Origin of the sequence: Enterococcus larvae (genome assembly GCF_017830045.1) — a bacterium.
GTDB lineage: Bacteria > Bacillota > Bacilli > Lactobacillales > Enterococcaceae > Enterococcus_L > Enterococcus_L larvae.
In genome coordinates, this window is the sequence record NZ_JAEDXU010000008.1 from 173,015 (window position 1) to 230,685 (window position 57,671).

The 57,671-nt window shown below is 40.6% G+C and carries 49 protein-coding genes (2 of these 49 running past the window's edge); 11 read left to right on the plus strand and 38 right to left on the minus strand.

Annotation, left to right across the window (positions count from 1 at the left end; translation table 11 throughout):
• From lepB to I6N96_RS15000, 11 genes are all read right to left on the minus strand, one after another.
• On the minus strand, positions 1–126 hold the 5' end (the start) of the coding sequence (gene lepB / locus I6N96_RS14950) for a signal peptidase I (RefSeq protein ID WP_245186997.1). 681 nt of this gene lie to the left of the window's left edge; the window shows 126 of its 807 coding nt (coding positions 1–126); its start codon is at positions 124–126; its stop codon lies beyond the left edge, outside the window.
• Between the two features lie 42 nt (positions 127–168).
• A complete protein-coding gene (locus I6N96_RS14955) occupies positions 169–834 on the minus strand; it encodes a hypothetical protein (RefSeq protein WP_209558361.1) in 666 nt (221 codons plus the stop codon).
• 37 nt (positions 835–871) lie between these two features.
• Positions 872–1,960, minus strand: coding sequence for a WxLIP family cell surface protein (locus I6N96_RS14960; RefSeq protein WP_209558362.1), 1,089 nt, complete (start codon positions 1,958–1,960; stop codon positions 872–874).
• Between the two features lie 101 nt (positions 1,961–2,061).
• Entirely contained in the window at positions 2,062–2,871 is an 810-nt protein-coding gene (locus tag I6N96_RS14965) for a WxL domain-containing protein (RefSeq protein WP_209558363.1), read from the minus strand.
• A 35-nt stretch (positions 2,872–2,906) separates the two neighbouring features.
• Positions 2,907–3,704, minus strand: coding sequence for a WxL domain-containing protein (locus I6N96_RS14970; protein WP_209558364.1), 798 nt, complete (start codon positions 3,702–3,704; stop codon positions 2,907–2,909).
• Positions 3,701–4,069: an LPXTG cell wall anchor domain-containing protein gene (locus I6N96_RS14975; RefSeq protein ID WP_209558365.1), complete on the minus strand. Its 369-nt coding sequence runs from the start codon at positions 4,067–4,069 to the stop codon at positions 3,701–3,703. The genes I6N96_RS14970 and I6N96_RS14975 overlap by 4 nt, the downstream gene beginning before the upstream one ends.
• Positions 4,070–4,088: 19 nt before the next feature.
• The gene (locus I6N96_RS14980; protein WP_209558366.1) at positions 4,089–8,015 is read right to left on the minus strand and encodes a pectate lyase-like adhesive domain-containing protein; all 3,927 of its coding nucleotides are present in this window, start codon (positions 8,013–8,015) and stop codon (positions 4,089–4,091) included.
• A 150-nt stretch (positions 8,016–8,165) separates the two neighbouring features.
• Complete coding sequence (locus I6N96_RS14985; RefSeq protein ID WP_209558367.1) at positions 8,166–8,891, minus strand: winged helix-turn-helix domain-containing protein; 726 nt, start codon at positions 8,889–8,891, stop codon at positions 8,166–8,168.
• 617 nt (positions 8,892–9,508) lie between these two features.
• A complete protein-coding gene (locus I6N96_RS14990) occupies positions 9,509–10,258 on the minus strand; it encodes a tRNA 2-thiocytidine biosynthesis TtcA family protein (RefSeq protein ID WP_209558368.1) in 750 nt (249 codons plus the stop codon).
• A gap of 106 nt (positions 10,259–10,364) precedes the next feature.
• Complete coding sequence (locus tag I6N96_RS14995; protein ID WP_209558369.1) at positions 10,365–12,233, minus strand: LTA synthase family protein; 1,869 nt, start codon at positions 12,231–12,233, stop codon at positions 10,365–10,367.
• A 298-nt stretch (positions 12,234–12,531) separates the two neighbouring features.
• Positions 12,532–13,425 carry an ABC transporter ATP-binding protein gene (locus I6N96_RS15000; RefSeq protein WP_209558370.1) on the minus strand — a complete coding sequence of 298 codons (894 nt, stop codon included), beginning with the start codon at positions 13,423–13,425 and terminating at the stop codon, positions 12,532–12,534.
• A gap of 182 nt (positions 13,426–13,607) precedes the next feature.
• On the opposite strand from I6N96_RS15000, the gene I6N96_RS15005 reads away from it, so the two are divergent.
• Positions 13,608–14,306, plus strand: a complete 699-nt coding sequence (locus I6N96_RS15005; protein ID WP_209558371.1) for a TIGR00266 family protein — start codon at positions 13,608–13,610, stop codon at positions 14,304–14,306.
• Between the two features lie 196 nt (positions 14,307–14,502).
• On the opposite strand, the gene I6N96_RS15010 is transcribed toward I6N96_RS15005, so the two are convergent.
• Entirely contained in the window at positions 14,503–15,417 is a 915-nt protein-coding gene (locus I6N96_RS15010) for an LCP family protein (RefSeq protein ID WP_209558372.1), read from the minus strand.
• Between the two features lie 411 nt (positions 15,418–15,828).
• Positions 15,829–16,245 carry a hypothetical protein gene (locus I6N96_RS15015; RefSeq protein WP_209558373.1) on the minus strand — a complete coding sequence of 139 codons (417 nt, stop codon included), beginning with the start codon at positions 16,243–16,245 and terminating at the stop codon, positions 15,829–15,831.
• A gap of 296 nt (positions 16,246–16,541) precedes the next feature.
• Here I6N96_RS15015 and I6N96_RS15020 point away from each other — a divergent pair, with 296 nt between their 5' ends.
• A complete protein-coding gene (locus I6N96_RS15020; RefSeq protein ID WP_209558374.1) occupies positions 16,542–17,012 on the plus strand; it encodes a GNAT family N-acetyltransferase in 471 nt (156 codons plus the stop codon).
• Positions 17,013–17,209: 197 nt separating this feature from the next.
• Here I6N96_RS15020 and I6N96_RS15025 read toward each other — a convergent pair whose 3' ends face one another.
• The 11 genes from I6N96_RS15025 to I6N96_RS15075 all read right to left on the minus strand — a co-directional run bounded on the left by I6N96_RS15025 (position 17,210) and on the right by I6N96_RS15075 (position 27,492).
• Entirely contained in the window at positions 17,210–18,202 is a 993-nt protein-coding gene (locus I6N96_RS15025) for a DUF975 family protein (protein ID WP_209558375.1), read from the minus strand.
• A gap of 347 nt (positions 18,203–18,549) precedes the next feature.
• Positions 18,550–19,236, minus strand: a complete 687-nt coding sequence (locus I6N96_RS15030; protein ID WP_209558376.1) for a hypothetical protein — start codon at positions 19,234–19,236, stop codon at positions 18,550–18,552.
• 1,055 nt (positions 19,237–20,291) lie between these two features.
• On the minus strand, positions 20,292–20,621 hold the full coding sequence (locus tag I6N96_RS15035; RefSeq protein WP_209558377.1) for a nucleotide pyrophosphohydrolase: 330 nt from the start codon (positions 20,619–20,621) through the stop codon (positions 20,292–20,294).
• A 191-nt stretch (positions 20,622–20,812) separates the two neighbouring features.
• Positions 20,813–21,127 (minus strand): hypothetical protein, encoded by a 315-nt coding sequence (locus I6N96_RS15040; RefSeq protein ID WP_209558378.1) that lies wholly within the window; start codon positions 21,125–21,127, stop codon positions 20,813–20,815.
• Positions 21,128–21,171: 44 nt separating this feature from the next.
• A complete protein-coding gene (locus I6N96_RS15045; protein ID WP_209558379.1) occupies positions 21,172–22,524 on the minus strand; it encodes a deoxyguanosinetriphosphate triphosphohydrolase in 1,353 nt (450 codons plus the stop codon).
• The gene (locus tag I6N96_RS15050) at positions 22,521–23,354 is read right to left on the minus strand and encodes a toll/interleukin-1 receptor domain-containing protein (protein ID WP_209558380.1); all 834 of its coding nucleotides are present in this window, start codon (positions 23,352–23,354) and stop codon (positions 22,521–22,523) included. Before I6N96_RS15050 ends, I6N96_RS15045 begins: the two co-directional genes overlap by 4 nt.
• Positions 23,355–23,510: 156 nt before the next feature.
• Entirely contained in the window at positions 23,511–25,025 is a 1,515-nt protein-coding gene (locus I6N96_RS15055) for a HEAT repeat domain-containing protein (protein ID WP_209558381.1), read from the minus strand.
• Between the two features lie 15 nt (positions 25,026–25,040).
• Positions 25,041–25,496, minus strand: a complete 456-nt coding sequence (locus tag I6N96_RS15060; protein WP_209558382.1) for a GNAT family N-acetyltransferase — start codon at positions 25,494–25,496, stop codon at positions 25,041–25,043.
• Positions 25,497–25,564: 68 nt separating this feature from the next.
• Positions 25,565–25,807 (minus strand): hypothetical protein, encoded by a 243-nt coding sequence (locus I6N96_RS15065; RefSeq protein ID WP_209558383.1) that lies wholly within the window; start codon positions 25,805–25,807, stop codon positions 25,565–25,567.
• A gap of 40 nt (positions 25,808–25,847) precedes the next feature.
• Entirely contained in the window at positions 25,848–26,438 is a 591-nt protein-coding gene (locus I6N96_RS15070) for a DUF6630 family protein (RefSeq protein ID WP_209558384.1), read from the minus strand.
• A 124-nt stretch (positions 26,439–26,562) separates the two neighbouring features.
• Positions 26,563–27,492, minus strand: coding sequence for a helix-turn-helix transcriptional regulator (locus I6N96_RS15075; protein WP_209558385.1), 930 nt, complete (start codon positions 27,490–27,492; stop codon positions 26,563–26,565).
• Positions 27,493–27,571: 79 nt separating this feature from the next.
• On the opposite strand from I6N96_RS15075, the gene I6N96_RS15080 reads away from it, so the two are divergent.
• Positions 27,572–29,794: an ATP-binding cassette domain-containing protein gene (locus I6N96_RS15080; protein ID WP_209558386.1), complete on the plus strand. Its 2,223-nt coding sequence runs from the start codon at positions 27,572–27,574 to the stop codon at positions 29,792–29,794.
• A gap of 260 nt (positions 29,795–30,054) precedes the next feature.
• On the opposite strand, the gene I6N96_RS15085 is transcribed toward I6N96_RS15080, so the two are convergent.
• The 14 genes from I6N96_RS15085 to I6N96_RS15150 all read right to left on the minus strand — a co-directional run bounded on the left by I6N96_RS15085 (position 30,055) and on the right by I6N96_RS15150 (position 48,096).
• Positions 30,055–30,354, minus strand: coding sequence for a hypothetical protein (locus tag I6N96_RS15085; protein ID WP_209558387.1), 300 nt, complete (start codon positions 30,352–30,354; stop codon positions 30,055–30,057).
• 193 nt (positions 30,355–30,547) lie between these two features.
• Entirely contained in the window at positions 30,548–31,528 is a 981-nt protein-coding gene (locus I6N96_RS15090; RefSeq protein WP_209558388.1) for a serine hydrolase domain-containing protein, read from the minus strand.
• Positions 31,529–31,563: 35 nt separating this feature from the next.
• Positions 31,564–32,475 carry an AraC family transcriptional regulator gene (locus tag I6N96_RS15095; protein WP_209558389.1) on the minus strand — a complete coding sequence of 304 codons (912 nt, stop codon included), beginning with the start codon at positions 32,473–32,475 and terminating at the stop codon, positions 31,564–31,566.
• A 191-nt stretch (positions 32,476–32,666) separates the two neighbouring features.
• Positions 32,667–33,620 (minus strand): LacI family DNA-binding transcriptional regulator, encoded by a 954-nt coding sequence (locus tag I6N96_RS15100; protein ID WP_209558390.1) that lies wholly within the window; start codon positions 33,618–33,620, stop codon positions 32,667–32,669.
• 81 nt (positions 33,621–33,701) lie between these two features.
• Positions 33,702–35,351: a glycoside hydrolase family 13 protein gene (locus tag I6N96_RS15105; RefSeq protein ID WP_209558391.1), complete on the minus strand. Its 1,650-nt coding sequence runs from the start codon at positions 35,349–35,351 to the stop codon at positions 33,702–33,704.
• Positions 35,352–35,393: 42 nt separating this feature from the next.
• A complete protein-coding gene (locus tag I6N96_RS15110) occupies positions 35,394–37,049 on the minus strand; it encodes a glycoside hydrolase family 13 protein (RefSeq protein WP_209558392.1) in 1,656 nt (551 codons plus the stop codon).
• Between the two features lie 39 nt (positions 37,050–37,088).
• The gene (locus I6N96_RS15115; protein ID WP_209558393.1) at positions 37,089–39,371 is read right to left on the minus strand and encodes a glycoside hydrolase family 65 protein; all 2,283 of its coding nucleotides are present in this window, start codon (positions 39,369–39,371) and stop codon (positions 37,089–37,091) included.
• Positions 39,372–39,398: 27 nt separating this feature from the next.
• Entirely contained in the window at positions 39,399–40,223 is an 825-nt protein-coding gene (locus I6N96_RS15120) for a carbohydrate ABC transporter permease (protein ID WP_209558394.1), read from the minus strand.
• A complete protein-coding gene (locus I6N96_RS15125; protein WP_209558395.1) occupies positions 40,223–41,086 on the minus strand; it encodes a carbohydrate ABC transporter permease in 864 nt (287 codons plus the stop codon). Before I6N96_RS15125 ends, I6N96_RS15120 begins: the two co-directional genes overlap by 1 nt.
• A gap of 277 nt (positions 41,087–41,363) precedes the next feature.
• Positions 41,364–42,677, minus strand: a complete 1,314-nt coding sequence (locus I6N96_RS15130; protein WP_209558396.1) for an ABC transporter substrate-binding protein — start codon at positions 42,675–42,677, stop codon at positions 41,364–41,366.
• A gap of 284 nt (positions 42,678–42,961) precedes the next feature.
• Positions 42,962–45,439, minus strand: a complete 2,478-nt coding sequence (locus tag I6N96_RS15135) for an ABC transporter permease (RefSeq protein ID WP_209558397.1) — start codon at positions 45,437–45,439, stop codon at positions 42,962–42,964.
• A complete protein-coding gene (locus I6N96_RS15140) occupies positions 45,440–46,099 on the minus strand; it encodes an ABC transporter ATP-binding protein (RefSeq protein WP_209558398.1) in 660 nt (219 codons plus the stop codon).
• Between the two features lie 180 nt (positions 46,100–46,279).
• On the minus strand, positions 46,280–47,350 hold the full coding sequence (locus I6N96_RS15145; RefSeq protein ID WP_209558399.1) for a sensor histidine kinase: 1,071 nt from the start codon (positions 47,348–47,350) through the stop codon (positions 46,280–46,282).
• A 71-nt stretch (positions 47,351–47,421) separates the two neighbouring features.
• A complete protein-coding gene (locus I6N96_RS15150; RefSeq protein ID WP_209558400.1) occupies positions 47,422–48,096 on the minus strand; it encodes a response regulator transcription factor in 675 nt (224 codons plus the stop codon).
• A 435-nt stretch (positions 48,097–48,531) separates the two neighbouring features.
• Between I6N96_RS15150 and I6N96_RS15155 the strand changes: the two genes are divergently transcribed.
• The 8 genes from I6N96_RS15155 to I6N96_RS15190 all read left to right on the plus strand — a co-directional run.
• Positions 48,532–49,449: a permease gene (locus I6N96_RS15155; RefSeq protein WP_209558401.1), complete on the plus strand. Its 918-nt coding sequence runs from the start codon at positions 48,532–48,534 to the stop codon at positions 49,447–49,449.
• Between the two features lie 12 nt (positions 49,450–49,461).
• Positions 49,462–50,295: a TIGR03943 family putative permease subunit gene (locus I6N96_RS15160; protein WP_209558402.1), complete on the plus strand. Its 834-nt coding sequence runs from the start codon at positions 49,462–49,464 to the stop codon at positions 50,293–50,295.
• Positions 50,296–50,524: 229 nt separating this feature from the next.
• Positions 50,525–51,223, plus strand: a complete 699-nt coding sequence (locus I6N96_RS15165; RefSeq protein ID WP_209558403.1) for a FadR/GntR family transcriptional regulator — start codon at positions 50,525–50,527, stop codon at positions 51,221–51,223.
• A gap of 351 nt (positions 51,224–51,574) precedes the next feature.
• Positions 51,575–52,612, plus strand: coding sequence for a mannonate dehydratase (uxuA, locus tag I6N96_RS15170; protein ID WP_209558404.1), 1,038 nt, complete (start codon positions 51,575–51,577; stop codon positions 52,610–52,612).
• Positions 52,613–52,625: 13 nt separating this feature from the next.
• Complete coding sequence (locus I6N96_RS15175; protein WP_209558405.1) at positions 52,626–53,939, plus strand: PTS sugar transporter subunit IIC; 1,314 nt, start codon at positions 52,626–52,628, stop codon at positions 53,937–53,939.
• A 22-nt stretch (positions 53,940–53,961) separates the two neighbouring features.
• Entirely contained in the window at positions 53,962–55,368 is a 1,407-nt protein-coding gene (locus tag I6N96_RS15180; protein WP_209558406.1) for a glycoside hydrolase family 1 protein, read from the plus strand.
• A 125-nt stretch (positions 55,369–55,493) separates the two neighbouring features.
• Positions 55,494–56,405, plus strand: a complete 912-nt coding sequence (gnd, locus tag I6N96_RS15185; RefSeq protein WP_209558407.1) for a phosphogluconate dehydrogenase (NAD(+)-dependent, decarboxylating) — start codon at positions 55,494–55,496, stop codon at positions 56,403–56,405.
• Positions 56,402–57,671, plus strand: partial view of a gluconokinase gene (locus tag I6N96_RS15190; protein ID WP_209558408.1) — the 5' portion only. 155 nt of this gene lie beyond the right edge of the window; 1,270 of the gene's 1,425 nt are visible here — the first part of the coding sequence; it begins with the start codon at positions 56,402–56,404; its stop codon lies off the right edge, out of view. Before gnd ends, I6N96_RS15190 begins: the two co-directional genes overlap by 4 nt.

Sequence of the window (57,671 nt, forward strand, 5' to 3'; positions counted from 1 at the left end):
TTTTTTCGTCTTACTTAACGATTTTGAATTATTTTTGTCTTTGCTCTTCCTTGGAGTTCGATCCTTCTGCTTCCCAGACGTATTCGATTTCTTTCGTCGTATCTTCTCAGCTTGCGCTTGGGTCATGCAGTCCTCGCTCCCTCCCTCTTTCAACTTTCATGATGCTTCTTACTTTTGCTCCTTTAATGAGGCTTCATTGACTGAGAAGGTTTTAAATACCTCTTTCTGGTTACTTCGTACCTTCGCCAAATCTTCCTTAAAATCAGCCAGCTCTTCCGCATTCGTATAAAATCCTGAATTTCTCGAAGCCAGATTGATCCCCAAATCCTTCAACGATGAATAATAACGGTTCAACAGCTGCTGATAATCACTGCCTAAACGGTAATCGGCACGTACAACCGCAAAGGTGCCTAATCGAGAGGCAAGCGTCGTTAAATCACTGCCCAATTCTTCACCGCCTTCACCGCTTTCTGCCAAGGCCAACTGATCCTCAATATCCCCCAGATAATAATAGCCTTTCACCATCAGCTCCTGATCCTTCTGGTTCAGATTCGTCGACTGATAGTAGATGGTATAGGCTGAAGCCCCTGCTCCTGCACCCGCTAAAACGAATAGCAAGAGGGCCCATATCAGGTATTTTCGACGCTTTTTTTCTACTGCTCGTCTCTGGCGCATGAGCCTCTTTCGCTTTTTCTTGTTCTTTGTCCGGATTCGCTTCAGCTTTGTCAGCTGGCCTCCAAGCCGCACACGCAGCACGACCAAAAGAATCGTGAACAGAAGAAAAAGGATAGCTGATGCTAACGCAATTACTGCAATCCAATCCAACGTTGTCATTCTGCTCCTCCTCTCTCATCAAATCTGTCTGTTTCGGTTACTTTTTCTTTTTTCTATTTTTCTTACCTTTTTTCTTCTTACTCTTGCCGGTAAAATGAATGATCAAGAAAATCACAACGACTACTGCCACAACGCCGCCTACGATCATGGCAATCAGCTGCCAATCCAAGCCTTGTTCCTGTACTAGTCCTACCGCTTCTCGGTTAAACTTATCCGCCTGTTCTTTGGTGATCTCAAAGGGTTCGGTCCATTCCCATTTTTTGTCTCCCATGGTCGCCACCACATGTGCTCGATACTTTCCTGCCTTCATGGCATCACTGCCCATACTGACAGGGAAATTCAATACTGTATTCGGCGCCATGTTCATGTTCAGTTTTTTCGCGTCATACAACACCGTATCGCTGGTTTCACCCATGATTTGCGCTTCGACTGTCACACCCTTAAGAGGTGTTGCCGTCACATTCCCCAAATCGATCACGATCGAGTTCCGGTAGTTCGGTTGACTGGCATACGCTTTGATAAAAGACATCTCCGGTGCGATTTCTGTGTCATTTTCACTTAAGACCATCCCTACCACATAGGCATACTCATTGACGATCATCATGCCTTGATTTTCTTCTGCCTCTGTTTCGTCGGATTGGCGTTGAAGCTGGATACCGCCTAAAATGATGCCGTCAAAAGAAGCTTCCGGCATCGTGATATCCAATCGTACGGCTTCTTCCGCTCCCGGAGCCAATGTCACCGATTCCGGTCCTTTCACGATATCGGTAAATTCATATTTCATTGATTCGTCTGCTTCCAGCTTCGTCGGTCCGTATTCTACAACTCCGTTGGGGTTAGTCCGCGCACCGCTCAAAGTCACATCGACTGTCAGCTCTTCCTTGCCATGATTCTTCAATAAAATCTCTACAGTCTGTTGTTGTCCTGGAGTCATTCGTAAGTCATAATAGCCGTTTTCACTGATTTGGTTCTCAGGAAAGATCACTTGATATGTAAAGCCGCTGGCTTCTTCTGCTGCTTGAGAAGTTGCTGTCTCTCCTTCTTCTGCATATGTAGGGGTACTGAAAATAAAACCAATGCTTAATACTGCTAATAGAAACACCCACTGTTTGATACGGTTCTTCATAAACTGTCCTTCCTCTCAAAAAAGACAGGGCACTAATTCGATTGACAAAACTAGTGCCCAGTCCATTACTTATTTATTTCTGTATTGCTCCACAAATCAAATTAGTCGATTGGTGTAGTTGCTACAGTCCACAATACTTTACCTGTGAATGCAGTAGCTGTTTTCACTGTGTTACCTGGTACGAATAATGAAACTGATCCAGCTTCGATTTTGTTAGCGTCTGTTGCGTTTGGAGTACCTGTTGTATCATCAGCTCCGTTTACGCCTGCGCTTGAACCAAATTCAATTGTCCAAGTACCAAAACCTGTTGTTCCGTCAGCTGTACCCATAACGTTTACTGAGTTTCCGCTTTCGCTCAATACAAAGTTACTTGCAGTTGAACCTAATACTGGTTTTTGAGCGTCATCACCCGCACCATCAATGTAAGGGTTTGTGTAAGTCAATGTTGCACCATCTAATACAACGCTTCCTGATGTGAACTGTTGTGTCATTTTAGCTGACAATGTCCATGCAGTACGAGGGTTAGATGAAGAAGCCAAACGTTTGTCAGTTACTTGTACGTAGTTACCACGAGTACCATCAGAAACGCCGCCTTTTAATACTTCAACTTGTTCTGCAAAGTATGTTTGGTCAGTTGTTACTGCTTTTTGTGTTTTGAAGTTCAATGCTGTTACCGCATCAACTGCCAATGGTCCGCCATCAGGGTTCACAATAATTGGCTCTTCCGGATCAACTTCTTCGCCTGGGTTTTCTGGATCGACTGGAGGATTTGTTGTATTATCCTCTTCGTAAGTGATTGTTCCGTTACTTGTTAATTTTGTTGCGTCGCCGTCTTCAGCGAATGCTGCTGATGCCGATCCGAATAATACTGTTGCTACTAATGCTGCTGAACATAATGTTTTCAATTTCATGTGTGTTTCCTCCTAGTATTGTGTGTGTGTTTTATTTATGGTAACTCGGCAATGATCCAAGTTAGCACCGTTTGATAGTGTACAGGTTTCTTTTCCACCGAACCGGGTACGAAAAAGGTGATGGCACTGTTCTTGTATACCTGCTTGTTGAAGGTCGCATCCATCACGGCATTGCCGCTCTCATCCACCAACGGTGTCAGAGTTGACGCTAAACCAGCGGTATTTTCTTCTGAAGCACCGAACTCGATCAGCCAAGTGCCGTAACCTGTGCCCTGCTTTGCAGTGGCCACATCATACGTCATCCCGATCTTATCTAATTCGATCACATCCTGTTGAAAGCTGGGTGCGTACTTTTGATCCATGGTTGAATTTGCCCATGCTTTATCAAAAGATAAGAATGCACCCTTCAAGATGTCTTCAGAATTCTCTACAGAAGTAAAATTCGTTTCCTGACGAACCTGTAAGGTCCAACCTGCGCCTGTGGCGCGACTGTCCGTTACCTGCACATAATTCCCACGTGCATTGGTGTCGCTGTGAAACAGCTGCGCATTGACTTCATACGCCTGATCCTTATCAGATACCCTGTTTCTGCCGAAATCGAGCCTTGGCACAAAGTCCAAGCGGAGATAGCCATCGGTTGATGGCGTTTCTCCCGGATCAACTGGTGTTCCAGGTTCTTCCGGGTCAACAGTGACCGGAGGAAGTAATCCTGCTTCAAAGATAATATTTCCATTAGAATCCAGTTTTTCTGCCTCTGCAAATGCCTGTGTCCCAGATAGAAAAGCAGTCAGAAGTCCGGCTGTACATAACAGCCTAAAGGCTTTTTTCATCATGACTCCCTCTTTTCTTTTCGTTTTTTCATCACGAAGAACAACAAGACAAGAGCAATCACTGCCGCTCCGCTGACCATCAACGAGCGCTGAACGACTTCACCAGTACTCGGAAACTTCCCAGCTGGTTTTTGAACTGCAGCCGATGAGGAAGTCGTCGTACTTGTTGGCGGTTCTTCTGTCGAAGAAGCGACTGGAGGTTCGGTTGTTGAGCTCTCAGAAGGTTCTGTACTGTCTACATAGAACTCGATTACTCCTTGCTGCCCCACCTGACCGCCTTCCATTGCCTTTGCAGACAATGGAACACCAGTCAGAAATACCCCAACAGAGAGCAGTACAAGATAGTGTAAGAAGTGTTTCTTTTTCATTCGTTATACGTCCTCTCTGTTAAAGTGGTGCATCCACTAGTTCCCATGTAATAACGCCCACATAGTCACCAATCGATTGTACAGCACCAATTTTGGTTTCCAGCTTCAAGCCGTCACCGCTCTCTGACCAGCTGTCATTGATTTTGTATACTTCAGTATCAGAATTGGTATTTTTAGCCACTTCTTGCGAACTGGAATCTAATACTACATCTGCGCCGTTATACACATAGATCAATGCATCTGTGACAGTGTCTGTTCCGTTACTCAGGTCACTGGTTATCTTCGCCATCAGCTTCCACTGACTGCGAGTTTTCCGTGTATCCTGAACAGCCAGATCACCAGTCATAGTGGTTGGTTGATTGATTCGTTGAACAGACGTTTTGACTGTCTGAACCCCAAAATCAATCGTTGTTGGTGCTGAAACAAAGGTCAATCCACCATATAATTCTCCACCTGGGAGACCAATTTCATTGGATTCTGCTTCCAGAGAAATGAATGGACCAACAACAGTTCCGCCCTCAACAAAGGTTGCTTCCTGAGGGGAATCCCCTTTGGCATATGCCTTATTCAAAATATCTGTTTCAGAAGCACTGGCAGCTTTTACATTGAATGTTGCAACGACTGTGTGTGATGCTGGAACATTTCCAACATTGATCGTCAACAAACGTGTGTTTTCATCGTATTCAAAGCTGTCAGTATCAACAGTGATCGGTGTACCAGGATCAGTTCCCGGTGTTTCCGATGCATTGTACAAGGTGATTGTGATGCCATGATTGGCTTCATTAAATGACAACCCATCCGGCAACGTATCTTCCAATACAACATTTCCCCAGTCTTTTGAACCGGCTTTTGTATTCACAGCTGTTAGGCTGTATGTCAATGTGTCGCCGACAGATACACTATCACCTGCACTTGATGTCACACCCTTTTGTAACGTAGGTACGGGTATCACATCTGTAACAGTATATTTCTCAACACCTTTGAAGACAGCATCATGGTACGCATAATCGTTGTAAGGATTGATGTTTCCGGTACTGATATTCGTAACCGGTGGTTTGACCAAGCCTGTTTGATCGTATAATACAGGGGTTTCTCCCGGTGCAGAGACTACTTGGGCAGCTGTATATTGCCCAGCAGTATCAGACAGATAAACACTAAGTTCCTTTGTCTTCTCTACATAGTAAGGAAGGTTAAATGACCAGCTTCCGTCGGATTGAACCGTTGTGGTCCCCAATAGAGTACCTGAAGCACTGTCGCCTGAATTATAGTACACATGAACCAAAGCACCACTTTCAGCATTTTCACCTGAAAGGACTTTCGTTGCATTATTCAGATTTTCATCCGTTAGTGCAGTCGGTTCCGGCGGTGTTACATCCAAAACAACTCGTTCTGGAGTTTGCAAATCAGAAGCCGTACTTGTATGCACAACGCTTGAACCTTCGTTCTCCTTTATCCCGCGCCAAGCACTAATAACTTCAATCTTGTATGCGGCAGTAAGAAATTCCCCATTAGGCACATCAATTTTGAAAATACCTGCTCTTTCATCATCACCATATACAGCGATTCCATCGTCATCTTCGCCATCTCCAATAGAAGAACCTACAGCTTCATAATAATCAGCAGGATCACTACTTCGGTATACACGAACACGCACATGTACTTCATCAGTGTAGGCATCACGCATTCCTTCATTTTTACCTTCCGGAACGCTGGCGTGTCCCCAAATGTACTTGTCTGCATTAGTTGGCACACGCAGCTCATCAATGACTGCTGTTTGGTTATTCGCGGTCATCCTTGAGTAAGCGCTGGCTCCTTCAAAAGTGCTGTTGAAATCAGTATTGTTATCTGAAGTCCCCTGTGCAAAATTCACACCTGTCCAAACACTATTGATCATTGTCCAAGATTTACTTGGGTTTCCATCTAGATTAGCGCCTCTTTTCCAGACAGATAAATCTGATCCCGTCATATTAAAGGTTGAACCATTGTTATTCTCGAAGATCACAGCTCCACCAGTCCGGTCATTTCTGAAATCGAAATATTTTGGTTTGTTCATTGTAAAGTTTGTAACATTCGATGAAGAACTAAATACTCCTGAAGTTGCTGAAGCAGTTCTTCCACGAACAACAAAGTACGCCCCTTCATCTACATCCACATCCAAGGTCTGATTGTTACAGTCAATTGTTGCTCCATAGCCTGCACTCATCGATACACTTGAATCTTCATCTAATACTTTGAAATAACTAGTAGCACCAGAAGAACCATTTCTAAACTGAATACCTTGATTGTGACCATTTGAACCGGGATCACGTTGCGTTCCATCTCCAGCTGTAGTCAGATTAAATTCTGAACCACCGGAAACAACAACACCATTATTATCCCTGTACATTCTCAACACAGACTGATTTCCTGTCTTTTTAACTAGATTTATCTTTGAATTATTAGATGCTTCAAAGGTGTTGTTCCCTCGTGTGTAGAATCTAACTACTGCAGCCAATGACCCACCATCGGAATTTTCTGAAATTGCGTTCAATTCACTGTTATCACTAACGATAAATTTCCCGCCCAGACTTTCCATCATGATACATGGAGCACCACTTGACGTAGCCAAGGAGTTGACATTTAAGACAGCTCCATTAGTAACAGAAATCGTAGTAGCTGATGTCCCAGCATCCAGATACATAACACCATCAGTAGAACTTCCACCAGTCGAATATCCATTTAATGTCACTTCAGTTCCTTCACCATCAAATGAAAAATCAGCTAATTGTGTTGCTTGAATCACATTATATGTGCTGCTATTTGTGACCGTGAGTTTTGAATCACCATCTACAGTTACTTGAGAACCTGCTCTAGCCGTAGAATAGAAAATTCGTACAATATTTGCTGTAACATTCGCATTGTCAGTTACCTTTAATGATTTTGCAATAATAAATGTGGTATTACCTGTGTTACTAAGAGTTGTCTCACCACTGATCGTCACATCTGCTTCTACAGCTGAAATCAATGCCGAAGCATTTTCTGTAGTCGCAACATTGTCTAACTCGAGTCCCCAATTGGCGCTGTTAGAGGTAGTACTCGTGAATATTGCTGCTGCGTTTGTTCCCTTTATATCCACATTCACTAACGATATTTTACTCCCTGCTGAAGCAGAGCCTAAGGTTACTGCTCTTGCTGCAAAATTAAGAGTAAATTTCGCAGCCCCGTTTTGACCATTGATCACTTTTGACGTTGTCACTGTTACAGCAGCGCCAAAATCAATATCAGCTTTCAGATTGATCCAATCTACAGTTGGGCTCGTCAATGCAGTTTGCAGCTCTGACCATGAGGTAACATCAACAGGATTTGTTGGCGTAGGCAAGTCAATAGACATAGGACTGATCATCATTCTTGCGGATTGTTGCAAATCAGCTGCAGCTTCTGTTATTTCATCCACTGCTTCTTGATCTACTTCCGGCTCTTCCTCAATCTCTTCCTCCTCTTTTGTTTCAAAAGAGATCGATGAGAGTTCATTCCCAGCAGAGTCAGTAAGCGATACACTCCCTGTTTCTTTAGAAGATTCGTTATCAGGAAGGACAACAAATGTTATTGAAAGTGCATGACCATTACCAGACAAGTCCAATTCTGCTCCTTTTAAATAATCAGAATCATCCACGCTGATTGCTACCTTCTCTTGGTCCGCGTCACTAAGTCCATCTACCAATTGCTCAACATCATAGCTAAATACCTCAGAAAAGTTTAATTTTAATTTTTCTTTTTTAGTGTTGGGGATAGAAAGTTTCACTTGTAAATACCCAGTATCTTTATAATTTGGATCAACAATCTCCAGATTATAATCAGCTTCTGAAGCTTTAATATTCCCAATAGTCAGGTACTTCGAAATCAAAACAATGGATAGAATAAGTGTGACAGCAACCCAAGCAATGCGATTCTTTTTAATTATTCTCATATTTCTCCTCCTTTCCTCAAAAATGGTGTGTTTCTAACTATATAGAAGCACTTTATTTCAATTTCCACCGAAAAAGGAGATCATTAGATTTCATATTGTGTTTTGACCTCGCCGTTTCATTTAGAAATGAAATACTGATTAAGGTAAAAACTATGAATCTTCAGCAGAAGAATCCCACAAATCCAACATGTATCCTTTAGATCGAACGGTACGAATGGATATTGGGCTGACAGAGTTAGCCTCTATCTTTTCTCTCAGATGGAAAACCAGATTTGCTACACGATAATTCTGGTTAGTAAACTTTTCTTTCCATATTACTTCGAACAACTCTTTGTAAGTAACTGTATTGTTCTTGTTTTCATAAAGAAGCTCCAGCGTCTTGTATTCAAGTTTGGTTAACGGAATTTCTTTTTTACCCTGAATTTTTACACTGTGGTTTCTTGGGATAAGCTTTAATTTTTCGACCTCATCTGTACTTGCATCTACATCACAAGGCACATCTGCTCGGTCTTCCTCAATTCCTTTTTTCTTGCTTAAGCTATTTGAAATGATTAGTTGCAGCTCAGCTTCTTCGCAATCATCAGAGATGATCCCCAAAGCCCCTAACTGCAAATACACAGTTCGCATAATTTTTTGAGAGCTGGAAGAAAACACCCATACATAAGCATCCGAATTTTCTTTAAGCTTCAACAGGATACTGCAGGTTTGTGCAGTGTCCACGGCAGCATTCTCATGAATGATCACTGCATCAAGCTCTGATATTTTCTGTTCAAAATCATCCATTGTCAAAGGAACTACATTGATATCGTTTTTTTGAAGTTCATCTGAATAAGATTTATCAAGCTCTATTGATAAGTTGATAATACCTGCCTTCATAAATAACTCCCCTTTCTTACCTCATTCATTATTTCATTCTTTTACCATTTAATTTTATTATTCTAATGTTTTTCATAACTTCTCAGGAGTTCCGAATCCGTCAAATTAAAACATTTTTATTTTTTATACTTTTTTCTTAACAAAATTATTCTAAAACAAATATACAAATAAGTCCATAGCTCATTTTTTCTTTTTTTTATTAAAAATTCGATTTTCGTGAGAAAAAAGAAAGATTTTATTTATTTTTTGACGTGGAAGGAAATAGCGAAAACAACCAAAACACCAATAAAATCAAGGTTTAAGTCTGATTTTTGAATTGTTAATTTTTCGAATAAAAAATATTTTTTTCATGAAATAACCTTCTAACATTAAAGGAACATAAGCCATAAACTAAGTCGTTTTTCGAAAAAAAGAGGGATCAAACCCCAATAATCAGCCAAGCATTCTACTAAAGATATACAAATTAAAGATATTTTTTTTATCATCGAAACACTTTTTTTATATAAAATAAGTTTAGTTTTCTAAACAATTGTCTTCATATAAAAAAAGTCATAGCATATACGAATCAGAATGATTCACATATGCTATGACTCTTTTAATTAATGATTTTGGTGGTTCTATTTACTAATACTTTTTTGCCAGAAGTCTTCATTTGTCCCCTGTTCCATCCCCATGACAAACTTCTCACGAATATCAGGATAGCTTTGGGACAGGCTGGAAACCAGTTGTTTGATTTCTTCTCGCTTTGTTTTCTTATCTACCGGGCAAGGATTGAAAATTACCGGAAGCTCTTCTCGCTTCACAAGTCGAATAATGTCTCTTTCCTGAAGATAGATCAATGGACGAATAAGAGATATCTCTGTCTTCGTCAGATAGCTGATTGGCTCAAAGCTTGACATTTTCCCATGAAAAAGAAAGTTCATAAAATAAGTTTCTATCGCATCATCTAAATGGTGTCCTAATGCTACTTTGCTGCAGCCCATATCCTTGGCGTGTTTATATAGGATACCCCTTCTCAGCTTTGCACAGAGGGAACACGGCGATCTTTCTTCTCGAATATCAAAGACGACCTCTGCAATGTTTGTCGGAACAACCTCCAGCTCATAGCCCAACGCTTCAACAAAATCCTTCATTGGTTGAATATCCATATCAAAGCCCATATCAAGCGAAATCGGCACAATATCAAAGGAAAAGCCCAAGCGCTCCTGCCTGCGAATCAAATCCAAAAAGTAAAGCAGACTAGTGCTGTCTTTGCCTCCGCTCATACCAATGGCTACCTTATCCCCCGGCTCAATCATCTGATGAGACAAAACTGCTCGACGGATTGGATTGTAATACAATTGATTATCTTTTTTCTTAAACCCCATGACTTAAGCTCCTCCAAAATAAACCCACTATTATAATAATAAACTGCACCCACAGCAGTATTTTTAGCCTTTTAAAACATAAAAACTATCTTCCAGTTTTAGCGTCCTATTCTGATTCATCAGCAGTATTATAGAAACTCGTCTTCAGACTATATTGTTCACCTGAAACGATGTCATATTGTATCAACTGGTATGCCTCATAATATTCTTCCTGCGCTTTTGTCAGCGTCAGTTCTTTTTTCCATTCCCCGTTTTCGAGATAAAAGCCTTTTTCAAATGCAGGAAGCTCTTGCTGAACATTCAACAGTAACTGATAAAAACCACTCGTCTGCAAACCGCTTTGATCGAGTAACGACGGTGCGAAGTAAAAAGGACTCGTTGTCACATCTTGTTCTTCTTTTCCAGTCAGCTTTCCAGCAGTATCATACATCAGGAATTCGGTTTTATGCATGGCAACTTCATCGTTTGCCTCCTTTATTTCATCAGAATAAATACTTGGCAGGTGGTCACCCCAGAAAACAACTAATGTTCGTCGATCCAACTGATTCAATTCAGAAATAAAATCTCTCAACGCTTCACTACTATAAGCAATATCCTGCATGTAGCTGTCGATAGCTTTCTTATTTCCTTCACTTTGAGAAGAATAGTTCAAGGTAGTGTATTTGTCGCTGTACGGCATATGTGTCTGCATTGTCACTAGATGAACAAATTGCGGCGTCTCGTCTGTATTCAGTAAATCCATGACCTCCTGATAGGCAGCAGCATCAGAAATATAGGGATTATTTTCTATCTTGTCTGTATGCGTCATGGTATCTTCATAGAGAAACTCGTCGAAGCCCAATAGCTCATAAACGTCCTTTCGTTTGTACATGGATGTATTATACGGATGGATCGCAGTTGCCTGATAATCTTCTGCCTTCAGCATTGAGACAATAGAAGGAACCTCTTCCAGTTTAGGTAGAAGCATGGTATAAGGTGTTGTCATCTGAGCATTGAAAAGCTCCATAGACATACTAGTCAGGGCTTCAAACTCAATATTTGCAGTACCACCCCCATAATTTTGTGACAGCATCTGGCCGCTGTATGTCTCTTCAGCAATTTTCTGGTAGTCCTCCAAAGGATTTTTGTCTGCAGTAACGCCTTTTAGTGCTAGAGGATTCGAAAAGCTCTCGCTCATCACAAAAATAATATTCGGCTGCTCCTGATCTGCTTCTTTATTTTTTTCATCAGCCAATTCAGTATACTCAGCTGTGATTTCTTCGATTCGTTCCTTTGAATAATCTGCCGGCTCTTCCATCGCAACGACCTTCAAATTATAGAGAAACCCGCCAATGAACCCCGTATTATAATAGTTCATTTTTTGACTGTATGGAATCCATAGCGCCGTTTTATTATACGCTTTTCTCAATAAATTATTTGGATTGTTGAAATCGCTGATGTAAAACAGCAAACCTATAGAACAGACAAGTAAAACACCACGAATGATTTGCTGTTTTTTCGGTTTAAAAATGCTTCTATATAATGCATATCCAAATGCCCCAATTCCAGCCAATGCAATCACGATCACCAGAATAAAAGGACCGGTTCCCACCATTTCCCTTAGCAAGCCAAACTCAGTGATCATCTTCAAATCATCCGGATAGATCGGCTCCGTCCGGTAAAACATCTTTTGGTAATCCGCAAAACCAAGTACGCCAATGATGATTGCATACATCAGACTCCCAATAGCGATTGAGCCGGACAACGTAACTAGAAACAAAAGAAAGACGGCCAATACCAAACAGCCTAAAAAGAATTTCTCTGTATGCCACGAAAAGGCAAAATTACGCGCTAGATCAACAGATAGATTATTTTGACACCATTGCAGATATAGATTGCTGAATATAACTAGGATAATCAAAAATAGTGCAATCAAAAGCCAATTTATCTTTTTTTCCTTCAAATATGTATTTAATCGTTTAAAATAATCCTTCACGTTTATGCTCCCTCTTCCAATAAATGAGTACCTTACTATTTTATGTGTTGGCTGATAAAAAGTAAACTCTTTATTCCGCCCAAGACTCACCTGACCTCCTATTGATTTCTTCAATGAAAAACCACTGTTTGCCTCAAGCTGCCAAAGCCCCTTGTATGCCTCCAGTGGTTGGATGTCTTCTATGGTCGTTCTTATTTTGTCAGTTGTTACTCCTAGCTGTCAGTATATGGAAGAATATAGTCAGCAGCTGATGTTCTCAGCGAATAGATCAACAGGCTGATCTCAACTCTGTCCTTGTTCAGCTCACACATTGCGTCCTCACAAACAAGTCAACATAGATGGTATCCAATGTTTCCTTCGCCATTCGCTGATCAAAAATCATCAGCTCCTGTTCCAGACAAAATTCTTTAAACGCTAAAAACTGCTCGGAGATAAACGTTCCTTTGATTTTATACGGAGAACAGATTTGATAAGGGACATCGATTTTTTCTAAGAAGTTTGCAGCGAGCTCCTGTTTCGAAAGTACAAACTCGTATTCCGCCTCGTCTACTTTTATATCCTCATTCAAAATCAGTCTTCCTTCATGTAGAAATAGAATTGTATTTGCGATTTTTTCAATCTCATCCAAATTAGAAGAGGACAAAATAACCGTCACACCTCTTCTGTATAGCCTGTCAATTATTCCACTTATCTGCTCCATATCGACCGGATCAAGATCATTAAACGGGTCGTCCATCAATAACAGCTTAGGATCATTCATTAAGGCAACACCCAACAAAAGATGCTGCTTCATCACCAAAGAATAATTTCTAACCTTTTCATCCATATAATCAGTCATTCCCAGTTCTTCTACAAGCCGGATCATCTCTTCCTTCGTCTTTCTATGTTCCTGACGAATAAATTCCATGTGATCCCACCCAGTCAGCTGTTGATACAAGATGGAGGGATCTTGAAGATAGGACAAATCAGCAAATATCTGATAATCCATAGCTGATCGACCACATACAATGATTTCTCCTCTGTCCGGCGCCTCGATACCTGCAATCAAATGCAGCAACGTGGTTTTTCCAGATCCATTTGGCGCAACCAACGCGATAACCTGCGGCCTTTCAACCAAAAGATCGATATCCTCTAAAACCTGCTCTTGATCATAGCTTTTAGCAACATCCGTTATTTTTAATAGTTCGTTCATTTTTTCCCACTCCCAGCCTTCGTACATTTCCCAACTTTCCATCTTTAGTCTATCTGTAATCTGTTGCAGAAATGTGAAATTTGAAACTTAAATTTCGAAATTTCTTTGAATTATCTGAGAATAAAGTTATAATTAAAACGTGTTATACATTCTAACTATTTACCTTAAAGAGGGGGAGAAAAATGAATTATAAAATGACAGAAAATACGCTATTTCCTTTAGTTGAGGTTTCACTAAGAAATGGTGAGATGATCCAACTTGAACGAGGAGCAATGGTTTACCATAATGGGCAAATCAATCTTGAAGGAAAAATGAACAGCAATGGTAAATCCGGCCTTGGCGGTGCTCTACGCGCAATGGGTCGTTCAATGACTAGTGGAGAGAGCTTCTTTATTACACAAGCGACAGGCTTAAGTGACGATTCTTTTATCGCACTAGCACCAGGTACTCCTGGAGCGATCAAGGAACTTGAAGTCGGTATAGAACACTGGCGCTTAAATGATGGCGCATTTCTTGCCTGCGACTCTACAGTCTCTTATGAAATGAAGCGTCAAAAAGTAAGTACTTCTCTATTTGGTGGTACAGGTGGATTCTTCGTGATGGAGACTACCGGAAAAGGAACATTGTTAGTCAATGCCTACGGAGATATCGTAGAACTTCAGCTTGACGGCAATCGACCATTTATCATCGACAACCAGCACGTAGTAGCTTGGACAGAATCTCTGGATTACAACATCAAGGTTGCTTCCGGCATCTTCGGCTTTACTACTGGCGAAGGCTTAGTCAATGAATTCCATGGTAGAGGAACTGTTCTGATTCAAACAAGAAACGTTGAAGCATTAGCAGGAATGGTTGCACCATTTATTGCTACAGGAAAATAAAGACACAAGCAAAAAAAGCAATCAGATTCGTCTGATTGCTTTTTTATTTGTCTGCTTATAAATAATGCACATGAGAGTGGGAAAATAATCAATCCCTGCTCTTTTCTTTGCCCTAAAACCGGATAAACGGTGCACCAACCTTTGTGTGTGTCACCTGGAGCTGAATCCCTTTGTCACACCTTTGATCAACGCTGCCTTATTCAGCAAGAAAATCGTTGATTGCTGCTGCATTTGCTGCTTCATCAATCTCGATCACACTGCCGGCAGATGTATTATCATTGAAATCCCAGCTGCCTTCCACAGGAACAGAAAGAGTTTCAAGCTCCTTAACGCTGCCTGTCAGAAAATCCTTTGCCAAATCAATAATTAAATCCGTTGGCATATTCGTATCTAGTTTACCGATTGCTTCACCGGCAACCTTAGGCAGCTTTAGAATAGGAATCAGATTTTTTGATTGATTTGCTAAAGCATTCATTACTTGCTGCTGTCTGCGTACTCGACCAAAGTCCCCTTCTTCATCCATTCTAAAACGAGCGTACTGCAGCAGACTTTCGCCATTCAGTGTCTGCTCACCTTCGTAGATGTCAATACCATCCAGATTTATATCCTTTTCAACATCAATGCTGACGCCATCAGGATAGAGCTCATCCACTAAATCGCTAAACTGACTGAAATCGATGATTGCATAGTAGTTGATTGGCAAATCAAAGCTCTCATTCAATACTTTTTTAGTCAGCTTCGCACCACCATAAGCATATGCTGAATTGATTTTCCCAAGTCCATATCCGGGAATATCAACAAAGCTATCCCTCATAATAGATATCAGCTTCGGCTGCTTCGTTTTGCTGTCATAGTGTGCGACCATCAATGTATCTGAGCGTCCGCCGTCTCCATCATCGTCTCTTGTATCTGTCCCAATCAGCAATACATTCACTTCCTGCTCATTGGTCTGGTCGTCTCCGCTGAAATCCTTGTTTTTAGTCACTACAGTTTTGGCTTCTACATTTTCTTTTGCACTGAAAAACGTAAGTGCTGCGTAACAGCCTAAAGCATCCAATACAAAAATAATAGACAATAGAACGATAATTCCTGTTTTAGCTGTTTTTTTCATTGGTTTGGTTAAGTCCTTTCATCAACCATAGTCAGCTGGTAAGCTCATTTTTTCCGTCCTTACAGATGGACATACTTATAAACTGAACTGTCTATGTCTTTTTTAACTTCCTTAGGCACACTCCGGCATATAGATATATACAAGCCGACTCTTCTTTAGAATAGACGGTGCCTCAACCTTTTTACCAACAACAATTAATCCATTCTTACTATACCTATATCAAAAAATGAAGTCAACAAAAGATATGTTAAGATTTTTCCTAGATTCGTATTCACTTTTCAAACAGCTTTTATATAGCTAACTAAAAGAATATCAGGAAATGTAAAAAACAAGAAATATAATCTCTCATAGTCGAAATAAGCGATGGAGAAAATCACACCCTATTCATTCATTGATTCTTCAACTGTTTTTTTATTCATTTGATTCGTTTTTTATAGCAGCTTCCCCATTATTTTTCAAATTAAAGAAAATCAATAGATACCCGCAAACAATCAATACTACCAATAGCCAGCCGAACCAACTTTGAAAATAATTTAAAATGACATAATAAACAATCAGCAGACTTCCGCCAAAAAACAGACTGGAGAAAAATGCTCTTAGGCCGCTTTTTTCTGAGAAAAGTGCAAGCACGCCAAAAACTGCCGTAATAATCGGCATATAGGCGACTAGATAAATAAGTTGAAACCCAGTGTCTGCTCCTTTAGCTAAGTCATAGGCAAAGGTCAACGGATAATAAAGCATAACGTTTATCAAAATTTCAGTAACCAGAAACAAGATCATACGCGGCTGCTTCAGTTTATTTTTCAATGCTTCAGTATTTTTTTTCATTCGATTATCTCCTAACTCAATCAGTTTTTCTATATATGAATCCAATCAAAGAAACGACAATTGCTTCATATTCCTTTGTTTTACATTTTGAACAAAGGTCACTTTTCCGTGTGATGAATCTTTAATAAGTTTCATAAGACCATCAATAGTGTCAGAAGGTACTCTTCTACTTTTTTACACATGAAATCATTATAGCACTTAACCATCATAAAGTTTGTGACCTTTTCTTGAAAACTATTTTTTCAGTCACCCTTACGTTATACTATTTGTAATGGAAATAAAAAGGGCGTGTATAGATGAAGACGAGGATACAATTAATGACACAAGACTCAGCTGTAGCCATTGCAGATACTTGGAATTATGAAGGGATTTATTCCTTTTACGATGCGGCTGCAGATGAAGAAGACTACCAAGAGCTGATTGATCCTGCTCAGCGAAAGAGCAACTATTATGAAGTTCTGAAAAACAATGAATTATTCGGCTATTTAGTCATTATTCCCAAAGATACCAACATCGTTGAACTCGGACTGGGACTTAGGCCAGATTTGACTGGCAGAGGCTTAGGTCAGGCTTTTATTGAAGAAGCGCTGCAGTTCTTGATGACTTCTTTTCCCATAGTGACTCATGTTGAATTGTCTGTCGCCGCATTCAACAAGCGAGCATTCAAGGTTTATCAAGCTGTTGGATTTAGCGAAGGAGAACACTTTTTACAAGCTACAAATGGAGGAAGCTACGATTTCATCAAAATGAGTAAGAAGATAAAGTAGCTTTTTTACAAAAAAGAGGCTGAGACAGAAGTGTTTAGCTACAAGCAATAAGCCGGAATTCACGAAAATTGTTTCACAAATTTTTGTTGAATTCCGGCTTATTGTCGTAGGAGCTACTTCTGACTCGCCGTTTATTCGGATTTAGGGTATGGAAAAGAGTGGCAACAGATTATTGTCCCACTCTCTTTTCTATAGTATTAGAAATCTGTAAATCCAGCCTCCAGCTCATCATTGAACAGGTGGCGTTTTTCCTCAATGATTTGATCGAAAAACAGTGCTTCAGATACAGTATAGTAAGGAATCACATGGAACAAAGCGATTCCACCGCTGAAAAACGATGCAAAATACCAAAGTACGAAGGAGCATGTAAACATAAAGTATTCCATTTTATAGCCCTTCATCAGATTCATACTTAATGCAATCGCCTGTTTCGGTGTCAAGCTTTCATCTTTTCTCATCAAGTAATTAGTCATGCTGTATGAAATCTGCTTGATGATCCCAGGAATTCCAAGTAACAATGACCATAAGAATGTGTACAATGCTACAAGTAAATTAGCCGTTATTGCCCGCTGACCATTTTCTTTAAAGAACTTTGTAAAGGTCAATCTTAGGTTGAAGGGTACACCCTCAATGTTATCAATCGCAGCCCATTTAATCATCCCTTGATAAAGAGTAGCTATAACTGTTATCAACAGCGAAATAAACAACCATAAAAAGCTGAATGTTCTTGTTCTCATCGTGTAACCATCATATTGATATGTGTTCATTCTTGCAGTATTGCTGACTAAAGAAACAGTCGCTGCTTTAGTTCCTAATGAGTGATTCAGATTATGCCCTTCGTCCTCAGGCTCTTGGTCTCTAAAATAACCGCCGTCATCATCATAGTCATAATAAGCATCATCATAACCATCCACATAACCATCATCGTAGCCGTCATTATACCCATCCATATAATCACCGTCATAATAGTTTCCATCAGAATCTGTATCATCCTGCCATGAACGATAAACGTTGTTATTATCCTCATAATCATAGTAATAGTTGTTACTCGAGCCTACACTGATTCCCACAAAAGCAATAAAAGAATAGATAGCCATAATAATAAATGGAATCATAACTAAGGTACTCCAGTGTCCGTAGTTCCTATGCAGCAGTCGCTGTGCCTTTTTCTTTATTTCACTTCTAATCATTTTATTTTCTCCTTTTTTTCCTATTCTTCACTCACCTCAACAAACAAGCAAACCATTAAAAGCGGCCATTTCTTTACATTCTTCCAACGAATAAATGACGCTTTCTTATTACATGCATCATTCCTGCTAAAATAGCTTTAATGATGTTTATTCTCCAAGTGTGTAGATTTACTATATCGAATATCGTGAAAATGCACAATAGAAAACTCTGAATTTTTACTTTTCTCAAAATAATCATAAAAAATGGAATGACTGCTTCATCAGATTTCTATAAAGTCGCTAGTACTTTACGATCTCTTCTAATTGAAGCAAACATTCCATTTCGTATAGACATGTTATTGTCTTAATTACTCTTCTTTTTCAAACGGATCAAGCAGATATTTTTTTGTTTGGTGTTTTTTCAACCACGATTCTTCTGCTTTATTGATTTGAGCGATCCACTCCAACTCTTCTGGAGCAGGCTCGGTAAATTCAGCAGCTTCTTTATCCCAACAGCTGTTTGCCAATGTGTATCCCTGATTGATCCATTGATTCAAGCAATTGATTTCCCCTATGAGAGCCGAAGAATGCTGTTCATCAACGTTCTCCATTTGAGTCAACTCATGTTTCAGCTCACGCTTTATTGAACCATACAGCCCTAAGAGTGTTGTACATTTACTAATTTGAAAGGCTTTGTTCAAAGGGTCCAGAGACGATACTGCTAGCTTTTTCAGCTTCTTTTGAACCTCATGAATCAGTTCATCCCATTCATCAATCTGCTCTCCAAGATCAGCAGCAGCTATTCTACTTTGTTCCACTGCCAATAGATATTCCTCTGACAGCTTCACATTCGCCTCCCCAATCATTTCCGCAAGCAGCGCCGCACCTCGCACTAATGGAAGCAGGATCATATCATGATACACTTTTGTTGCTTCATGGCATTTGGAATCTTGGTGAATATCAAAAAACAAAGAGGAGATGTTGCTGTGCAGCTGTTCACAGGCTTCCTGGTGATTTTTACGAAACAACTGAATCTTGTTTTCATTATTCTTCATTTTTATTCCAGTTCCCTTTCACTTATTTTTATTGCTATGAAAATATTAAGATGATGCTATGTACTCCTTATCAAGCCTTACCATTTCCCTCACTCAGCTTTTTTTGGCAGAATTGCAGAATGAAAAAGAGAAACGCTCCGACATAATATAATTCTAACATAAATGTAATAAAACTAATTATCAGTTTTTTGTTTTCTCGCGAAGATTACTGAGAAATCTACTTGTTCATCCACTGCTCCTTCAATAAACCATGTTTCCATACCTAATAAAAATTCTTATTCTTACTTGAGCTGTTAACGTCTCATTTTAAAAATAATCGATATTTTTTCAAAAAAATCATTATTCTAATGCCTCAAACGACTTACTTATTGAGCAAGAATAATCAGTTTAAAACCCTGAATACGTGTTATTTTCTAATAATTATCTTTAATTTTTCTCACTTTTTGTCTTGCCTTTTATTTTTGTTCGTATATACTTATACTAGTAGGATAGAAAAAAATAATTTCAAATATATTTGGCTCTTCTGTTTTGGCGCCAACCAAAGTAGAGAGACATGTTGAGACAACCACAATTGCCCAACGTTATTGCCAGTAGTATCAATAGCCAATCGCTCTTTTTGCGTACTCCTACACAGACATCGATTTCTTCCGCTAGGGATTTTTTCTGTGTGCCAATCCGGCAAAAGGAGCTGTTGGAGCCTCTTTGATGTAAACTATTGCGACGATATCGGGTAATTTCCCGATATCGTTTTTTTCTATCCTGCTTTTTTACAACAAAAAAAAGGCACTTCACAGATTAGCGCCAACCAATCTGTGAAGCCCTGTATGAAAGCCACAACTTCCTTACAGGTTTACCTCTTTTACCAGTACCACAGCACCAGTATTTCTATTGTACCCAATTTTATCTTTAATTTCCAGTCAATCGGTTGATCTTCGATTCAATTTGAATGTGAACCTTCACAAATAGATAAAATATCGACGATCATTGTCTTATTCATCAATGACTTTTATGATAATAACCGATTCAGCGACAACTATTCTTTATCTATATAAAATCTACAGCTCAGTGTATTTCTCTCTACTGCCCTTGCTTTTCTCAACAGGGTACTTGATTGCATTCAGCTTCATCTTACTTTCAATGATTTCATGCACATCCAAATTCAAATCTGAAGCCAACATTAGGCTATATATAAGAACATCTGCCAATTCCTGGCGAATGTTTTCTTTATTTTCTTCTACTGCTTCTTCATCTGTCAGCCATTGAAAATTTTCAAGCAGCTCTGACGCCTCAAGACAAATTGAAATTGCTAAATCCTTTGGATGATGATACTGCCGCCACTCTCTTTCATCTCTGAATTGATTAATTTTTTCTATCAACTCTTCCATAGCTATCTACGCCTCTCTTTTTGACTGTTGTTGTCAGTCCTTATTTGCTTTTGCTCTTTTCATTTTACTACATTTCCACCCGAATGTCTGAACAGGCAGAAGAACGATTCCAAAGAACCATCAAGTAATCCCTTCATTAAACTACGCAGCATACGCACTTTACTTCCAATTCTCTTCCAACAGTATCAACTTCAGAATGTGACATGCTTGAAATCAGGAACGCATGTCGATGTATCCTCTGCTCCTTCAAGTTCATCGAAATAGCTGATTTTCCCCTCAGGAACGGTATCCAGTATCTTCAAACGACTAAGATGAAGTCCATTTTTGCAGGCGTTACACCAGAATAAACCATAACCTATACTGGTTTCTCGATCTCCGCAGTAGTGGTAATCCAATGCCGGTGCACTGCATGAAGGACAGCTCAAAGCAGATAATTCTTTTACATGCTCTGGAACACATGATGCCGTTTGAACCCATTGATCAAAAATCCTCTTACGATTATTCATTTGAAAATCCTTTCCATACAAGCCGGTGAACCAACAACTGCTGCCTAATTAAATAGGGTATCATGAAGCTTTTTAGCATAGCCATCTGTCATGTTGCAAATGAAATCTACTGCCATTTTTAACCGATAGTAGTTTTGCTCATCTTCCCTGCAGTCCTCTGCTTCTTTTCTGTACAGCTGCTTCGCACTCTCCGGTATGTTATTGAACAGACGCTCCTCATACTTGTTCATCGGCTCCTTTTCATATTTTAATACCACTGGTACAAATTCATCCAATAATCGATTGATAATATGAAATCCCAGTACTTCCTGATCTAGAATTTCTTTTGTTTGAAAAATGTGTTGATAGGCAAATTTTTTCAACGCATTGAAACAACGCACTGCATCACACTCCTCACTAATAATCTCCTGTTCAAAAGAGCCTTCAAGAATTTCATCATAATTATCGACAAATGCCTTACTGGCACTCGTATACACACTTTGTTGTGTGGTTCGCAAAAAATTTTGAATCGCTGCAGCTTCTGAATCCTTCTTTTCTAAAAAAGTGTTTGTTTTTGTCTCTTCATCAATGAATGATTTTAATTTTCGGTAGCTATATAATCCGTAATTATATGCATCTTCAATATCTGAAAATGTATATGCCAAATCATCTGCTGCTTCAAGCAGGAAAACGAGAGGATGTCTTCTATCAGCCGTTCCAGTTGCATACTTTATTCTCTTAAACTCTGTTCTTTCTGAATAAAAGTAACCAACTTTTTTCGTCAACAGTTGTCCTTTTTCTATTTGAAGCGAATTTGCAGTATATTTAATTACAGCATCCATCGTGGACGCCGTTAATTTCATTCCGTCCTGGGACGCACCGTTGTCAGTATGCAGCTTGGTCAGCAATCGAATGGTCTGAGCATTTCCTTCAAACTGTAAAAAATCTTCTTTTTGCTGCTCTGTTAAGGTTTCCCATTCAGGTTGCTGCTCACCATTTTTAGCGAACCATATACGAATTGCTTCTTCTCCAAAGTGCCCAAAAGGAGGATTTCCGATATCATGAATCAATGCTGCTGTCTCCAATAAACGATAGCTGCTATTCAATTCCATCTCCTCTATCCCTTTTGCCCGCAGTCCTTTAATAACCTCTGACAACAAGTCTCTTGCATGCATCGCCACTTCCAAACTATGGGTCAACCGAGTACGAACAAAGTCATTGCGTTCTAAAGGAAAGACCTGTGTTTTATCCTGTAAACGTCGGAATGAATCGCTCTTGATCACTCGTCGATAATCACTATTCAAGGCCCTATTCAATTCTTCCATTAAATCCTTGTGTGTTAAGTTATCATTACGGCAAAACTTAGTGCTATTAGAAGCTATTCTGTACGTTCCAACTAACTGGTTCCATTTCATCATCCTTGTACCTCTCTCTCTTCATCAACGATTCTTTCAATAGAAGAAATATAGATATCTATAAGTTTTCTAGGATAATCTTTCATTCTACACAGTTTGCCTTTATCCTTTAATTTGAAACGAACTCTATCTCCAACCTGATATTCTCCTTCTTTATCAAAAAAAAGGAAATTGTCATCTTGGTTTTTAAATTTTGCTAATCCAATATATTTTTCAGCAACTGGTTTAGCCAATTTAAAACAATACGATATTTCTTTCCTATCTCCTATATCTCGTTCTTCTCCTAAAACAGTCTCAAAAAAACCATTCTCATCCGGCAATAAAAAATTGGATAGATAAATTAATTCTTCCAGTTTCTCAAATAGCGGTTGAATATACTTTGAGCTATTAAATGCAACTTCCAGAGGTATCTCAACTTCAGCAGCTTCACATATTTGCTTCATCAATTTAAAAATTTCAGTAACATCCAGTTGCGTATTTAGCATTAACATAAGATGGTTACTATCTAAAGCACCTTTAATATCTTTATGGGAAAAATTGGGTAACGCGACTGGATAATGCTCATCTGTCATCACCCAGGAAGCGCCCATTTCGTTCAAACAGGGAACACTTCGGTAATAATTATTTGAAAGAAAATATAGAACAATCGGTTCATCTTTCAATTCTTTTTTTAAGCGATCAAAAATTAATTCCCCCGGATTAACACCTGTTTCAACTTTAGAACTATAAAAGATATCTTCATTTCTAAATCCAAAAATCTTTAATAACTCTGCAAAAATATCCGAGTATTTTTTATCTTTATTACAGTGGCTTATAAATACTTTTCTTCTCACAATTAATCCCTCCAACTATTTTTTCAATACTATTATAACAACATTAATTACATTTAAACCAAAATAAATGCAAAAAAACTTGAATATTGACCTATTTCAGGCCTAATATTCAAGTTTTTTATTCTTTTTTCAGAGTTGCCCATATTAATTCGTCAACTAGAGTCCATTTCTTTCCAAAAACATACCAACATTCAGCCCATCGATAGCTCCCTCGTAGTGCAGCAATTTTTCTTTTTCTGCTTCCGTGAAAACAGTGAAGAATCTACGGTTCCATTCGTATTTCCAATAATAAATACGCTGTTCCATTTCCCCTTTAAGGTCCTTCGTTGCACCGTAAGGGTACAACATAAAGAGATCAAACAGATATTCCTTTCTACTTTCATTCGTAAGAACCTTCAGGATGCTTTGCTGATGCTTCTCTGAGTTGCTTGCTTTGAACTGCTTGACCACCTCTTCTTTAAGCTTCGGATAGAAAAATGGATACAGCTCGCCAATCTGTTCCTCCGCTTTTCTGCGCACATCTCTACTGATATCCCCCAGCGCTTCCTTATAATAGTCCACCTGTTCGTCCTTTGGTAAACAGCTTAACCAGCCTATAGCGGCCAGCCGAACATTTTTACGAGGGTCATTGATTCGCGGCAAAAATATTTCTCTGTCCCTTATATCCAAAAGCATCGCCAAGCCTTGTAAAGCATTCACTTCATACTGAGAAAGATGCTCAAGATAATAGGAACGAATATCAAAATCTGGAAAATACTTCTTTGAATAATCACTTGCCAGACAGCGAATACTGACTGCTGAATCTAGCAGTAATGGAATCATGGCTGACTCACTCTCCAGATGATTGTAACACCAGCTTCCTGCCAGCTTACGGATAACCGTTTGCGGATGATTCAACAGCTTTTTGACTTGCTCTTCTTTCTCCTCAGCAGTCCGAATCATCTCTCTGAAGGTTCTCGCCAAGGTCACCTTATCAGTTTTTTTCAAGCCATTCTCAATGCTTCTATTTCTGATTTCTCCATTTAATAAAAAGCTCAATTCAAAGGCATAGCGATAGATAAAGACATCCTTCGACTGTTGAGCTGCTAATAAAATATCAGGTCTTACTGCTAACTGTCGAATCATATATTCCTGTATTGTTCGATTCTCTATGTGTCCCAATCCACCAAGCCGTTGAATAAAGGGTAAGCTGTAAATCAAGTCCTCCTCTTTTGGCAATTGCTCCTTCATGAGCTGTTGAACCGCTATTTTTCTCAGTTCTTCCACATTATCATTTACTGTATAAAGAAGAAAAATAATTTTACGATCTACAGAGCTTTCTGCCAACTGCTGCCATGCCAGCTCTCTAATATATCCCTTTGGATGTACAGTCAGCCACAACCAAAAAATTGATGGTTTACTGCCGATACGATTTAAATCCTTTGGTGTCCATTCAAGCCATCTCCACTTGCTTTCCCTTTGATAAGAAAAGGCACGGAGCTCCTTTATTGTGTCCAACAACGCTTTCGGTGCAAGGAGAGTCAAACAGATTTCTAAAGCTTGAAAAGCCTGCGGCTGTTTTCCTTCATACACCATTATTTTGTAATAGTAATACTTGATCATTTCAGCTTGTGACGTTGAGGTCATTTGCTGTGTAAAATGCTCTACTATTGACAACCTTTTTTCTTCCATTGCTTTCCTCCTCAATTACAAACGAAATAGAGCAACCTCGTAATCCTCTTCTGATAAGATAGCTACCTGCTCAGCACGTTTTGAGTAATAGTTGATCAGTTTTTCATTTCCAGCCCAGCAGTCAAAGTAGATTTCCTGTCCATTTACTCTGCTGATTTTACGTGCATACTCAAACAGATGGTCACTCATATTGATTCTCTGAAAATCGGGATGTATAACCAGCTTTTCTAAAAATAGAACGGTCTCCTCAAAAGGATGCTCGTTGAACTGCACTTTCTCTGTCAGAACCATTGCTCCGATGATTCGACTCTCTTTTTCAAAGACAATAAACTCCGGTAATAACTCCGCCAACTGCTTTCTTTGCCACGGATAGTCCCATTGGTGAATTCCCTTTTCCAACAGCCTCTGTGTTGCAAGGTTATACATATCTATAAGCATTTCAATATCGTCACGTACGGCCTTTCTAATCAATGGTTTTGCTCCCATACTTGAAATTTTTTTGGCTGAATACTCTCCTATATTAGGTTGACTGTACAAGTTCACTCGATTTCCACAACCAGAGAAATATCTAAATCCACCAGCATATCTGCTTTCTGTAAAAATGAGTTTCTTGGCAATAACTGATAATCATACATTGCCATAAAACGAGCAAGTAATTCTCTACTATTCAACTGTGGAAATTCTCTGAACAGTCCGCGAACGATTCGACTGAGTTCTTCCTTAGAACGCTTTTTCCCATATACAAAGCATTCGATTTGGTATCCTTCAAATTCAATGATCATTGTTCGCCTCCCCCTCTCCCCAACCGATGAATTTCAGCTTTTAATAGCAGTCAATTTTTCCGTTGACTTTAGCTGCAGCGGCTTTGAGCATCTCTACTTTAGCCGTCGGCACAACTGTCAGCTGATACGAATCAGAATCGATATCGATGTTTATCAAGGTAAAACCCTGTGGTAATGCAGCCTTCAGCTGTTCAAACACTTCTGGTGCCATCTCTTCTTTATTAGTGATTTGGCTATGCTCCAGCTTCTCGTCATATTTATTAACGATTTCCTCAACAAAATAAATGAAGTCCTCTGCCTCAGCTTTCCAATCATTCATCGTCAGATATCCTTCATCGTATAAGACATAAGAGAATAATTCCCAAAGCGGATATGCTTTGATTTCTTCCACTGTTATCTCTACAGAAAACCACTCAGCGAACATTTTCTGGTATTGCTCTATAAATTTTGCCGGATCATCCAATGCATAAACCATTCCCTGTATCGCCCGCTCATTATCTTGACTAAGCAATCCAACCAACTCAAAATACGCCGTCCGCTCTTGTTCCTTTTTTATTGGCACTTCACTTTCAACAACTGGAGCAGTATCTGTCTGTCCTAATTTTCCAAACAGTTTTTTTAAGAAATTCATTATCCTTTTCTTCCCCTATCCTATGGTTCAACTGAGATAATCTGATTCTCATCGACCTTTTATTCTCTATTTTACCCTATCAAAAGGGAGTCTTAAAGAACCAGTTTACTCATCCAGTTCTTTTTCATAGATACAAATCAGCAATTTCCTGCACCCGTTCCTGTAAATGAGCAATCAGTTCTGGAGGCTCGACTACCTGTGCCTCTTTCCCTAAAAGTAAGAGGCATGTTGCAGTATAGGAAATGTCCCGACGAGCAACCATCAACTCCAATCGTCCGCCATTCTCTGTTGGAACGATCCCTTTATATAAATACCTATTTTCCATACACTGCTTGACGCCTTTTTCCGTCAGCTTTACAACCATTTTCAACGGATCTTTTGGTATAAATTCTTCATTCAGTTCTGCTAATGTTGTCTCTGTTTTATTTCTCTCCTGCAAAATTGTCACCTGTTGTATCCGATCTGCCCGATAATGTCTGGTTTCCTTACTTTCAGGATCGAATGCAAATAAATACCAAAAACCATTGCTTGCGTAAATACCGATTGGTTCCAGTTTTTTTATCGACCGACGTTTTGGTGACTGATAAACGATTTCAATTTCCACCTGATCCATCGCCGCCCGCATCAATTCACTTAAATAGGAATTCTCCACAATTTGCTTTGGAGCAGACAATTGAAAATGATCTTCTAGATGCAATAGCTTTTCCTTTAACTTTGCCGGAACCACCGCCAAAAGCTTTTCTCCAGCAGTCACTGTATTCATCTGAAAAGGGAATTCTTCAAAATTCTGCAAGGACTGAATAGCAAAATACAACGCCGTGATTTCATCCTCAGTAAAAAGAACAGGGGGCAGTACTTGATTCGCTAAAACAGTGAACCCGCCATTCCTGCCCTTTTTGCTCTCCACATATAGACCTAAATCTGCAAGATCCGTGATATAACGATACACACTACGAATCGACAAATGAAAACGATCAGCCAGCTCCTGTGCAGTAAACTCTTTTTTGTTTTGGACATACCACATCATCTCATAAAGAATCTGCTCTTTTTTCATCGTTTTCCCTCTTTTCTTTTTATATGACAAATACTGTCATATTTTATCTATATACTAATAGAGTAAAGGAGGAGTGACCATGAGTCAAATCAAAATCAGAGGAGCAAGAACAGGGAATCTAAAGAACATCGATGTGGATATTGAAAAACATCGAATCAATGTATTTGTCGGTGTATCAGGCTCCGGTAAGTCTTCACTGGTCTTTCATACGATTGCTGCTGAGGCTCAGCGACAAATGAATGAAACCTATCCCAGCTATGTTAGAAATCGAATGCCCCACTTGATGATTCCAGAGGTGGATCGAATAGAAAATCTTTCTCCCGCCGTCATCGTCAATCAAAAACCATTAGGAGATAATCGGCGCTCAACTGTCGGAACAGCAACGGATATCAATCCGACATTGCGGTTGCTGTTTTCACGTTTTGGAAAACCGTTTGTCGGTTACTCCGACGTATTTTCCTTCAACAATCCCGCTGGCATGTGTCCAACCTGCGAGGGATTGGGTAGTGTTTCGAATTTTATTCTTGATGAACTGCTGGATCAGGAATTATCCTTGAATCAAGGAGCAATACGATTTGAGACCTTTGAGCCTGGCACCTACCGCTGGAAGCGTTACGTGGATTCCGGATTATTTGATAATGATAAAAAAATCAAGGACTTCATGAAAGAAGAACTAGAGCTTCTACTGTATTCACCGGAAATCAAACCGCCTCATCCATTAGAAGGGTGGTACAATTCTTCCGTTTATGAAGGAGTCATCCCTCGAATCAAAAAGACATTCATCCAAAGCTCTTCTCAGCTGGCAAAAAAATACCAGCCGGAGATTCAACGTATAACTAAACAGGAGCTATGTCCGGATTGCGAAGGCTTCCGTCTAAATCAAAAAACTCTTTCTTGTAAGATCAATGGAAAAAATATTGGAGAATGTCTGAACATGCAGCTGGATGAACTAAAAATATTTCTTGAGAACCTTGAGTCCAAAGAAATCTGGCAAGTAACAGAAAAAATCATTCAACAATTGAATTACTTTTGTCAGGTAGGCCTAGATTACCTAAGTTTGTCCCGTGAGACAGGAACTCTTTCAGGAGGAGAATCCCAGCGGATCAAGCTGATTCGTTCGATTGGCAGCAGTCTTTCAGATATGCTCTATATTCTTGACGAACCGAGTACAGGTCTGCATCCACAAGATATGCAGGCTATCGGCAGCCTGATCCAGGCAATCAAAAAAAACGGCAATACATTGCTCCTGATTGACCATGATCCGGCGGTGATCCAACTAGCAGATACAGTGTACGAGCTTGGTCCTGATGCCGGACGCAATGGCGGGCAGCTGCTTGGAAGCGGCAGTTATAAAGAGTGGGAATCACGTCAGCAGCTGCTTCCACCCCTCAAACGAAAAAAAAGAGGGAAAAGTACTCAATTTTTTATCGCTGAAGGTATTTCAAAGAACAATGTACAGGATATCTCGATCAAACTGCCTCTACATCGACTACTTGCTATTACAGGTGTCGCCGGCTCCGGTAAAAGTTCCTTTGCAGAAGGTCTGCGACAGAAATATGATGATCAAGTCTTCTATGTCAATCAAAAAAGGATACATACCAGCAGCCGTTCAACGATTGCTTCCTATGTAGGGATTCTAGATGAAGTGCGTAAACTTTTTGGAAAAGAAAATGGTGTACCTGTCGGCTGCTTCAGCTTCAATGGGAAAGGTGCTTGTCCAGCCTGCCGCGGGAAAGGTTATATCGAAACAGAGCTTGCTTTTCTTGAAGCCGTTCGCTCTGAGTGTGAGCTATGTCATGGGAAAAAATTCAAACAGGAATCCTTAACCTATCACTATAACGAAAAAAATATTGCTGAAGTTCTTGAGTTGTCTGTTCTTGAGAGTGAAGATTTCTTTTTCAATCAGGAGAAAATCACCAACAAGCTCCACTGGTTGAATGAAATCGGCTTGGGCTACTTGACGCTAGGTCAGACTCTGGACACGTTATCTGGTGGAGAACTGCAGCGACTGAAGCTGGCCTGCAATCTGGATTGTCAGGAGAAAATCATCATCTTGGATGAGCCCACCAGCGGCTTGAGTCTTAAAGATACCCAAGCCTTATTGAATGTTTTCGAAGAACTACTGAACAATAAAAATACGTTGTACGTGATTGAGCATAATACTGCTTTGATCAAAGAGGCTGACTGGATGATCGAATTCGGTCCCGGCTCAGGGAAAAAGGGCGGTCAAATACTTTTCGAAGGACTTCCACAAGATGCTGTGAGCTATCCAGCTTCCATCACAGGAAGATTCTTAGCCTGAAGTAAAAAAAGAGGCCGAGATAGAAGTATTTAGCTACAAGTATTAGGCAGATACTTTTCAGCGTCTGCTCTGCTTACTTTGTAAGCAATCACCGTGATTCAACGCAATAAGCCGGAATTCAACAAAAATTTGTGGAACAATTTTCGTGAATTCCGACTTATTGACGTAGGAGCTGTTTTTAACTCGCCGTTTATTCGGATTTAAGGTATGGAAAAGAGTGGAACAGATTATTGTCCCACTCACTTTATATCTATTATGAATTACGAATGCCAAATCAAGCTCATTTGTGTGAAGAAGCCTGAAACAAAACGCTGGACAGCTCTTGTTCCTTTAATCAGGGCCGGCAAGAAAATAATTGCCGCCATTGACAATAGGACTGACAAACCGAAGTTGACTATCATAAAGTGCTGAAGCCCAACTGCTGCTGCTCCAAGTACCAATAGTGGTGAAATAGCAAACATCGCAAGCGAGAACCATGCACTGGCAATCAATACATATACTGTAAACAACGCCCAAGAAGTAACTAATACATTAAATATAACGACACCCATTTTTTTCATTTTTAACACATCTCCGATCTCTTTTTTTATTAGTATAGCAAACCCTTTCAGAAATTATATCCAGCTGAAAGCTGATTTTCTTATAGGGCTTAGGTGCCATACCTCTAAAATGATTTGGAGAATATGTCCGTCTATTACATATTTTTTCGCATCTATCATTTTGCTCCACGATTCATTCAACTCTACCTGCTTATTAAACTGTTTCGCTCACAAATGGTTCAATATGCTCTTTGATAAATGTTATCCTGTCCTTTGCATCTTGCACAAAGAGCGCTGTACTGGCAACAACCAGATTTTTTTTGGTATTGATATAAATCACATTCCCGCCATCTCCCATTGCTGCATGACAGTCTTCATCTACTAGCCACCAGAGATAACCATATGCCAGATTCATCTCCTGCCAACGGCTATGCTCTGTTATACTGTCAATAAGCCATTGAGGAGAGATGATCTGTTTCTCTTTCCAGACGCCTTTAGTCAAATACAGCTGCCCGATTTTAGCCATATCCATTGGCGATAAGGTCAGTCCCCAGCCCGCAGCATTCGTTCCCATTTGATCAGCAACCCATCCATTGATAGTTGTTGCTTCATAAAAGGCGAACTGTTCTTCCTGACTTTTAAAAGTAATATTCCTATCAACAGTAATTCCTAATGGAAGAAAAAGATGCTTCTTAGCAAACGCAAGAACAGAAACTCCAGCTGCTCTTTCTAAAATACTTGATAGAATATCCGGTCCGACAATCGGTCTGTAGCGAAATTCTCCGACAGCTCCTTTTCCACCTAAAAGCTTCAGTGCAAATGCTGCCCAATCCTCACTGGTAAAATACTCCACATAAGGCTCCTCCTCAAACTTGAATGGTGCAGTCATCGTCAGTAGGTGTCTAATCGTGATTTTCTGAATACTTTTTTCCCCTTCTTCTATCTCATATTCTGGAAAGAAGTCCAGCACCTTTTGATCCACACTTTGAATAGCTCCTCTATCTATTGCAATCCCAATCAATAACGAAAGAATACTTTTTGTGACTGAAAAAATATGAATACGACTTTCAGCGCTACAATCATTAAAATAGCTTTCATAAAGTGTTTCGCCATCCTTCATTATCACTAGACCTGCTGTGTTTCCATACTCGCTTTTGATTACCTGTTCCAATTCTGTTTGCTTGCCTTGTTCCATGTATGCTCCTCCTTTGTCATTCCAGACAGCAGCTCTCACGAGAAAGGTTCGATGGGCACGTAAATATCTACGATATGCTTTTTCTGCGGGTGTTCATCAGGCTTATTCAGGTATACTTCAAATGGAAAGGAGTTTCTGGGAAGATAACCACTCTGAGGCAGCCACTCACCATACAAATAATTCCATGCATCTGTATATTCCCCATGAAAAATTTCAAAATGTCCTACAGCATATTTACCAGCCGGAATCGTCATGCAGCCAATCCCCCTTTGTTCGTCTACAGCTACAGGTTCGGTGATTGAGACACAAAAACTGGTTCTTTGCTTCTCCTCCTCTGAAAAATCCGGATATGTATGATATGCAAATAACACCTTTACCTGTTCATCGATCAGGTTTCGGCTCATTCCAAAGGAAAACAAGCCTTCAATTGCCTTGGCAAAAGAGTCAGCATAATCATACAACTCCTTATAAGCGCCTGTTTTTCTCGAATAAAGCACTGGTAAAGCATCCATCGCTATGATCTCCACATCCGCTGTCACTGTGCTGATCTGACTGTCTACTCTCTTAGTATAGAAGGGCTGGAACGAAAAATCTTTGCAATTGTTGCTGTATTTTTGTTTGAACTCACTTGGTTTGATACCGTAATGCTTTTTAAACGATCTTGAAAAAACAGCAGAATCACTGAAACCAAATCGATAGGCAATATCGGTGATCGACAAATCCGGTCGGGATACCAGCATACTGGCAATCTGCTCCAATCGAGTTCTGGTAACATATTCAAAAATAGATTCACTCGTGATACTCTTGAAAATCCGATGAAAATGGTACTTGGAAAAACCGGAAATCTCTGCCAGCTGTTCCGATGTATGTGCCTCTTCACTGTGGGCTTCAATATAATCCTGCAAATCATGGATTCGTCTGATATACTCTTGCTGATAGCTGTTCATGCTCTCGTCCTCATTCCTTCCGGCTTCATTTCTCTTCTTAATTAGATGGTAAAGGGATTAAAAATGATTTTCAAGAGTTTTTATGTCGTTCGTTTTGAACAACCTAATCTTTGAATGAAAAAATAGCTGATACGAGTGCTTAAGCAACTGTATCAGCTATCTATTTTTATAGGGAAAACGTCGTGCACTCTTCAGTGCTTCTTTGTAGACTCTCTGATGATCAGCTCTGGTAAAAATCGACGATATCCTTGACTTTGTCCGGTTTCTTCAATCTTCCTGATCAGCATTTCACCACAGGCTTCACCCATCTTTACAATGGATTGCTTTGCCGTTGTCAGCTTTGGGGAGCTGACCTGATCAAGAAAGACACCATCAAAGCCAATGATCCCATATTGATTCGGAATGTTCCCGCCGCAATTCAGTATCCCTCGTTCGATACCGATCGCCAGACGATCCGAGCTGCAAATAAAGCACGTGTTCTCGGAAAACTCTTCCCAATACGCTTCAATGAATAATTGCGTCAGAGTCGAGCGATTATTAAAACGTTCGATACGTGGTTTCTTGCCGTTCGCCTCCATGATTCTTTGGTACCCCAGCTCCCGCGATTTTTCAAAAGCTTCATCGACATCAATACCAATGTAAATGATTGTTTCATAACCGCAAGCGATAGCATAATTTGTTGTCATCTCTGTACCGTATTGATTATCACTGTCAACAAAGTCGATACCCTGATCATTTTCACCAAATAAAATCACTGGTTTTTCCAAGCTGTTGATCCACTGAAAATCGTGCACACGAAAGCCTGTAATAATATAACCGTCGCAGGTTCCTGTATCAAATCCGTCCTTGGTGACCAGCTGTAGTGAGTAATGCTCCTTGCCAACTGCTCTGGCAATCCCCATCAACAGATTCATATAATAGGGCTCTGTCGTATCGATTTCCTCTAAAATAAACAGCTTGATGATCTGAGAACGATTTCTCACAAGTGCTTTAGCAGCGATATTGGGATGATAATCCAATTCCTTCATCGCTTGATAGACCAGTTCCTTCAATTCATCGGTCACCTTTTCCGGATGATTGATCACACGTGATACCGTCATCTTTGACACATTTGCCAGCTTTGCTACATCAGAAAGGGTCGTCATTGCTTTCACCTCTTCATGGTTTTATAGTCGGCCTTTTCTCAGCTGACTATATCTCTGCCTCTATTATACATGAGGAACACCTCAGACACGAACCACAAAGGCATCATAAGCTTGAAGAAGAACGTTGCCTGCTTCAACTGTTAACGAGTCATTATTACTGATGATCTGATCTTTTACTTTATCTTTTAGTTCCAAGGTTTGACTCTCTTCCGACATATTGGCAACAACCAGCCACTTCTCTCCATGGTACTTACGATAATAGGCAAAAATAGTGTCCGCTGTATCAAGGAGCTCATACTCTCCCCAGACAATCAACGGATTTTCCTTCCGTAATTGAATCAGCTGCTGGTACGTATAAAATATAGAATTTGGATCAGCCAAGGCTTGCTTCACATTCACTTCATGATAATTATCATTGACCGGAAGCCACGGTGTCCCTGTAGTGAAGCCGCCAGTCTCAGAGTCATCCCACTGCATGGGTGTTCTGGCATTGTCACGACCTTTAGTATTGATGGAGGTCATGATTTCTTCGATTGGAAAGCCTGCTGCCAGCCGTTCATGATACATATTGATACTTTCAATATCTTCTACCTCTTCGATTGCCTTGACTGGTCGATTGGTCATCCCTATTTCTTCGCCCTGATACACATAAGGGGTTCCCTTCATCATATGCAGGAGGATCGCAAACAGCTTCCCGCTTTTTTCACGATACTGCTGATCATTGCCCCAACGGGAAATGATCCGAGGCAGGTCATGATTATTCCAAAACAGGCTGTTCCAGCCTTGATTTCCCAATGATGTCTGCCATTTAGAAAGGACTTCTTTTAATTGACGAATAGATAGTGGCTGAAGATCCCATTTTTCCTTGCCTTCCTGTTGATCAAGTGTCACATGCTCAAATTGAAAAACCATTGACAGCTCATGACGAGCAGGATTAGAATACAGCTTAGCAATTTCCGGAGTAGCACCCCATGTTTCTCCAACTGTCATAACATCATAACTCCCAAAGCTTGCTTGATTCATCTCCTGCAAATAATCATGGAGCTTTGGACCGTTAGCTGTCAGTTCAAGATCCGGCTGCTTTCCGATCAGATCGATCACGTCCATGCGAAAACCGCCAATCCCCTTTCCCAGCCAGAAGTTCATCATATCGTAGATTTCTTTTCTGACCTGCTGATTTTCCCAGTTCAAGTCCGGTTGCTTTTTGCTAAATAAATGAAGGTAATATTGCCCACTACTTTCATCTAATCCCCACGCACTACCGCTAAAAATGGACCGTAGTCCATTGGGTTCCTCCCCTTCAACTGGATCTCGCCAAATGTAGTAATCTCGGTAAGGATTATCTGGTGAAGAAGCTGCTTCAATAAACCAGCGATGCTCATCTGACGTATGGTTGACTACTAGATCCATAATCAATCGAATATCTGCTGCTGCGGCTTTTTCAATCAGTTCATCCATGTCTGCCATCGTGCCGAACTCGTCCATGATCCCTTGATAGTCACTAATATCATAGCCGTTATCATCATTTGGTGATTTGTATACCGGCGACAACCAGATCGCTGTTATCCCCAGTTTTTTCAAATAATCTAATCTTGAAATGATTCCCTGTAAATCACCGATTCCATCTCCATCACTATCTTGAAAGCTTCTTGGATAGATTTGATAGACAACTGCCTGCTGCCACCATTTTCCCGACTGCTCATCCTGACTGAATGTTTCCTGTTGCTTCATCCTATCACCCACGATCTGAATTTTTCTAACATACTTCTATCCCTATTTCCCCTTAAATCTATATGCCCTTGCTTCAAATGGTGCTAATGTGCCTGTCATTTCCAATTGGCTTGCTGCTTTAGGTAAATTACTCAATAATAGCTGCCACTCTTTATCTAGTTGCTTGATTGCCTTAGGTAATTGATAATCAGCTGACTCTGAAGAAAGATTGACCAAAACTAGAATTTGCTCCTCTTCAGCAGAACGAAGATACACATACAGCTGTTCATCCTCTGAAAGCAGCTCCTCAAAATGACCATAAACCAACGCCTGACTCTCTTTTCGTAATCGAATCAGCTGCTGATAAAAATGCAGGACTGAATCAGGCTGCTCTAGCTGCTCCGCTGCATTGATCTGCTGTGTATTCGGATTGACTACCAGCCATGGTTCACTTTCAGAAAAACCACCATAAGTTGAAGCATCCCATTGCATCGGTGTCCGTGCATTGTCACGAGTTGTTTGACTAATGACTGTCAGTGCTTCCTTTTCAGACTTTCCCTGATTAAGCAGTTCCTGATAGATATGCTTAGAATCCAATGCATCAATCTGATCGATAGACGAAAATTTCATATTTGTCATCCCAAGCTCCTGCCCTTGATAAATAAACGGCGTTCCCTGTAGAAAGAAATACATCATTGCCAATGCTTTGGCTGAAATTTCTCTATACTCTCCATCACAACCGAAAACCGAAACCGAGCGGGGAACATCATGGTTTTCCATGTAAAGAGCATTCCAGCCCTTTCCATCCAACGCATATTGCCAACGAGACAATGCCTGTTTGAATGAACGAATATCAAATTGCTTGTCCTGCTGCTTTTTCCATAAACCAATATGTTCAAATTCAAAAATCATATCAAAGTAGCCATCATGACCAGCCCAGTCCTCTGCTTCCTCTGCTGTCACTCCACTAGCTTCGCCAACGGTCATGATATCATAGCTGTCAAATACCTGCTTCAGCTCCTTCAAATAGTCGCCGATACCTGTGATATTTTGATACCTGGCAGCAATGTTTTCCAAGTCAGCCGGCAAATGAAAGGCATCCTTTTTGATATGAGAGATTGCATCGATTCGAAATCCATCAATTCCTTTGTCCAGCCACCAGCTGATCATGGCAAAAACATCCTGCTTCAGCTGGTGGTTTTCCCAGTTAAGATCCGGCTGTTCCTTTGCAAAGGCGTGAAAATAGTACTGATCAGTTGTTTCCTCGTATGTCCAGACTGAACCGCCAAAAATTGCCTGCCAATCTGACGGCGGCTTTCCATCAGTCCCATCACGCCAAATGTAGTAATCCCTATAAGGATTTTCCTTACTCTTTTTCGCCTCGGTAAACCATTCATGCTGATCTGAGGTATGATTGATGACTAGGTCCATGATCACCTTGATTCCCAATTGATGGGCTTCGACTAACAGCTGATCAAAATCCGCCATCGTACCAAATTCTGCCAAAATCTCCTGATAATGACTGATATCATAGCCATTATCTACATTCGGTGATTCATAAACGGGATTGATCCAAATGAAATCTACTCCAAGCTCTTTAAGGTACGGCAGCTTTTCTCTAATTCCGTTCAAATCACCTACGCCGTCACCGTTACTGTCCATAAAGCTCCGAGGATAAATCTGATAACCAACGGCTTCCTTCCACCAAATTTTTTCCATAGCTCCTCCTCTTCCTTTGTCGTAACTTCCAATGTTCTCTTACGCTATTCTCAGAGGTATAGTTAACACATCAACCAATGTTTCTGCTTTTCCGTAGACATTCAGCGTCAGCGTGTCTCCTTCAACAAGATCGATCGTTACCTGCTCTTGATCAGTCGTCACTGAAATCAATCGACCACGATAATTGATTGTAAAGGAGTAACCCTCCCACATTTCAGGCAAAAACGGTGTAAAGCTCAGCTGCCCTTGATATGTTCTCATACCGGCAAAGCCTTGAACGATCGCCAACCAGCTGCCGCTCATAGATGTAATGTGAAGTCCGTCATCCGTATCATTATTATAGTTATCCAGATCCAGACGTGCAGTTCTCTTGTATAACTCAACAGCCTTGTCCTCATACCCCAGCTCAGCCGCTAAGATCGCATGAACACACGGAGATAGTGAGGATTCATGAACTGTCAACGGCTCATAGAAATCAAAATTCCGCTGCTTCTCTTCAGCTGAGAAGCGGTCGCCAAAGAAATAAATCCCCTGCAGAACATCCGCCTGCTTGATATAACAGCTTCGCAGTACACGATCCCATGACCAGTTTTGATTCAAGGGACGATCCTCCGCCTTCAATGCAGTGGCAGGCAATAGTTCTTTATCAAGAAAAGTATCATGCTGAACAAAAATATCCAGCTCTTCGTCATAAGGGAAATACATGTTAGCAGCAATGTCCTGCCATTTTTCTTTTTCCTCTGCCGTCACTTGTAATTCATTCTGTGCGGATGTATCCGCTTGATCATAATTCTCTAAAGCATACGTCAGACACCACACAGCAAGATAATTCGTATACCAGTTATTATTGACGTTGTTCTCATATTCGTTTGGTCCCGTGACACCATGAATCATGTATTGCTGATTTCGAATAGAATAGTGAACACGGTCTGCCCAAAAACGAGCAACCTCGACAACTACCTTGATCCCATCTGTCAGCAGATACGTCTTATCTCCAGTATATTCTGTATAGTCGGCAATCGCATGGATCATAGCACCATTTCGATGGATTTCCTCAAAGGTGATTTCCCATTCATTATGACACTCTACTCCGGTAAACGTCACCATCGGATACAGCGCCCCCTTCAAGCCTTGACGCTGTGCATTGATTTTAGCCCCTGCCAATTGCTTATAGCGGTATTCCAACAGCTTCTGTGTCACTTCAGGATCAGCAACAGATAAGTACATTGGTACAATGTATGCCTCTGTATCCCAATAGGTTGCACCACCATATTTTTCTCCGGTGAACCCCTTTGGTCCTACATTCAATCGTTCGTCTTCTCCATAATAGGTAGAAAACAGCTGAAATAAGTTATAACGAATCCCCTGCTGTGCCTCGTCATCCCCTTTGATTTGAACATCCGCTTTTTGCCAACGCTTCTGCCAAGCAGCCGTCTGTTTTTCCAGATGTTGATCAAAGCTTTCTGCACTGCTTTTCTGAATAAGCTTTTGAGCTGCAGCTGTCTGTTCTTCATCCGGTATATCTCTACTTGTCACAACAGCAACCGTCTTCTCTAAAGCTATGGCTTCTCCTTGATTACCCTTCCAGCTGAACTTATCTCCAGTAACTAGATGTTCATTCAGCATCTCGCAGGATACTTCTTGACTGATTTGATTGTTCATCATTGCAGTTACAGTAAATCGCGGTGTTCCAAAATCATTGGGTACCGTCTGCATAGTCAGATAGCTGCGTTCCCCTTGGTGCTCACGAGCCTTCTCTTCCCAAAATATTTCTTCGTAATTGCTGTCCTCATTTTGAACATTCCCGTCCATTTTAGAAATCAAGCGAATAGTCGGCGCTCCTTTCAGCACTTCGGCTTTCACTCGAACAAACCCCAACTCCTGATCGACAATGCTGACAAAACGTTCGAACGTGAAATTGATTTTCACTTCATTTTCTTCATAGATAAAACTACGGGTCAGCAAGCCATTACGCATATCTAATTCTACATGAAATGCCTCCACTTCTACAATCGCAAGATCCAACGGCTGATCATCAATAAAAATATCGACGGCAATAAAGTTCACTGCATTGATTACTTTTCCAAAATAATCAGGATAGCCGTTTTTCCACCAGCCCACTCTTGTTTTATCCGGGTACCAAATACCAGCTAGATAGACGCCTTGATGCGAATCCCCACTATAAGCTTCTTCAAACATTCCTCTCATACCCATATAACCATTACCGATGGACGTCAGACTTTCCATCAGTCGTTTGTTTTCACGATCCAGCGTATCTGTAGTGATTTTCCATGGATCGATAGTAAATAGTCGTTTATGCATGTGTCAACCCTCCAACTGTCGCCGAGCCTATTTCACTGCTCCGTCGGCAACTCCTTTAATAATTTGTTTTTGCATGACAAAGTAGAAGATGATGACTGGCAGAACAGCAATCACCAAACCAGCTAAAGCCAGATGCCATTGTTTTGTATATTGACCAAAGAAGAAGAACATCTTCAAAGGAATGGTTTGTGTTGATGGTGAATTGATGACCAATGAAGGCAATAGATAGTCATTCCAGATCCACATTGTATTTAGTACCACAACGGTAACTGTTGTCGGCTTAAGCATTGGGAAAATTACCTTCCAAAACACTTGGAAACGATTCGCCCCATCAATGATCGCTGCTTCATCCAACGCCTTAGGAATACTTTTCAGCGCACCATGATACAGGAAGATCGACATACTTGCACCAAAGCCCAAATACATGAAAATGATTCCAGCCTGATTCAACATTTGCGCTTTACCAAACAATGAAATCAATGGGATCATAACAGATTGAAACGGCACCAGCATCGCTGCTACAAAGACCATGAAAATGAAGGTGCTCAGCTTTGTCTGCATCCGTTCCAATGCATAAGCACATAGAGAAGAGAAAATCACGATCACTACAACACTGACTACAGTGATAAGCAAAGAATTGAATAAGGTCTTCAAGAAATCCAATTGCGTGAAAGCATCCGGGTAATTCGCCCAAGTAAAGGATTCCGGTACGCCAAGGGGGTTGGTAAAAATCTCCTGCTTAGTTTTGACTGAATTCGTGATCATCAAGTAAAAGGGGACCAGCCAAATCAACCCTAAGATAAATCCAACTGCTGCACGAATCAGCTGACTGCTTGCTTTTTGTTTCTGCATTAGACTTCAACCTCTTTTCTTTTCGTCAAGTAAACCTGAGCTAACGAAATCACAGCAACAATAATAAAGAAGATTACTGCTTTAGACTGTGCATAGCCCATCTTGTTTTCTACAAAGGCACTATTATAAATGTTCATTGCAACCATCTGAGTTGAATTGTACGGCCCTCCATTTGTTAATGAAAGGTTTTGGTCATAGAGCTTGAAGCTGTTGGATAATGTCATGAACAAGCTAACTGTGAAGCCCGGCATGATCAATGGGAATTTAACGTGCCAGAACTTCTGCCAAGCCGTTGCTCCATCCAAATCAGCCGCCTCTAACAAAGCATCATCAACATTCTGTAAATAAGAGATGTAGATAACCATGATATAGCCGGACATCTGCCAGCACATCACAATGACCAACGCCCAAAATCCTGTATCCGTTGTCGACAGCCATGTCTTCAGAAATTCACTACCGATGGCATCGCCAATTGCCCCAAAGGCATTGATGAAGATGAACTGCCAGATAAACCCTAGAATCAATCCGCCAATCAAATTAGGCATGAAAAATACTGTTCTCAATATATTGGCTCCTTTGAACTTGCTGGTTACCAGCATTGCCAGTCCCAAGCCAATCACGTTGATCAGCAGGATCGATACAACCGCGAATTTTACAGTAAAGCCGATCGCTGACCAGAAGCCGCTGTCAGAAAGTAGTGCTTGGTAGTTTACCAGACCAATAAATTCTCCCTTAGCAACTGCATCCCAATTTGTAAACGAATAATAGACACCATATAAAAACGGAATGACCACAACAATGATCAAAGCCAATACTACAGGTGCTGCAAATAAATAAAACCATGTTCTCTTTTGATGCTTCATTTTCTGTCCCCTCCTATGTAACGAGGCTGAGGTAAAATAAAAGCCTCAGACTCTTCTAAATAAATGGCGGGTCAGAAGCAACTCCTTCGATAATAAGCTGAAATTTAGCAAAAATCTATAATACAATTTCCGTAAATTCCAGCCTATCACTAGAAGCTTAGCGTTCCTGACCCACCCTCTTTTGTCTCGCCATGTATCCTATCCAAAAGGCAGGATATCGATTGATAGTCCTACATAATCCTTCATATTTAAAAGCAGCAATTGCTTTGTCAATAATCTATTTTCTTTCAGCAGCCCATTTATCCTGTGCTGTTTTTAGTACTTCTTCCCAAGAAGCTTCACCAGCAACATATTTCTGGATTTGAGCACCAAGTGTTTGTTCTCCCCAACCTGAAGGGTAGCCCATGAATACCCAGCCAGTTGTCTTACCATCTGTGTAGTACGTGTACACATCTTTAGACAATGGATCTGAGATTTTTTCAGTATCATAGCCTTCATATGCCGGTACAAACTTGAATTCTTCTAAAACAATTTGCTTTCCTTCATCAGACGTATACAGATAATCAAGGAAGTCTTTCGCTGCCTGCACCTCTTCATCTGATCCATTCGGATTGACACCCCAATACATTGGAACACCAACAGGAATCGTACCTTCAGTTACACCATCGATTGGAATTGGCAGTAAACCGATATTTTCATTTGCCAATTCCTCATCGATTTCAGCAATTGTTGTATATACCCAGTTTCCTTGCTGCGTCATTGCCACTTTCCCATTAGAAAATAGTTGCTCTACCTGTTGAGAGTAGTCCAGACTGTTTGTCGGCTGAACAGAATATTTATTTGAGATATCGATATATTTTTTGAATTGATCGCCATAAGTGAATTCTACAGTATCCGCTTCATAGGCTTTCATCACATCATTATCAAACTCAGCATTTAGAAATGCATTTGATGCATGTAAACCAGTGATCCATTGTTCTTTAGCAGCCAGTGCGAATGGTGCATCAATCCCCAACTCATCCTTTTTCTCTTCCAGTGTTTTCGCGGCATCTTCCAAATCAGTTAGTGTAGTGATACTTTCCGCATCAATACCAGCCTCTTTGAAAATTTCCTTATTGTAAAGTACGCCATATCCTTCAATATTATATGGTAAACCTAAAACCTTGCCATCCTTCGTTGCACCTGTCAGTGTGCCGTCAAGTGCCTGCTTCGCAGCTTCTGTATCACTCAAATCTGTTAAACTGTCGATCCAAGTGTTGACATCTTCCGGACCGCCGATATTAAAGATATCCGGTTCATTTCCTGAAGAGAATTTCGATTTTAATGCCGCTCCATAGTCAGAGCCTCCTCCGACTGTTTCAACATTGATCTTCACATCGGGATTTTCCTCTTCATATTTTTTGGCCAGTGCTTCAAACTGATCCTTGAATTCTACTTTGAATTGAAAAATATCGATCTGTGTCTTTTCACCTGATGATCCGCTATCTGACCCACCAGCTGAATCCGATGCGTTGCCGCATGCAGCCAAACTCAAAGCAACTCCTGATGCCAGTAAACCTAAACCAATTTTTTTCCAATTTCTTTTATTCATTTTAGTTCCCCCAGAGTTATTTTTTTGACACCTTCATTGTGCAATCGATTGCGTTATTTTGCAAGCGTTTTTACAATGTTACCGATAACAGGATTAAATCGATTATAATCATGTAATTTTTAAGGAATATATAAAGATTTCCATTTTACTTTGAAAACAATAAAGCTATATACAATAATCTCGAATTTTCCGCAAACGAATGCATTTTCCACAAAGTATTTTCTATGCTTTCGCTAAACAAAAAAAGGATATGCCCTCCGTTTTGGAAAGCATATCCTTCTCTTCTATTCTGCTCCTTTAATACGATCAATAACTGCTTCTCTATTGACTAAATTAGTAGTGACAGCTGTCAGTACTAATTGAACAATAAATACGACCGCTACTAACAAGACAACCTGTAGGACAGGGTAATAATATTCTCTGATCTGCATCAATTGCTTGGCGGCAGCAAAAGCATACACTCCATAGCCAAGCAAGCTGCCCAAAATGACGGATGTTCCTGCGATTCCAAATGCATAGAACAGCCCTTCCGATTGAAGCATACGCTTCATCTGCTTATTGGACATGCCGATCGCCTGCATCACACCTAACTCTTTTTTACGTGTTAAAATACTGTCGATCGTTGTATTGATCAAATTCATGATTCCAACAACACCTAGGATCGCCATGATCCCATAGCCTGCCCCAGTGATCAGTAACATGACTGATTGCCATTGAATCAACGCTTCTTCATAGGTTTCCAACTCAAGCAATTCATTTGATGAAGTGATAGCTGACAAGACTTCTTTAACACTTGATTCCTGCTTAGGTTCAGATTTGATATCATAGTAGCTCGTAAGATTATTATCCGACATCGTTTGAAGCCCTTCATTGGAACTGATGAATGTACCGTAATTGCTTTGCGCCTGAGTAAAATTCCCGATTGCTGCAATTTTCAACTCTTTTGAATAGCTTTGATCCCCATCAAACAGAGTAACCTCCACGACATCGCCAGCTTTCACTTCCGGATAATTCATGGCAAATATATCACTGGCCAGTACCACATCGCCAGTTGTCAACTCCTCATAGGTCACACTTCCAGCAGTGATGACAGACTGAAGCTCACCAAAGCGTTCTTCATTGATCCCTGTTATAGAAATCTCCAACGGCTCATTTGTAGACAAATCCAGCAGCTCAGGGGTTTCTCCATCAATCATCAGGTGATCTTCAACAGATACAACGCCTGGAATTGCTGCGATTTCGTTTTTCATGGTATCATCCAAAGGATTGTTTTGCTGGATTGCTTTCCACTCCCGTTCAGGGTTCATTTTGTCCCCGCTCCAATGTCCAATAGAAAGTCGGAAATCCTCAGCGATTGAATCTCTGGCAATCTGACTCGGCTGCATGCAGTTAAACACTGTAGAAACAACAACGAATAGAACTCCAATCGCTCCCAAAGAAAAAATAGTCATCACTGTTCGCTTCTTGTTTCGGGATAAAGTTGCCCCGGCAAGTTTTTCCAACGTGATATCAGTGAATCCCTGACGTTTCGTCTGCTTGGTTACAGACTGTCCTGTGTAACGCATTGCTTCGATTGGCAGGATTTTCCCAGCCTGACGCATTGGCTTCAATGAAGAAGCAACAACCGTAGTCAAGCTTACTACTATTGTCAAAGCAACCACCCAGGGGAGAATCAACTGCACTTCTCCATTTTCCAGAGCTTCTTTCATGCCCTTCATCGCAACCGCATCGTTCATAAAATAAAGCATGATCTTATTAAAGAAGAGCACCGTACTTACTATGCCGATCAACAAACCTGTTGGAATAGCTGCACCTGCTACAATCAAGTTTTCCCTTAAAACCGCTTGGCGAATTTGCCTTTTCGTTGCACCAAGCGCCTTCAGTTTACCAAACTCCTGTACCTTATTGATTAGAGAAACATAATAAATGCTGTAGATTGTCAATGCACCAGCAACCACAATAACGACCACGAGCACAGCCACTCCAGTTAGAAAGCTAGGATCAACATAATTGGCAAATAAATACTCACTGTTTATGACAACATCCATTTCCTGCACGCCAAAAGAACTGCCGATTGTCTCGCAAATCTCTTCTACCGCATCTGTTGAAGTAGCAACGCTTTCAGGCACTCGAATCATGACGCGATAGCTTCGCTCCGTTTCAGGAATCATTTGTTCCATAAGATTTTCGGAGACCAGCATTGAGAATACACCCTTTTTATTTCCTTCCTCACTGTCAGGAAGAATCCCAGAAAGCTTGAACATCCCCTGCGTCTCTAAGCTCAGCCCATCTTCCTCTTGTTTTTGATAAGAGAGGTGGATTTCATCGCCTACAGCCGCTTCAGCATAGCCCCATCTACTTAGAGTTTCTCTAGTCAGCGCCACTTCGTTTTCCTTCTTTGGCGCTGATCCTTCAGTGAATATAGCCTTATTCAACCGCTGAGCCTCATCATCCAGATACATCATATAAAGCTCAGATTCTCCGCTTTTACTCTGACCAACATCCTGACGCAGCCCTGCGGCATCAATATCTGCATGCTGCAGCAGTTCATCTTTTTTATCTTCGGAAACATTTCGATACATAGCATGCCACGTAGGATACGTCTTATTTACAACGTGATTTTGTACATTTACCACACCGATCCCTATGGTTATAACCAGAAAAATCAAGACAGTTGTCAAAACAACAGCTATAGCTGAAAGCAGATTCTTCCCCTTATGGTATTTTGTATTTGCCCAAGCAAGTGTGTTGATCATTTTCATCTAGCTCACCCGCCCGTCTTCAATTCGGATCACTCGATCAGCCATCTGAGCAATTGCTTCATCATGGGTGATCATGATCAATGTCTGACCGAACTGCTCAACAGAATTCTTTAACAAGGACATGACTTCTAACTCCGTCTTCGTATCCAGATTTCCAGTCGGCTCATCCGCCAGAATGATGGCAGGACGGGCTGCGATTGCTCTGGCAATCGCTACTCGCTGCTGTTGCCCTCCTGACAACAGACTTGGTAAAGCCTTTTTCTTTTCCTCAATGCCGATTTTCTTCAACAGCTCATCAACGAAAGCTACATCGACTTTTCGATTATCCAACCCTAGCGGCAAAACCACATTCTCCCAGACATTAAGAGAAGGGATCAAATTGTAGCTTTGGAAGATAAATCCTATTTTCTGACGACGAAATACTGCCAGCTCATCATCTTTCATTTTAAATACATTTTTTCCATCGATATAGATTTCTCCTGAATCAGGACGATCCAGCCCGCCAATCAGATTCAGCAGAGTGCTTTTCCCTGAACCTGATTTTCCGATGATCGCAACAAATTCTCCCTTTTTGACTTCCAAATTTGTATGATCCACAGCTTTCACAATTGTATTACCGTCATTATAATGTTTTACTAAATCATTGATTTTCAATACCATTTGATTGTTCCCTCTTTTCTTTTTCTAAGTTCAGTATATAGAAGGAATCTTTCAATCTCTTTTCATCAAACATAACAAGTCTGTAAGAAAGAGCTTATCCACCTGCGCCATCCAAGCAAAGCAGCTACAGCAGCTATTTTCCAGTTCTTTACCTTACATTTTCTCTAGCCTTTCATTTTTTCATTCTTCTGCTCCCAACTCTTCCCCATCACTCAAATCCAAAGGAATAGTGATCTGGAAGCACGCTCCATGAGGGTGACGGTTTTTCATCAATATGACTCCACCTTGCTCCTCTATGATTTTTCGTGCCAGATAAAGGCCCACTCCGGACCCCTCATTTTCAAGAACATGAGGGTCATTGCCCCTGTAAAAACGACGATAAATCAAATTGACTTCGTCAATCGGAATCCCATCTCCTTCATCCAGCACTTCAATCAATGCATAGCTGGGAAGACACGTTCCTTTTACCAAGATCCTTGTTCCTTTTGGGGCATACTTGATTGCATTTTCTAAGATATTACTGATTGCTTCAACCGTCCACTTTCGATCGACAGCAACCAGACAGTCTTTCGGTATTTCTACTTCTATCTCCATCTCTTTGTCCAGCGCCTTCATGATCAAGCTATTGATGACCTCTGACAAAAGCGCTTGAATAGAATAGGCTTGCGGCTTCAGACTGATCAATTCAGCCTCCAGATGAGAGAGTCGAACCAATGAATCCAGCATTAGATCCAGCTTATCGATTTGACTGCTGCCCTGTTCCCAGAATTTTCTTCTTTCCTCAGGTGAAAATTCCTCAGAGCCTGCAATTTCCATGCTCATCTTCAACGATGCTATTGGTGTTTTCAATTGATGAGCTATGTCTGTAATTACCGCCTTGACGTTTTCTTCCTCTGATTTTTTTCGGTTAAGAAGTACTTCATTTCTTCTCTGCTCCTCCTCAAACCGATCAGATAGATTCAACATCTCTAAGCGAAGTCTTCTTTGAGTCAGTTGTTCTTTTCTCCAAATAAACAGCAGCAGCACACAGCTGAATCCTACGATCCATAAAGAACGGCGTAAAAATTCTTGTAAATGCTTCTGTTGACGTGTATCTCGGAACGAATAACCGTATTTCTCTTCTAAGCGTTTGCCCTCTGCAATCTTTGCCTCATCCAGCTCCGCTTGAAACCCCTCAACCACTGTCGCTTCATCCACTTCATTGGAAAAAGAAAAAACACCAAGTGCATGTTGACCATCTACAACAGTCATCTCGGACAGCTCCTTATAGTTTAAAAAGAGGAGTGAGACAACCATTAACAAGACCAGCACAAGAAAAGCGGTTAGAGCTTTTGAACGTCGCTGATCCATAAATAGCCGACTCCCCTCACTGTTTTGATTTTATCTTTACCTATTTTTTGTCTCAGACGACTGATATTGACTGAGACTGTATTACTATCTACGTAATCTCCTTTGTTGTCCCAAATCTTTTCCAGCAGCTGCTCCTGTGTCAAAATCTGTTTAGGATTTTCCATAAAATAAACAAGCATTTGCATCTCTGTCTTGCTTAACTGAGCAAGCTCCCTCTCAACAAATACTTTCATCTCAGATAAATTAAGTCGAATATCTCCTGATGAAAATATCCGTGACTCATTATCAGGCAGACGTTTGATCAATGCATTCACTTTAGAAATCAGCACCATCAAACTGAAAGGCTTTGTTACGTAATCGTCGGCACCATGCTCATAACCTGCTACAACATCATATTCTTGATTATAAGAAGTCAGCATGATGATAATGACGCTCGATTTTTGCCGTACTTCTTTGCAAAAATCCAATCCGCTTCCATCCGGCAATGAAATATCACTGACAACTAGATTGATTTCCTCAGCTTCAAATGTTTTTTCTGCCTCTCTGATTGTTGTACAAGAAAACACATCATATCCTTCTTTTTTCAGACATAGAGTGATTCCCTGATTTAAATTTACATCATCCTCTAACAATAGTATCTTTTTCATAATAGCTCCCCTAACCATTATTTTATTACAGTAGTTCTTTATTAATATAGCAAATAAACCGGGGATACGCAGTAGGAATTTTCGGAAAATTCCAACTTTCTGTTACCGCTTACCCTCAATTATTGCCTACACTCCAAATAACAGCTTGACTTCATCTTTATCTTTTCATTTGTACAGCCCGGTGATTTGCTTCTGTTTTTCCTTAAATTTCCTTGAAGAGACTTGTTTTATGAAGAAAAAAGGAGTTAAATAAATGAGGAGTTTGATGAGAGATTTACTCTTTCTCTGATGACAAGCAGAGCTGCTCTACGCAAAGAGCGGTCATTTTATTTATACCAAAAGAATCAATAATGACAACTATTGATTCCCTACAGCAAAAAGAAATCACTGCACGACTTGAGGGATTTCTACACCAGACATAAAGGAGCTACACCTATGGGACAGATTCTTCCAAATTCAGTGTTACAAATGAGCACGATTTTCCTCTCTATCGTGATTGAAGCCTTTCCGTTCGTTTTACTTGGCTGCTTGATTTCAGGTGCCATCCATGTATTTCTAACCCCTGAACGGGTCATTCGATTACTACCTAAAAACAAACTGCTCTCCATTCTTTTCGGGAGTTTCTTAGGATTCTTTTTCCCTTCCTGTGAATGCGGGATCGTACCGATTGTTCATCAATTTTTGAAGAAAGGAGTTCCATCGTATACTGCGTTTGCCTTTATGCTGACAGCTCCTATCATCAATCCTATTGTTTTGTTCTCTACATATATTGCCTTCAGCAATTCTATGCAGTTTGTCCTTTGGCGTGTAGGAGGAAGTATGCTGGTTGCTTTTGTTGTCGGCATTTGGCTGGCATTTGTCAATAAGGACACGATTTTACTGACACAAGAAGGACAAGAAATCATTTCAGATACCACAGCTTGTACGCATCATTCCACACAAACGATCAAGCCTTCTTTTTTCACTCAAGCAAAAGAAGTACTGACTCACGGAATCGATGAATTTTTTGATACGGGACGCTATTTGGTCATCGGCGCTCTGTTAGCTTCTGCCATGCAGACCTATTTACCGACAGCCGCCATTCTTCAGCTTGGGCAAACAAAACTACTGGCAATTGCGGTCATGCTTCTTATCGCCTTTACTCTTTCACTATGTTCTGAGGCAGATGCCTTTATCGGCTCCTCACTTCTCAGCTTATTTGGTACTGGACCTGTTGTCGGTTTCCTTGTTTTCGGACCAATGGTGGATATCAAAAACCTATTGATGATGAAACGCTACTTCAAAGGTTCTTTCATGCTCAAACTAGTTGGTCTGATCACTATTTTAACAGCGGCTTATGCCTATCTTGTTTAAGGAGGAAATCTCATGATTCGATTCATTATTTTTGCCGGTTATGCACTGTTGATGATGTCTCTACAGGTTTCTGGAAAATTGAACCAATATATCAATGTCCATTATCGCTATCTGGCTATATTATCTATGGGGCTGTCTTTGATTCTAGCTGTTTTTCAGTTGGTTCTTTGGTCAAAAAATGATACAAAATCTGAACATCATCATAACGAAGATCACCATCATAAGCAGAAACCTATTCAACAGCTTTGGGCTTATCTTTTATTGGCTTTGCCTTTGGTAGTAGGCTTCGCCTTTCCAACAGTTAGCCTAGATACAACGATTGTTGAAGCAAAAGGATTTCAATTTCCACTAAGTAAAGAGTCTACAGGAGATCCTGATATACAAACGCAGTATTTAAAGCCGGATACAAGTATCTTTTTTGAAAAATCTGATTACGAACAGCAAATGCAGGAGTTGATGGAAGAATATGCGGATCAGAAAGTCATTGCGATTACGGATGAAAACTACTTAGAAATCATGGAGCTGATTTACAATTACCCTAGCGATTTTCTCGGAAAAACCGTTTCTTTCCAAGGCTTCGTCTTTCATTCGAAAGAAGATACCGAAGAAAACACCTTTGTTTTCCGCTTCGGTATTATTCATTGTGTTGCAGATGCTGGTGTATTCGGACTACTGACACACTTGCCGGAAAACACCTCCCTTAGTAACAATGACTGGGTTGAGCTGACTGGAACGATCACAACTGATTATTATCATCCATTCAAGCGAACACTGCCAATCCTAGATGTTTCCAAAGTGAAAAAAATCTCAGCCCCTGAAAACGAATATGTATACCGAACATTTTAGCCGCTGAGACGAGTTTGGGATATACAATAATTCCCAAGTTTTGTATTCCTTTGAATAATTAAGCGATTGAAGGGCTTCGATAATGCACTGAAATCATTGAGAATCGTATTTTTCTAATAAAATTTGGAAAACAATTCAAATTCATCTTATGATTATGGATTGATTATCCCATTTGCAACTACTGAAAAAGTGAGATACAATACATTCATCAGATGAGTGAGGGATAGTCATGGAAAATATAGGAAAAAAACTGCCGGAACAGGTTGCAGACACAATCATTGAATACATACAGGAGCATGATTTACAGGTTGGTGATCGCCTGCCAAACGAATACGACCTGGCTAAGGAATTGAACGTTGGGCGCAGCACTATCAGGGAAGCTGTACGTTCTCTAGCTTCCCGTAATGTGCTGGAAGTCAGACAGGGTGCCGGAACCTTCATTAGTAAGAAAAGAGGCATTGCCGATGATCCGTTGGGATTCGGACTTGTAAAGGATACGCTGAAGCTCACAAAGGATTTATTTGAAATTCGTTATATCCTAGAGCCTCGTGTTGCAGCACTAGCAGCTGCTAATGCAAGCAATGAAGAGATTCAAGCAATCGACGAAGTCCGTCTCGCCATTGAAAAGGCCATGGATACAGACACTGAACTTCAGCTGAATCTAGATGTCGAGTTCCATTCATTGATCGCCAAAGCCAGCAACAATGTTGCTATGCACCACTTGATTCCAATCATCAACGAATCGATGTTCCTTTATAATGACGGCTATACAAATCAGCGGGTCAAAGAAGAAACGATCCTACTGCATAGGGAGATTGTCGCAGCAATCAAAAAGCACGACTGCGATGCGGCTTTCGATGCAATGACCGTTCATATGGCTTATAACCGAATGAACTTGAACCGCTTTGAACAAGAAACAAACAAATAGCTATTAGCTTAAAAGAGAGTGGGACAATAATCTGTTGCCACTCTTTTCCATACCCTAAATCCGAATAAACGGCGAGTCAGAAGTAGCTCCTACGACAATAAGCCGGAATTCAACAAAAATTTGTGAAACAATTTTCGTGAATTCCGGCTTATTGCTTGTAGCTAAACACTTCTGTCTCAGCCTCTTTTTTTGTTGTAAATTTCACTATAAATTCCCTTGATAATGCCTCTTTACTCAAAATATTGGCTTGTATATTATTTTCTCAGAAAAAAGTAAACGTTTTCTATTGACAAATCATCAGACGTATTTTATATTAAATTCATCAGATGATTAAGAAAGGAGTAATAAATTATGAAATTCAGCTTTAGATGGTATGGCTCATCAGATCCCATTCCACTTGAGTACATCAGACAGATTCCCAACATGACAGGAATTGTCAGCGCCATATATTCTGTGCCGGTCGGAGAACTTTGGCCTGAAAAGGATATTGAGACATTAAAACAAGAAATCGAGGCCAACGGAATGCGCTTCGAAGTAGTTGAAAGCGTACCGGTTCACGAGGATATCAAGCTTGGAAAGCTCACAAGAACTAAATATATTGAAAATTACAAAGAAAACATCAGACGATTAGCAAAAGCCGGTGTCACCACCATCTGCTACAATTTTATGCCTGTCTTTGACTGGACACGAACAGATTTAAATTTTATCAACAAGGACGGCTCTTCTTCTCTTACTTTAGATTTGAAGAAAATTGATTCACTTGATCCGCTGTCTGGTGATTTTTCACTCCCCGGTTGGGATGAATCTTATTCAAAGGATGAGCTGAGTGCTCTATTTACCGCATATCAGTCTGTTACTCCTGACGAGCTTTGGGATAATCTTGGGTATTTTTTAAATGAAATCATCCCTGTTGCTGAAGAAGTCGGAATCAATATGGCTATTCATCCTGACGACCCGCCATATTCCATTTTCGGTTTACCGAGAATCATTACCGATGATGCAGCCTTTCAACGACTCTTTAAGCTCAATGACAGCCCGGCGAATGGTGTGACCTTCTGTACTGGTTCATTAGGGGCACGAAATGATAACGATATCTACACTATGCTTGACGATTACCTCAAACAGGGCAGAGTTCACTTCATGCATACGCGAAACATCCTGCTCCACGAGGACAACAGCTTTGAAGAGACAGCTCATATGTCTAAATACGGCTCAGTTGATATGGTCAAGGTTTTAGCTATCTTGAAACGCCACAACTACAATGGCTATCTAAGACCCGACCACGGCAGAATGATCTGGGGGGAAAACGGACGACCAGGGTATGGATTATACGATCGGGCACTTGGAGCAAGTTACTTGAACGGTATTTGGGAAGCTTTACACTATTAAGGAGGATTTACTAATGGAAAATCGAAGTTTTATGGACAAGTTTGCTGATGTCTTGGGGAATGTTGCGACAAAGATTAACAGTCTTCGGTATATCAAAGTCATCAAAGAAGCTTTTGCTGCGTTGATTCCGGTCATTATCACCGGAGCCTTTGGAACCTTGTTTTCTGCTATGGTTTTCGATACCGAGAATGGTCTGGCACAGCTCGGACCGCTTGAATTTCTTGGTGCACTAAAACCGATCGCCAACAGTATTTCTTATGTGACCCTTAGTTTTTTAACCATCTACGCCGTCTTTCTGATTGGTATTGAACTGGCAAAGCTGAATCAGGTCAAGGGTGTCTTTCCTGGTATTATTGCAGTAATGTCTTATCTTTCTGTTAACCCCACCACCTATGAATTTCTTTTCGAAGAAAAATCAGTTATTGCTGAAAACGTACTGGCTAAACAATTTACAGATACTAAAGGATTATTTTTAGGGATGTTCATCGCTATTCTGTCTATCGAGCTGTATTGCTGGCTAGGCAAACAGGATAAGCTGAAGCTGAAAATGCCGGACACGGTACCAACGAATGTCTCTGCAAGCTTCTCTGCCCTGTTTCCGACGATTCTGACAGTTTCAGGTATTGCAACTTTAGGCTTTGCAATCAAATCCCTGACAGGCATGTATATGTACGATATTATCTATAACCTTGTTCAAAAACCATTAGAAAATGTTGTACAAGGACTACCTGGCATTCTGCTGCTTATGTTCATTGCACAAGTATTTTGGGTGATTGGTATTCACGGGAACCAAATGGTCAAACCTGTCAGAGAACCGCTTCTATTAGCTGCAATCGCTGTCAATACTGAAGCCTTTGAAGCAGGAAAGGAAATCCCGAATATTATCACGATGCCTTTTTGGGATATGTACATGAGCATGGGCGGCTCTGGAGTGACAATCGGTCTGCTGATTGCAATATTCCTAGTAGGCAAACGAGATGATATGAAGGAAATCGCCAAGCTTTCTGCCGCCCCCGGTATTTTCAACATCAACGAACCAGTGATTTTCGGAATGCCGATCATGCTGAATCCGATCCTTGCGATTCCATTCATCGTGACGCCATTGGTCACAGGTACAATCGGATACGTTGCAACATATCTTGGCTTCGCAGCTAAAGCAGTTGTCATGGTACCATGGCCGATGCCGCCGCTTGTTAACGGGTATCTAGCTACAGCCGGTGATTTCGGTGCTGTCATCACGCAATTTATCTGTATCATTGTTTCCATTTTGATCTATCTGCCATTTGTAAAGGTAGCCAATCGTCAACAGCTGCAGTCAGCTGAATAAATTTCCTTTTGGAGGTAAAAATATGAACATCACTATTCCTGAAAATTTCGTTATCGGTGCCGCTTCTTCTGCTTGGCAGACAGAGGGCTGGAAAGGAAAAAAGGACAATCAGGATTCTTTCCTTGATTTGTGGTATAAAAATGAAACCTTTGTCTGGCATGATGGCTACGGCCCCGATACCGCAACAAACTTTATGGAAAACTACCAAACAGATATCGATTTGATGAAAGATATCCATTTAACTCATTATCGGACATCCATCAACTGGGCTCGCTTTTTTACAGATCATGAAAATCTGATTGTAGATGAAGAGTATGCAGCGCACATTGATGCGGTCATAGATAGTTTGATAGCAGCTGGTGTAGAGCCAATGCTTTGCCTTGAACACTATGAGGTCCCTGCTGTCTTACTGGAGAAATACGATGGCTGGAGCTCTAAAGAGGTTGTTGCATTGTACATCAGTTATGCTGAGATTGCCTTTGCACGTTACGCAGATCGTGTCAACTATTGGTTTACCTTTAATGAACCTATCGTTCCGCAAACACGTTGTTACTTGGATGCCGTTCGTTGGCCTCATGAACAGGATACAAAAAAATGGATGACTTGGAATTACCATAAAGCACTGGCTACCGCAAAAGCTGTTAAGCTTTTCCACGAAAAAAAATATAGCGGTCGAATTGGCTGCATTCTAAATCCTGAGATGGTTTACGCTCGTTCAAGTGCTCCTCATGACCAAAAAGCTGCCCACATGTACGACCTATTTTTCAATAAAGTCTTTTTCGACCCAATGATTCTAGGTGAGTATCCTGAAGAATTACTTGATTTATGCAGCACACATGATATCATGTTCCCATCAACTGAAGAAGAAATGGCGATCATCAAAAACCATACAGTAGATTTTCTTGGAATCAATCAGTACTATCCAAAGCGAGTACGAGCACCTCATTACCAATGGAACCAAGAGACGCCCTTTCATCCAGAGATGTTTTATGAGAACTTCGAGCTTCCCGGAAGAAAAATGAACAACTCCCGCGGTTGGGAAATCTACCCGAAGGTCATGTACGATATGGCGGTATACTTGAAGGAGAATTACGGCAATATTCCTTGGTTAGTCACTGAAAACGGCATGGGACGCGAACAAGAAGAGCTGTATATGAATGAAGCAGGACAAGTGCAAGATGATTATCGCATCGATTTCATTTCACAGCATTTACGCTGGCTGCTTCAAGCTGTTGAGGAAGGTGCAAATTGCGAGGGCTATATGCTTTGGGCATTTACTGACTGCGTCTCACCAATGAATGCATTCAAGAATCGTTATGGCCTTGTTAGGATTGAGCTTGATGAAGACCGAACAAGAAGTCTGAAAAAATCCGGTCTATGGTATAAACAGCTGATCACCGAGAAACAGCTGATACTTCCAGAACAATAGGAACCTTCACAATCGATACTCTTCTTACTCAAATAAACTTCTGCATGCACATGAAAATGAAGTTGACTTGTTTAAGGAGAGTATTTAGCTGACAAAAGATGATTACAGATAGGAGAAAACGGCAAATGAATATTGACTTGATTGGTTTAGGAAAAATGGGAATGGGTATTCTGAGGAATCTATCTACAAAAGATGGCTATTCTATTCATTGTACAGATATCAATGGAGAACTAAAGGCGCCTGCTGAGGAATTAGGTGCTGTTTTCTTCCCTTCCCTTTCAGAGCTTACTGCCTCAAGACAAGGAGGAACACGAGTCGTTTGGTTGATGCTTCCAGCAGGAGATCTAACCAATCAGATGATTGAAAATTGTCTGCACTTCCTAGAAAAAGGCGATACGCTCATTGATGCCGGCAATTCAAAATATACAAATAGCCAAAAAAATGAACAGCTTTGCAGGAATCACGGCATTCATTTTCTTGATGTCGGCACCTCTGGCGGTGTTGACGGAGCAGCGAACGGCGCCTGTATGATGATCGGTGGTAAACAGGAACACTATCAAGCAGTCGAGTCATTGTTCAAGGACCTGTGTGTTCCAAATGGTGTCCTCTACTGCGGTCCTGCTGGCAGCGGACACTACTTAAAAATGATTCATAATGGCATTGAATATGGTATGATGCAGTCAATAGCTGAAGGCTTTGACATTCTTGCTCACGCTCCCTTTGATTATGATTTAGAAAAAACCGCAAGAGTATTCAATCATGGCTCAGTCATTCGCAGCTGGCTAATGGAGCTAACAGAAAATATCTTTCGTTCTCCTGAACAATTGGATGAAATCGAAGGAATTATCCCCTCTTCTGGAGAAGGGCAGTGGACAATCGAAGAAGCATTGCGCTTAAAAATAGCTGCCCCTGTCATTACTCAATCTCTTCTATTTCGCTATTCTTCAGAGAGCAAGGACCGGACAACTGAAAAGGTCGTTGCATTGCTCCGCAACCAATTTGGCGGCCATGCTGCGGTGAAGGAGGAAGGAAAATGATGGTTGGAACGAGTCTCACCATCGATATAGGAACAACAGCAATCAAGCTGTCCTTGTATCAAGAAAAACAGCTGATCCAACAGAAGGAATGCCGCATTCAAACCTATATCGAGCCTGATGGAAAAGTCTGTCAACACGCTGACGAGCTGTTGGAAAGTCTAGAAACAACGCTTTTTTCTTTTACTGCTGACGAGCGTCGAAATATTGAGGAGATTGCATTAAGCACTGCGATGCACAGCTTGCTTCCTGTTTTCGAAGATGGTTATGGGGAAATTTTGATTTGGTCAGACAAGCAATCCGCTGATACAGTTGCGGCATTCAAACAAACAGCCTACAGTCAAAGGTTTTACGAAAAAACAGGTACACCCATTCATTATATGTCGCCCTTTTCAAAGCTTCTATGGATCAAACAAACCCAACCTTTCCACCGTCCTGCCAAAAAATGGGTCGGCCTAAAAGAGCTGATTACTGCCTTCTTTACAGGAGATCATATACTTGATTATTCTACTGCTTCTGCAACAGGCTTGTTCAATAGCCTGACGATGGACTGGGATGATGAAATCCTCAAATTCGTATCTGTAAATAGAGACCAGCTTCCTAAGCTAGTGAACACAACAACTCTGCTTACTATACCAAGCAGCAAAAGGGCAGAGCTTGGTCTTGATGAGAAAGTAAAATTACTGATTGGCGCTAGTGACGGCTGTCTTGCAGCTTATGCCGGTTACTTGAACACTGGCTTACGTACTAGCCTTACTTTAGGCACAAGCGGTGCTGTACGCAAACTTTCGGAACAGAGACAACTTGATCCAGATGGACAAACCTTCTGTTACTATTTAAAAGAGAACCTCTGGGTCAGCGGTGGTCCAACAAATAATGGCGGCATCGTTCTAGAATGGCTCAGTCAGTTATTTTACGATGATTCAACTGCTCTATTTGATCACTTAGCATCCATACTAAAAAATACGCCTATCGGCTCAAATGACCTACTATTCCTTCCTTATATCAATGGAGAACGAGCACCCATGTGGAATCCATATATAGAGGGTTCTTTTCAAGGAATTACGATGCAGCATAATCGCAACGACTTTATTCGTGCTGCTACTGAAGGGATTCTGCTGAATTTAAAGATGATCATGGACGCAAACCAAGTAACAGATAAAGAAATCTCCATTAACGGAGGTGTCTTTCGTCACGAAGCATTCACACAGTTAACTGCCAGTATCCTTGGAACAGAATGCTTGATTTCCAACCACAATGAGCCAGGAT

What these genes read in the sequence shown, in the direction of transcription:
- I6N96_RS14955 (WP_209558361.1), bottom strand. Translation starts at nt 834, where the DNA reads ATGACAACGTTGGATTGGATTGCAGTAATTGCGTTAGCATCAGCTATC.
- I6N96_RS14960 (WP_209558362.1), bottom strand. Translation starts at nt 1,960, where the DNA reads ATGAAGAACCGTATCAAACAGTGGGTGTTTCTATTAGCAGTATTAAGC.
- I6N96_RS14965 (WP_209558363.1), bottom strand. Translation starts at nt 2,871, where the DNA reads ATGAAATTGAAAACATTATGTTCAGCAGCATTAGTAGCAACAGTATTA.
- I6N96_RS14970 (WP_209558364.1), bottom strand. Translation starts at nt 3,704, where the DNA reads ATGATGAAAAAAGCCTTTAGGCTGTTATGTACAGCCGGACTTCTGACT.
- I6N96_RS14975 (WP_209558365.1), bottom strand. Translation starts at nt 4,069, where the DNA reads ATGAAAAAGAAACACTTCTTACACTATCTTGTACTGCTCTCTGTTGGG.
- I6N96_RS14980 (WP_209558366.1), bottom strand. Translation starts at nt 8,015, where the DNA reads ATGAGAATAATTAAAAAGAATCGCATTGCTTGGGTTGCTGTCACACTT.
- I6N96_RS14985 (WP_209558367.1), bottom strand. Translation starts at nt 8,891, where the DNA reads ATGAAGGCAGGTATTATCAACTTATCAATAGAGCTTGATAAATCTTAT.
- I6N96_RS14990 (WP_209558368.1), bottom strand. Translation starts at nt 10,258, where the DNA reads ATGGGGTTTAAGAAAAAAGATAATCAATTGTATTACAATCCAATCCGT.
- I6N96_RS15000 (WP_209558370.1), bottom strand. Translation starts at nt 13,425, where the DNA reads ATGAACGAACTATTAAAAATAACGGATGTTGCTAAAAGCTATGATCAA.
- I6N96_RS15005 (WP_209558371.1), top strand. Translation starts at nt 13,608, where the DNA reads ATGAATTATAAAATGACAGAAAATACGCTATTTCCTTTAGTTGAGGTT.
- I6N96_RS15010 (WP_209558372.1), bottom strand. Translation starts at nt 15,417, where the DNA reads ATGAAAAAAACAGCTAAAACAGGAATTATCGTTCTATTGTCTATTATT.
- I6N96_RS15015 (WP_209558373.1), bottom strand. Translation starts at nt 16,245, where the DNA reads ATGAAAAAAAATACTGAAGCATTGAAAAATAAACTGAAGCAGCCGCGT.
- I6N96_RS15020 (WP_209558374.1), top strand. Translation starts at nt 16,542, where the DNA reads ATGAAGACGAGGATACAATTAATGACACAAGACTCAGCTGTAGCCATT.
- I6N96_RS15025 (WP_209558375.1), bottom strand. Translation starts at nt 18,202, where the DNA reads ATGATTAGAAGTGAAATAAAGAAAAAGGCACAGCGACTGCTGCATAGG.
- I6N96_RS15030 (WP_209558376.1), bottom strand. Translation starts at nt 19,236, where the DNA reads ATGAAGAATAATGAAAACAAGATTCAGTTGTTTCGTAAAAATCACCAG.
- I6N96_RS15035 (WP_209558377.1), bottom strand. Translation starts at nt 20,621, where the DNA reads ATGGAAGAGTTGATAGAAAAAATTAATCAATTCAGAGATGAAAGAGAG.
- I6N96_RS15040 (WP_209558378.1), bottom strand. Translation starts at nt 21,127, where the DNA reads ATGAATAATCGTAAGAGGATTTTTGATCAATGGGTTCAAACGGCATCA.
- I6N96_RS15045 (WP_209558379.1), bottom strand. Translation starts at nt 22,524, where the DNA reads ATGATGAAATGGAACCAGTTAGTTGGAACGTACAGAATAGCTTCTAAT.
- I6N96_RS15055 (WP_209558381.1), bottom strand. Translation starts at nt 25,025, where the DNA reads ATGGAAGAAAAAAGGTTGTCAATAGTAGAGCATTTTACACAGCAAATG.
- I6N96_RS15065 (WP_209558383.1), bottom strand. Translation starts at nt 25,807, where the DNA reads ATGATCATTGAATTTGAAGGATACCAAATCGAATGCTTTGTATATGGG.
- I6N96_RS15070 (WP_209558384.1), bottom strand. Translation starts at nt 26,438, where the DNA reads ATGAATTTCTTAAAAAAACTGTTTGGAAAATTAGGACAGACAGATACT.
- I6N96_RS15075 (WP_209558385.1), bottom strand. Translation starts at nt 27,492, where the DNA reads ATGAAAAAAGAGCAGATTCTTTATGAGATGATGTGGTATGTCCAAAAC.
- I6N96_RS15080 (WP_209558386.1), top strand. Translation starts at nt 27,572, where the DNA reads ATGAGTCAAATCAAAATCAGAGGAGCAAGAACAGGGAATCTAAAGAAC.
- I6N96_RS15085 (WP_209558387.1), bottom strand. Translation starts at nt 30,354, where the DNA reads ATGAAAAAAATGGGTGTCGTTATATTTAATGTATTAGTTACTTCTTGG.
- I6N96_RS15090 (WP_209558388.1), bottom strand. Translation starts at nt 31,528, where the DNA reads ATGGAACAAGGCAAGCAAACAGAATTGGAACAGGTAATCAAAAGCGAG.
- I6N96_RS15095 (WP_209558389.1), bottom strand. Translation starts at nt 32,475, where the DNA reads ATGAACAGCTATCAGCAAGAGTATATCAGACGAATCCATGATTTGCAG.
- I6N96_RS15100 (WP_209558390.1), bottom strand. Translation starts at nt 33,620, where the DNA reads ATGACGACCCTTTCTGATGTAGCAAAGCTGGCAAATGTGTCAAAGATG.
- I6N96_RS15105 (WP_209558391.1), bottom strand. Translation starts at nt 35,351, where the DNA reads ATGAAGCAACAGGAAACATTCAGTCAGGATGAGCAGTCGGGAAAATGG.
- I6N96_RS15110 (WP_209558392.1), bottom strand. Translation starts at nt 37,049, where the DNA reads ATGGAAAAAATTTGGTGGAAGGAAGCCGTTGGTTATCAGATTTATCCT.
- I6N96_RS15115 (WP_209558393.1), bottom strand. Translation starts at nt 39,371, where the DNA reads ATGCATAAACGACTATTTACTATCGATCCATGGAAAATCACTACAGAT.
- I6N96_RS15120 (WP_209558394.1), bottom strand. Translation starts at nt 40,223, where the DNA reads ATGCAGAAACAAAAAGCAAGCAGTCAGCTGATTCGTGCAGCAGTTGGA.
- I6N96_RS15125 (WP_209558395.1), bottom strand. Translation starts at nt 41,086, where the DNA reads ATGAAGCATCAAAAGAGAACATGGTTTTATTTATTTGCAGCACCTGTA.
- I6N96_RS15130 (WP_209558396.1), bottom strand. Translation starts at nt 42,677, where the DNA reads ATGAATAAAAGAAATTGGAAAAAAATTGGTTTAGGTTTACTGGCATCA.
- I6N96_RS15135 (WP_209558397.1), bottom strand. Translation starts at nt 45,439, where the DNA reads ATGAAAATGATCAACACACTTGCTTGGGCAAATACAAAATACCATAAG.
- I6N96_RS15140 (WP_209558398.1), bottom strand. Translation starts at nt 46,099, where the DNA reads ATGGTATTGAAAATCAATGATTTAGTAAAACATTATAATGACGGTAAT.
- I6N96_RS15145 (WP_209558399.1), bottom strand. Translation starts at nt 47,350, where the DNA reads ATGACTGTTGTAGATGGTCAACATGCACTTGGTGTTTTTTCTTTTTCC.
- I6N96_RS15150 (WP_209558400.1), bottom strand. Translation starts at nt 48,096, where the DNA reads ATGAAAAAGATACTATTGTTAGAGGATGATGTAAATTTAAATCAGGGA.
- I6N96_RS15155 (WP_209558401.1), top strand. Translation starts at nt 48,532, where the DNA reads ATGGGACAGATTCTTCCAAATTCAGTGTTACAAATGAGCACGATTTTC.
- I6N96_RS15160 (WP_209558402.1), top strand. Translation starts at nt 49,462, where the DNA reads ATGATTCGATTCATTATTTTTGCCGGTTATGCACTGTTGATGATGTCT.
- I6N96_RS15165 (WP_209558403.1), top strand. Translation starts at nt 50,525, where the DNA reads ATGGAAAATATAGGAAAAAAACTGCCGGAACAGGTTGCAGACACAATC.
- uxuA (WP_209558404.1), top strand. Translation starts at nt 51,575, where the DNA reads ATGAAATTCAGCTTTAGATGGTATGGCTCATCAGATCCCATTCCACTT.
- I6N96_RS15175 (WP_209558405.1), top strand. Translation starts at nt 52,626, where the DNA reads ATGGAAAATCGAAGTTTTATGGACAAGTTTGCTGATGTCTTGGGGAAT.
- I6N96_RS15180 (WP_209558406.1), top strand. Translation starts at nt 53,962, where the DNA reads ATGAACATCACTATTCCTGAAAATTTCGTTATCGGTGCCGCTTCTTCT.
- gnd (WP_209558407.1), top strand. Translation starts at nt 55,494, where the DNA reads ATGAATATTGACTTGATTGGTTTAGGAAAAATGGGAATGGGTATTCTG.